51 protein-coding genes (1 of these 51 running past the window's edge) are annotated in these 57,134 nt (G+C 66.9%); 24 read left to right on the top strand and 27 right to left on the bottom strand.

What is annotated here, in order from left to right; genetic code table 11:
* The 3 genes in view from AB4850_RS00255 to AB4850_RS00245 are tightly spaced (at most 58 nt apart) and all read right to left on the bottom strand, a layout consistent with a single transcriptional unit that may run on beyond the window.
* Positions 1-552, bottom strand: partial view of an efflux transporter outer membrane subunit gene (locus AB4850_RS00255; protein WP_414440625.1) — the 5' end (the start) only. Its footprint begins 1,167 nt before the window's first position; only the first 552 of its 1,719 coding nucleotides appear in the window; its start codon is at positions 550-552; its stop codon lies off the left edge, out of view.
* Positions 553-554: 2 nt separating this feature from the next.
* On the bottom strand, positions 555-2,141 hold the full coding sequence (locus AB4850_RS00250) for a DHA2 family efflux MFS transporter permease subunit (RefSeq protein ID WP_414440624.1): 1,587 nt from the start codon (positions 2,139-2,141) through the stop codon (positions 555-557).
* Positions 2,142-2,199: 58 nt separating this feature from the next.
* Positions 2,200-3,630: an HlyD family secretion protein gene (locus tag AB4850_RS00245; RefSeq protein WP_414440623.1), complete on the bottom strand. Its 1,431-nt coding sequence runs from the start codon at positions 3,628-3,630 to the stop codon at positions 2,200-2,202.
* Here AB4850_RS00245 and AB4850_RS00240 point away from each other — a divergent pair.
* The 5 genes from AB4850_RS00240 (at position 3,617) to AB4850_RS00220 (ending at position 9,421) form a co-directional block, all read left to right on the top strand.
* The gene (locus tag AB4850_RS00240) at positions 3,617-3,922 is read left to right on the top strand and encodes a hypothetical protein (protein WP_414440622.1); all 306 of its coding nucleotides are present in this window, start codon (positions 3,617-3,619) and stop codon (positions 3,920-3,922) included. The genes AB4850_RS00245 and AB4850_RS00240 overlap by 14 nt on opposite strands.
* 72 nt (positions 3,923-3,994) lie before the next feature.
* Entirely contained in the window at positions 3,995-5,203 is a 1,209-nt protein-coding gene (locus AB4850_RS00235; RefSeq protein WP_414440621.1) for a cytochrome P450, read from the top strand.
* A 240-nt stretch (positions 5,204-5,443) separates the two neighbouring features.
* Positions 5,444-7,213, top strand: a complete 1,770-nt coding sequence (locus AB4850_RS00230; protein WP_414440620.1) for a hypothetical protein — start codon at positions 5,444-5,446, stop codon at positions 7,211-7,213.
* A gap of 104 nt (positions 7,214-7,317) precedes the next feature.
* On the top strand, positions 7,318-8,706 hold the full coding sequence (locus AB4850_RS00225) for a uracil-xanthine permease family protein (RefSeq protein WP_414440619.1): 1,389 nt from the start codon (positions 7,318-7,320) through the stop codon (positions 8,704-8,706).
* A gap of 70 nt (positions 8,707-8,776) precedes the next feature.
* Positions 8,777-9,421 carry a DNA-3-methyladenine glycosylase I gene (locus tag AB4850_RS00220; RefSeq protein WP_414440618.1) on the top strand — a complete coding sequence of 215 codons (645 nt, stop codon included), beginning with the start codon at positions 8,777-8,779 and terminating at the stop codon, positions 9,419-9,421.
* 4 nt (positions 9,422-9,425) lie between these two features.
* Here the strand turns inward: AB4850_RS00220 and AB4850_RS00215 are convergent, their stop codons facing one another.
* Positions 9,426-10,325: a transcriptional regulator GcvA gene (locus AB4850_RS00215; protein WP_414440617.1), complete on the bottom strand. Its 900-nt coding sequence runs from the start codon at positions 10,323-10,325 to the stop codon at positions 9,426-9,428.
* Positions 10,326-10,488: 163 nt separating this feature from the next.
* On the opposite strand from AB4850_RS00215, the gene gstA reads away from it, so the two are divergent.
* Entirely contained in the window at positions 10,489-11,100 is a 612-nt protein-coding gene (gene gstA / locus AB4850_RS00210; protein WP_414440616.1) for a glutathione transferase GstA, read from the top strand.
* Between the two features lie 58 nt (positions 11,101-11,158).
* On the opposite strand, the gene AB4850_RS00205 is transcribed toward gstA, so the two are convergent.
* The 9 genes from AB4850_RS00205 to AB4850_RS00165 form a co-directional block, all read right to left on the bottom strand.
* Complete coding sequence (locus AB4850_RS00205) at positions 11,159-12,049, bottom strand: peptidylprolyl isomerase (RefSeq protein WP_414440615.1); 891 nt, start codon at positions 12,047-12,049, stop codon at positions 11,159-11,161.
* Positions 12,050-12,471: 422 nt separating this feature from the next.
* On the bottom strand, positions 12,472-13,977 hold the full coding sequence (locus AB4850_RS00200; protein WP_414440614.1) for a sensor histidine kinase: 1,506 nt from the start codon (positions 13,975-13,977) through the stop codon (positions 12,472-12,474).
* A complete protein-coding gene (locus AB4850_RS00195; RefSeq protein ID WP_414440613.1) occupies positions 13,974-14,705 on the bottom strand; it encodes a response regulator transcription factor in 732 nt (243 codons plus the stop codon). Before AB4850_RS00195 ends, AB4850_RS00200 begins: the two co-directional genes overlap by 4 nt.
* A 12-nt stretch (positions 14,706-14,717) precedes the next feature.
* Positions 14,718-15,542 (bottom strand): MipA/OmpV family protein, encoded by an 825-nt coding sequence (locus tag AB4850_RS00190; RefSeq protein WP_414440612.1) that lies wholly within the window; start codon positions 15,540-15,542, stop codon positions 14,718-14,720.
* Between the two features lie 140 nt (positions 15,543-15,682).
* Positions 15,683-16,534 (bottom strand): carbohydrate ABC transporter permease, encoded by an 852-nt coding sequence (locus AB4850_RS00185; protein WP_414440611.1) that lies wholly within the window; start codon positions 16,532-16,534, stop codon positions 15,683-15,685.
* 19 nt (positions 16,535-16,553) lie between these two features.
* Entirely contained in the window at positions 16,554-17,525 is a 972-nt protein-coding gene (locus tag AB4850_RS00180) for a carbohydrate ABC transporter permease (protein WP_414442040.1), read from the bottom strand.
* A 56-nt stretch (positions 17,526-17,581) separates the two neighbouring features.
* Positions 17,582-18,835, bottom strand: coding sequence for an ABC transporter substrate-binding protein (locus AB4850_RS00175; RefSeq protein WP_414440610.1), 1,254 nt, complete (start codon positions 18,833-18,835; stop codon positions 17,582-17,584).
* A 41-nt stretch (positions 18,836-18,876) separates the two neighbouring features.
* Positions 18,877-20,886, bottom strand: coding sequence for a beta-galactosidase (locus tag AB4850_RS00170; RefSeq protein WP_414440609.1), 2,010 nt, complete (start codon positions 20,884-20,886; stop codon positions 18,877-18,879).
* Between the two features lie 23 nt (positions 20,887-20,909).
* The gene (locus tag AB4850_RS00165; RefSeq protein WP_414440608.1) at positions 20,910-22,082 is read right to left on the bottom strand and encodes an ABC transporter ATP-binding protein; all 1,173 of its coding nucleotides are present in this window, start codon (positions 22,080-22,082) and stop codon (positions 20,910-20,912) included.
* A 198-nt stretch (positions 22,083-22,280) separates the two neighbouring features.
* Between AB4850_RS00165 and AB4850_RS00160 the strand changes: the two genes are divergently transcribed.
* Entirely contained in the window at positions 22,281-23,315 is a 1,035-nt protein-coding gene (locus AB4850_RS00160) for a LacI family DNA-binding transcriptional regulator (protein WP_414442039.1), read from the top strand.
* A 7-nt stretch (positions 23,316-23,322) separates the two neighbouring features.
* On the opposite strand, the gene AB4850_RS00155 is transcribed toward AB4850_RS00160, so the two are convergent.
* Positions 23,323-24,597, bottom strand: a complete 1,275-nt coding sequence (locus tag AB4850_RS00155; protein WP_414440607.1) for an aminotransferase class V-fold PLP-dependent enzyme — start codon at positions 24,595-24,597, stop codon at positions 23,323-23,325.
* A gap of 64 nt (positions 24,598-24,661) precedes the next feature.
* Positions 24,662-25,987, bottom strand: a complete 1,326-nt coding sequence (gltP, locus tag AB4850_RS00150; protein ID WP_414440606.1) for a glutamate/aspartate:proton symporter GltP — start codon at positions 25,985-25,987, stop codon at positions 24,662-24,664.
* Between the two features lie 130 nt (positions 25,988-26,117).
* Here gltP and AB4850_RS00145 point away from each other — a divergent pair, with 130 nt between their 5' ends.
* Positions 26,118-27,026, top strand: a complete 909-nt coding sequence (locus tag AB4850_RS00145) for a LysR family transcriptional regulator (RefSeq protein WP_414440605.1) — start codon at positions 26,118-26,120, stop codon at positions 27,024-27,026.
* 12 nt (positions 27,027-27,038) lie between these two features.
* On the opposite strand, the gene AB4850_RS00140 is transcribed toward AB4850_RS00145, so the two are convergent.
* Positions 27,039-27,896, bottom strand: coding sequence for an SDR family NAD(P)-dependent oxidoreductase (locus AB4850_RS00140; RefSeq protein ID WP_414440604.1), 858 nt, complete (start codon positions 27,894-27,896; stop codon positions 27,039-27,041).
* Between the two features lie 38 nt (positions 27,897-27,934).
* Positions 27,935-28,261 carry a helicase gene (locus AB4850_RS00135; protein ID WP_414440603.1) on the bottom strand — a complete coding sequence of 109 codons (327 nt, stop codon included), beginning with the start codon at positions 28,259-28,261 and terminating at the stop codon, positions 27,935-27,937.
* A 96-nt stretch (positions 28,262-28,357) separates the two neighbouring features.
* Here AB4850_RS00135 and AB4850_RS00130 point away from each other — a divergent pair, with 96 nt between their 5' ends.
* The 8 genes from AB4850_RS00130 to AB4850_RS00095 all read left to right on the top strand — a co-directional run bounded on the left by AB4850_RS00130 (position 28,358) and on the right by AB4850_RS00095 (position 35,238).
* Positions 28,358-29,113 (top strand): alpha/beta fold hydrolase, encoded by a 756-nt coding sequence (locus tag AB4850_RS00130; RefSeq protein ID WP_414440602.1) that lies wholly within the window; start codon positions 28,358-28,360, stop codon positions 29,111-29,113.
* A 343-nt stretch (positions 29,114-29,456) separates the two neighbouring features.
* Positions 29,457-30,068: a PadR family transcriptional regulator gene (locus AB4850_RS00125; RefSeq protein WP_414442038.1), complete on the top strand. Its 612-nt coding sequence runs from the start codon at positions 29,457-29,459 to the stop codon at positions 30,066-30,068.
* A 32-nt stretch (positions 30,069-30,100) separates the two neighbouring features.
* A complete protein-coding gene (locus tag AB4850_RS00120; RefSeq protein ID WP_414440601.1) occupies positions 30,101-30,928 on the top strand; it encodes a siderophore-interacting protein in 828 nt (275 codons plus the stop codon).
* A gap of 287 nt (positions 30,929-31,215) precedes the next feature.
* Positions 31,216-31,455 carry a hypothetical protein gene (locus AB4850_RS00115; protein WP_414440600.1) on the top strand — a complete coding sequence of 80 codons (240 nt, stop codon included), beginning with the start codon at positions 31,216-31,218 and terminating at the stop codon, positions 31,453-31,455.
* Between the two features lie 414 nt (positions 31,456-31,869).
* Positions 31,870-32,610, top strand: a complete 741-nt coding sequence (locus tag AB4850_RS00110; RefSeq protein ID WP_414440599.1) for an acetoacetate decarboxylase — start codon at positions 31,870-31,872, stop codon at positions 32,608-32,610.
* Between the two features lie 48 nt (positions 32,611-32,658).
* Complete coding sequence (locus tag AB4850_RS00105; RefSeq protein WP_414440598.1) at positions 32,659-33,444, top strand: 3-hydroxybutyrate dehydrogenase; 786 nt, start codon at positions 32,659-32,661, stop codon at positions 33,442-33,444.
* Complete coding sequence (locus tag AB4850_RS00100) at positions 33,441-34,655, top strand: DUF3734 domain-containing protein (RefSeq protein ID WP_414440597.1); 1,215 nt, start codon at positions 33,441-33,443, stop codon at positions 34,653-34,655. The genes AB4850_RS00105 and AB4850_RS00100 overlap by 4 nt, the downstream gene beginning before the upstream one ends.
* A 118-nt stretch (positions 34,656-34,773) precedes the next feature.
* On the top strand, positions 34,774-35,238 hold the full coding sequence (locus AB4850_RS00095) for a signal peptide protein (protein ID WP_414440596.1): 465 nt from the start codon (positions 34,774-34,776) through the stop codon (positions 35,236-35,238).
* Between the two features lie 117 nt (positions 35,239-35,355).
* Here AB4850_RS00095 and kdgD read toward each other — a convergent pair whose 3' ends face one another.
* The 3 genes from kdgD to AB4850_RS00080 all read right to left on the bottom strand — a co-directional run bounded on the left by kdgD (position 35,356) and on the right by AB4850_RS00080 (position 39,120).
* Positions 35,356-36,273, bottom strand: coding sequence for a 5-dehydro-4-deoxyglucarate dehydratase (gene kdgD / locus AB4850_RS00090; protein ID WP_414440595.1), 918 nt, complete (start codon positions 36,271-36,273; stop codon positions 35,356-35,358).
* A 58-nt stretch (positions 36,274-36,331) separates the two neighbouring features.
* The gene (gudD, locus tag AB4850_RS00085; RefSeq protein ID WP_414440594.1) at positions 36,332-37,681 is read right to left on the bottom strand and encodes a glucarate dehydratase; all 1,350 of its coding nucleotides are present in this window, start codon (positions 37,679-37,681) and stop codon (positions 36,332-36,334) included.
* A gap of 107 nt (positions 37,682-37,788) precedes the next feature.
* Positions 37,789-39,120 carry an MFS transporter gene (locus tag AB4850_RS00080; protein WP_414440593.1) on the bottom strand — a complete coding sequence of 444 codons (1,332 nt, stop codon included), beginning with the start codon at positions 39,118-39,120 and terminating at the stop codon, positions 37,789-37,791.
* Between the two features lie 489 nt (positions 39,121-39,609).
* On the opposite strand from AB4850_RS00080, the gene AB4850_RS00075 reads away from it, so the two are divergent.
* Positions 39,610-40,320 carry a FadR/GntR family transcriptional regulator gene (locus AB4850_RS00075; protein WP_414440592.1) on the top strand — a complete coding sequence of 237 codons (711 nt, stop codon included), beginning with the start codon at positions 39,610-39,612 and terminating at the stop codon, positions 40,318-40,320.
* Positions 40,321-40,799: 479 nt separating this feature from the next.
* Here AB4850_RS00075 and AB4850_RS00070 read toward each other — a convergent pair whose 3' ends face one another.
* A complete protein-coding gene (locus tag AB4850_RS00070; protein ID WP_414440591.1) occupies positions 40,800-41,708 on the bottom strand; it encodes a LysR substrate-binding domain-containing protein in 909 nt (302 codons plus the stop codon).
* A gap of 163 nt (positions 41,709-41,871) precedes the next feature.
* On the opposite strand from AB4850_RS00070, the gene AB4850_RS00065 reads away from it, so the two are divergent.
* The gene (locus AB4850_RS00065) at positions 41,872-42,957 is read left to right on the top strand and encodes a tartrate dehydrogenase (protein WP_414440590.1); all 1,086 of its coding nucleotides are present in this window, start codon (positions 41,872-41,874) and stop codon (positions 42,955-42,957) included.
* Between the two features lie 432 nt (positions 42,958-43,389).
* Here the strand turns inward: AB4850_RS00065 and AB4850_RS00060 are convergent, their stop codons facing one another.
* Positions 43,390-43,869 (bottom strand): DUF1348 family protein, encoded by a 480-nt coding sequence (locus AB4850_RS00060; protein ID WP_414440589.1) that lies wholly within the window; start codon positions 43,867-43,869, stop codon positions 43,390-43,392.
* A gap of 128 nt (positions 43,870-43,997) precedes the next feature.
* Positions 43,998-44,648, bottom strand: coding sequence for a TetR/AcrR family transcriptional regulator (locus AB4850_RS00055; RefSeq protein ID WP_414440588.1), 651 nt, complete (start codon positions 44,646-44,648; stop codon positions 43,998-44,000).
* A 139-nt stretch (positions 44,649-44,787) separates the two neighbouring features.
* Between AB4850_RS00055 and AB4850_RS00050 the strand changes: the two genes are divergently transcribed.
* Positions 44,788-45,414: a YceI family protein gene (locus AB4850_RS00050; RefSeq protein ID WP_414442037.1), complete on the top strand. Its 627-nt coding sequence runs from the start codon at positions 44,788-44,790 to the stop codon at positions 45,412-45,414.
* Between the two features lie 117 nt (positions 45,415-45,531).
* Complete coding sequence (locus AB4850_RS00045; protein ID WP_414440587.1) at positions 45,532-46,170, top strand: GNAT family N-acetyltransferase; 639 nt, start codon at positions 45,532-45,534, stop codon at positions 46,168-46,170.
* 86 nt (positions 46,171-46,256) lie between these two features.
* Here AB4850_RS00045 and tdh read toward each other — a convergent pair whose 3' ends face one another.
* Both tdh and AB4850_RS00035 read right to left on the bottom strand, forming a co-directional pair.
* A complete protein-coding gene (gene tdh / locus AB4850_RS00040; RefSeq protein WP_414440586.1) occupies positions 46,257-47,285 on the bottom strand; it encodes an L-threonine 3-dehydrogenase in 1,029 nt (342 codons plus the stop codon).
* Positions 47,286-47,297: 12 nt separating this feature from the next.
* The gene (locus tag AB4850_RS00035; protein ID WP_414440585.1) at positions 47,298-48,497 is read right to left on the bottom strand and encodes a glycine C-acetyltransferase; all 1,200 of its coding nucleotides are present in this window, start codon (positions 48,495-48,497) and stop codon (positions 47,298-47,300) included.
* Positions 48,498-48,658: 161 nt separating this feature from the next.
* Between AB4850_RS00035 and AB4850_RS00030 the strand changes: the two genes are divergently transcribed.
* From AB4850_RS00030 to AB4850_RS00020, 3 genes are all read left to right on the top strand, one after another.
* Positions 48,659-49,264: a helix-turn-helix domain-containing protein gene (locus AB4850_RS00030; RefSeq protein WP_414440584.1), complete on the top strand. Its 606-nt coding sequence runs from the start codon at positions 48,659-48,661 to the stop codon at positions 49,262-49,264.
* 82 nt (positions 49,265-49,346) lie between these two features.
* Entirely contained in the window at positions 49,347-49,733 is a 387-nt protein-coding gene (locus tag AB4850_RS00025; RefSeq protein WP_414440583.1) for a DUF2471 family protein, read from the top strand.
* 82 nt (positions 49,734-49,815) lie between these two features.
* Complete coding sequence (locus AB4850_RS00020; RefSeq protein WP_414442036.1) at positions 49,816-50,859, top strand: tyrosine-type recombinase/integrase; 1,044 nt, start codon at positions 49,816-49,818, stop codon at positions 50,857-50,859.
* A 77-nt stretch (positions 50,860-50,936) separates the two neighbouring features.
* Here AB4850_RS00020 and AB4850_RS00015 read toward each other — a convergent pair whose 3' ends face one another.
* Complete coding sequence (locus tag AB4850_RS00015; protein ID WP_414440582.1) at positions 50,937-52,127, bottom strand: DNA-binding protein; 1,191 nt, start codon at positions 52,125-52,127, stop codon at positions 50,937-50,939.
* 2,346 nt (positions 52,128-54,473) lie between these two features.
* On the opposite strand from AB4850_RS00015, the gene AB4850_RS00010 reads away from it, so the two are divergent.
* Positions 54,474-55,856 carry a replication initiation protein gene (locus AB4850_RS00010; RefSeq protein WP_414440581.1) on the top strand — a complete coding sequence of 461 codons (1,383 nt, stop codon included), beginning with the start codon at positions 54,474-54,476 and terminating at the stop codon, positions 55,854-55,856.
* 225 nt (positions 55,857-56,081) lie between these two features.
* Here AB4850_RS00010 and AB4850_RS00005 read toward each other — a convergent pair whose 3' ends face one another.
* Entirely contained in the window at positions 56,082-57,134 is a 1,053-nt protein-coding gene (locus AB4850_RS00005; RefSeq protein WP_414440580.1) for a ParB/RepB/Spo0J family partition protein, read from the bottom strand.

The following is a 57,134-nucleotide window of genomic DNA, read 5'->3' as shown; positions in this document are numbered from 1 at the left end:
CCGCACCGCCGCGCCGCCGCCCGGCACCGCGCCGGCCAGCGCCGAGCCGGGCGCGCTGAGGCTGTCGATCCGGTCGTTGATGCCCTCGTCCTCCAGAATCCCCTTCACGCCGAGTTGCTCGCGCTGGTAGCTGGCCGTCGCACGCACGTTCGGCAGGCCCTGCGCCGCCGCCTGATGCAGTTGCTCGCGGGCCTCGGCGATGCGCGTCACGGCCGTGCGCACGTCGAGGTTGTCGTGCGCGGCGCGCTCGATCAACTGGTCGAGCAGCGGATCGTGGAACGCGCGCCACCAGCGCGGGTCCGGATCGGCGTCGACCACGGGGGTGGAGGCGACGTTGGTGGTCGAGGTTGGCGCCGAAGCGGAAGCCGAAGCCGATGCCCCCGCGTTCGGTTCCACACCACTCGCCACCCCCAGGTCGTGCCACTGCGCCGGCGCGTCCGCGTGCGGCGGTTTGAAATCCGGCCCCACCGTACAGGCCCCCAGCAGGGCGCATCCGGCCATGGCCGCGGTCGCGGCGGCGGCGATCGTGCGCAGGTTCATGCGGTGCCTCATCGTCAATGTCCTCCCGGTCCGCCCGCCGCCTTCGCCGGCGTGAACAGGAATGTCAGTGGAATGCAGGCCGCGCAGAAGATCGCGAGAATCGCGAACACGTCGATATACGCGAGGATCGTGGCCTGCGAGACAAAGGTTTCGTAGAGCCGCCCGTTCGCCGTCTGCAACGCCGCCGAAGGCGGCGCGCCGGTCAGCGCGGTGATTTGCTGCGCGTTGCGCTGCAAGGCGTCCTGGAAGTTCTGCGAGAACGGCGACATGTGCTCGGACAGATGCGCCATGCGCGCCTGCGCACGCTCGCGAATCATCGCCGTGGACACCGAAATGCCGATCGAGCCGGCCACGTTGCGGAACATCGTGAACAGCGCCGAGGCGTCGTCGTTCAGGCGCGGCGGGATCGTCAGGTAGGCGAGCGTGGTGATCGGCACGAACAGGAAGCCGATCGCCATCGATTGCGCGCAGCGGATCAACATCAGGTGCCGGTAGTCGATGTCGGGCACCAGGATGCGCGAATAGGCGAGCGACGCGGCCAGCAGCACGAAGCCGGTGGCCACCAGGTAGCGCGTCTGCACGTGCGGCATCAGCTTGCTGACGATCGGGATCTCCATCGTGATCAGGATCGCGCCCGGCGACAGCACCAGCCCGGCCAGCGTGGCCGTATAGCCGAGCTGCTGCTGCGCGAGCTGCGGCACGATCACGGCGCTGCCGTACAGCACGGCCGCGAACATCGCGATGGTGACGCAGCCGAGCGTGAAATTGCGGTCGCGCAGGCAGGCGAGATCGACCACCGGTTTTTTCGCGTAGCGCAGCCAGAGGATCGCGCCGGTGATCCCCGCCGCCGCCAGCACCGCGAAGATCCGGATGAAGTTCGAGCCGAACCAGTCCTCGTCCTCGCCGCGGTCGAGCATCACCTGCAGGCAGCCCAGCCCGATCGCGATCAGGCCGATGCCGATGTAGTCGATGCGGATGCCGCGCTCGCCGTCGCGCCGCCACGGCGGATCCTCCACCAGTTGCATCACGGCCAGCACCGTCAGGATTCCCACCGGCACGTTGAGCAGGAACACCCAGCGCCACGAGAACGTATCGGTGATCCAGCCGCCGAGCGTCGGCCCGAGCACCGGCGCGACCACGATCGCGATGGCCGAGATCGAGAACGCGCGGTTGCGCTGCTCGGGCGGGAACGTGTCGAGGATGATCGATTGCTGGTTCGGCTGCAGGCCGCCGCCGAACAGGCCCTGCAGGATGCGGAACACGATCAGCTGGCCGAGGTTGGTGGCGATCCCGCACAGGAAAGAGCACACCGTGAACGCGGCGATGCAGATCACGAAGTAGCGCTTGCGCCCGAGCAGCCGGCCCAGGAAGCCGGAAATCGGCAGCACGATGCCGTTCGCGACGAGATAGGACGTCAGCGTCCAGGTGGCCTCGTCGTAGCTGGCCGACATGGTGCCCGCGATGTGCGGCAGCGCGACGTTGACGATGGTGGTGTCGAGCACCTCCATGAACGCCGCCAGCGTGACGGCGATCGCGATCAGCCAGGGGTTCGCGGCGGGCCGCCAGGCGCGCTCGCTGGCGGCGGGGTGGGCGGTGCTCATCGGCAATCCTCGCGACGCAATGGCAGAAACGGCAGGGAAGACAGCGGCATGGCGGCGCTCACGGCAGATGCACGGTCGGCGTCACCGACAGGCCGAGGCCGAGCGGCGGATTGTTCGGCGGCGTGCCGTCGAGCACGATCTTCACCGGCACGCGCTGCACGATCTTCACGAAGTTGCCGGTGGCGTTCTCGGCCGGGAACGCCGAGAAGCGCGAGCCGCTGCCGAGCTGGATGCTGTCCACGTGGCCGTGCAGGTCGAGGCTCGGATAGGCATCGATCGACACGTCCACCTTGTCGCCGATGCGCATCCGTTCGAGCTGCGATTCCTTGAAGTTCGCCGTGATCCACACGCGCGGCGTGACCAGCGAGAACAGCGACGCCCCCGTTTGCAGGAACGCGCCGAGCTGCACGTTGCGGCGCGTGACCCAGCCGTCGGACGGCGCACGGATCTCGCAATAGGACAGGTTCAGCTCGGCCTGATCGCGCTGCGCCTGTGCTTGCAGCACTTGCTGGCGGCGCTCCTCGATGGTGCTCTCCACCTGGCGCAACTGCTGCGGCACCAGCGCGGCGGTGCGGGCCTGCGCGCGGGCCATCGCCACGTTCGCATCGGCGCTGGCGCGTTGCGCGTCGGCCGCGTCCACCTGCTGCTTCGAGGTGGCGCGGGCGTCCACCGCGTGCTGGCGCTGCTGCGCGGCCTGCGCCTGCTTGTAGGCCGCATCGGCCGATTCGATCTGCGCGCGCGCCTGGGCGTACTGCGCCGGGTACTGCACGCGCGCGATGTCGAGCTGCACGCGCGCCGAATCGAGTTGCGCCTTCGCCAGCCCCAGTTGCGCGTCGGCCGATTCGAGCTGGGCGCGGTAATCGCGCGGATCGATCTGCACCAGCACGTCGCCGCGGTGCACGAAGCGGTTGTCGTCGACGTTCAGACGCGTCACGTAGCCGGACACATGCGGCGCGATCGTGATCGCGTTGCCGTCGGTGTAGGCGTCGTCGGTGCTGACCTCGTTGCGCGTCAGGAACCACCAGATCAGCGCGCCGATCGCGAGCAGCACCACCACGATCGCGAGAATGATCAGCGGCTTCTTGCCGGGGCGTTTGCGTTTGGGGGCGTCGTCGTTTTCGTCGCCGTCGCCGTTGCCGTCGTTGCCTTTTCCGTCGCCGTCGCGTGCTTTGCCGCCGTTGCGGTCGCGGCCGCCGTCGCCATTTCCGCCGCCATTTCCATCGCCATCGCCGCCGGTGTGGCGGCGGTCGTCGCCGTCGCGCGGCCCGTCGCGGCGGCCGCCTCCGTCCCCGTCGGGCGCCTCGGCGTCGCGCCCGGGGCCGTCGTTCGCATCGTGAGCGCGCGCGCCGCCGGGCGGGGCCGGGCGGCCGTCGGCCTCGTCGTCGCGGTTCGTGGTGCGCGGCACGACGAGGGCGGCCAGCCGCGCCAGCAGGCGGCGCGCGGCAGCGGCCGGATCGGGCGGCAACGGAAACAGGATGACTTCGGACATCGCACGGCACTCCAGGGCAGGATCGCCCCGCACGGTCGTGCGCGAGGCGGCATGGGGGCTGCGCAGCAAATCGCAGGCCCGCCCGGGCGACAGCCCGCGAGCCTTGTCCGGCAAGGGTTTGCGCCGCATGCTGCGCCGCTCCGGATTCGCGGCGGAATCCGTGCGGGCGGTTTTTACAAGCCGGGATGTCGCCGGGCACGGCGGAAATGGCGGGGTGCGTGGCGCGGTTCCGCGATGCGGGATGCGGGATGCGCACGTCATGCGAAGCGCCGGCCTGCCAAACGAAAATTGAAGCGACGATGGAATAAATCGGCCCGGCTTGGTGTTATAGAAGTCACCGTCCCCCTCCGCGCCTGGCCATTCCATGAATTTCTCGATGTTTTCGTCGCCGGCGTTCTTCGCCGATCCGTATCCGCTCTACGCACAGTTGCGCGCCAAGGGCCCCCTGATCGAAATCGCGCCGAACGCGCGCGTGACCGGCGACTACGCCGTGATCGACACGCTGCTGCGCGAGCGCCGCGCCGGGCGCACCTATCTGGAGAGCGTGCGCGTGCGCTACGGCGACGACAAGGTCGACATGCCGGTGTTCCAGATGTTGAGCCGGATGTTCCTGATGATGAATCCGCCGACCCACACGCGCCTGCGCACGCTGCTGATGAAGGCGTTCAACGCGCGGCAGGTCGAAAGCCTGCGCGAGATCGTCGAGGTCTCGACGCACGAGCTGCTCGACGCGATCGCCGCCAAGCCCGCGTTCGACTTCGTGGCCGAATACGCGCAGCCGCTGCCGCTGAACATCATCTGCCGCCTGCTCGACATCCCGTTCGACGACGGCACGCGGCTCGGCCACGCGGCCAGTTGCATGGCCGCCGCGTTCGAGCTGGCGCCGCTCGATGCGGTCATGCTGAACGAGGCCAACGAAGGCGCGCTCGCGCTCGAACGCTATTTCGAGGGCGTGATCGCGGCGCGGCGCGGCCAGCCCGGCGACGATCTGATCTCGGCGCTGTTGAGCGTGGAGGACGAAGGCGAGACCTTCGTCGAAAAGGAAGTGATCGCCAACGTCATGCTGCTGTTCATCGCCGGCCACGAAACCACCTCGAACGCGCTCGGCAACGCGATGATCGCGCTGTTCCGCCACCCCGACAGCCTGGCCGAGCTGCGCGGCGACCCGGCGCTGCTGCCGTCGACGATCGCCGAATGCCTGCGCTACGACAGCTCGGTGCAACTGACGGTGCGCGCCAGTTTCGACGATATCGAGGTGGCCGGCCAGATCCTGCCGCGCGGCACGATGGTGTTCATGCTGATCGGTTCGGCCAACCGCGATCCGGCCGTGTTCCCCGAGCCGGACCGTTTCGATATCCGGCGCGCGAATGCGAAGGCCGCGCCGGTGTTCGCGGGCGGCATCCATTACTGCCTCGGTGCGCGGCTCGCGCAGATGGAAATGGAGATCGCGATCGGCGCGCTGCTCGCGCGCTTCCCGAACTTGCAGCCGGTGAACCTCGACGCGCTCGAATGGCGTCATCGCAACACGCTGCGTGGGGTGAAGGCGCTGCCGATGACGACCGGGGTGGCCTGAGGGGTTTCGGGGGCGCGATCTGGCGGGTTGGCGGGTCGAGCCTGGCTGCCGGGAAACTTCGGGTTTCGCGATCGGGGTTCGGCTTTCGCCCGGCGCGAGGCGCGCGGCCGGGTTAAACGTGTTAAGTCACCGAACCTGTCTCGCCGCAAGACGCCGGACTGCCGCGCCCCGCCTCGATTGCATCGAACGCATCGGCCGGGCGAGACCGCGCCACCCGGCTCTTTACCGGAATCACGCCCGATGCCCCTCAACTCGCTGAACAATTCGTCCAGAATCGACCGGACGTCCACGCCGACGACCAGCCCGGGCAACGGGCATGCCGGCGCGCCGACGCCAGCGCCCACCGGCGCGGCAAGCCAGCAGGCATCCGGTTCGGTCACGCTGCAACGGCTCGGCGCGGTGCGGCGGCCCCAGCGTGCCAAGACGTCCGGCGCGGGGCAGGCGAAGGCGGGCAGCGAGGGGCGTGAGGAAGCGTCGTCATCGGGCGACCACGCGCAACTGTCGATGCCAGCGAACATGGCCGCGCTGCTGGCGGGTTCGGAAGGCAAGGCGGGCGCGGAAGACAAAACGACCGCCACGCCGACGCCGCCCAGGCAGGAGGCCGAATCCAAGCCGGATTCGCAGGATTCGGCACCCGCCATGCAGCAGCGCCCGGAATCGGCCGCCGCCACCGCGTCGGCGAGCCCCACGGCATCGCAATCGGCCGCACCGGCCGTGCCGCCGCGCCCGCCATCGGCCTCATCGCGTCCGCCCGGCACACCGCCCCCTCTTCCCGCACGTCCGCGTCCGTCGGGCACGCCGCCGCCCATTCCCAACGCCACGCGTCCGCAAGGCGCACCGCCGCCGATTCCTAACGCCACGCGCCCGCAAGGCGCACCGCCGCCCATCCCGCACGCCACGCGTCCGCAAGGCGCACCGCCGCCGATTCCTAACGCCACGCGCCCGCAAGGCGCACCGCCGCCCATCCCGCACGCCACGCGCCCGCAAAGCGCGCCGCCGCCGATTCCGCACGCCACGCGTCCGCAAGGCACACCGCCACCGATTCCCCACGCCACGCGTCCGCAAGGCGCGCCACCCGCGGCCGCTCAACCGCGCCCCGACAACGATCTCGCCGCGCTGCTCCAGGAGGATCTGGCAACCGCCGACGCCGCGCCGCCGGCCTACACGGCGCTGCCGCAAGACCCGGTGCAGAACGCCCACCTGTGGGCGGGCCAGCTCAACGTGATGAGCAATTACGCGCCGGACCCGGCCGCCCACATCGACGACCTGCTGCAACTGATGGGCAGCCGCCCGATCAGCGAGGCCAACGCGGGCCACGTGAGCCTGCCCGACCTGCCCCCGGCGCAACGGGCCGCCGTGGCCGAGCAAGCCGTGCAGACGCTCTGCAAGACGATCGCATCGATGCCCCCCAACACGCTCAAGGCGCGCGACGTGCACGGCGCGATCGCGGCCGCGCAGCACGTCACGCCGCTGGCCCAGCGCGCGGTGCTGCTCGGCGATCTGGCCAAGATGCTGAACAAGGTCGATTCGCGCGGCGCGCACCAGTCGGCGTTCCGCGCGATCAGCGATCAGGTCCACCTGCTGCCGCCGCAAGACCGCATGCAGGTGCTGAACGGCCTGGCCCTGAACGCGTTCCACCCGGAATTCGCCGACTCGCCCGGCGCCGGCCAGGATGCCGCCGCCAACATGCGCGCCGTGATGAACCATCTCGCGCACGTGCCGCCCGACATGCGCACGCCGCACGAAACGGCCATCGTGCTCGACACGATGGCCGGCTGGATGCCCGACATGATGGCGAACACCCCGCCGAGCCACTGGCAGCCGCTGGTGCACGAGCTGATGCAGGAAGCCGGCAAGCTGCCGCCGGAGGAAGGCGCGTTCATCACCGACACGGTCGGCAAGGCGTTGGACATGATGAAGCCGGGCGGCCCGCTGCAAGGCGTCGACATGCAGGCGCTGCTGCTGGTGGTGCCCGACCACCTGAAGCCGGGCCACCGCGACGAGGATTGACGCCCTATCGGGGAAGACACGGCGCGGCGGCGCGGGTGATCGATCGCCCGCGCCGGAACCGTTAAAATCGCGCACCTTCCTTCTTTCGAGCGGCCTTCCGAGCGATGCAACCCGCACATTCCGGCGCAAACGCCCCCGCCCCTGCCCCTGCCCACGATCTCGTCTACGGCCCGAACGATCGCCCCTCGCCGGCCGTCGCGTTCGTCGCCGCGCTTCAGCATCTGCTCGCGATCCTGGTGCCGATCGTCACGCCGGGCCTGCTGATCTGCCAGGCGCTGAACGTGCCGAGCCGCGACACCACGCTGATCGTATCGATGTCGCTGGTGATCTCGGGCATCGCGACGTTCCTGCAATGCCGCCGCCTCGGCCCGCTCGGCGCGGGGCTGCTGATCGTGCAGGGCACCAGCTTCAACTTCGTCGGGCCGCTGATCGCGGGCGGCAGCCTGATGGTCAAGCAGGGCACGCCGGTCGAAACGGTGATGGCGGCGATCTTCGGCGTGGTGATCGCCGGCTCGTTCGTCGAGATGGCGGTGTCGCGCATCCTGCCGTTCATCAAGCGGCTGATCACGCCGCTCGTGACCGGCATCGTGGTGCTGCTGATCGGCCTGACGCTGATCAAGGTCGGCCTGATCAGCATGGGCGGCGGCTACGGCGCGATGGCCAAGGGCACGTTCGCGAGCGTGCAGAACCTGACGCTGTCGTGCCTCGTGCTCGGCACCATCGTCGTGCTGAACCGCGTGCCGGTGGCGTGGGTGCGCAGCACGGCGCTGGTGATCGCGCTGGCGATCGGCTATCTGGCCGCCGCCGCGATGGGCCGCCTCGATTTCACCGGCGCGCGCGAGGCCGCGCTGTTCCAGATCCCAACGCCGCTGCATTTCGGGCTCGGCTTCTCGTGGTCGCTGTTCGTGCCGATGCTGATCATCTACGTGGTCACCTCGCTCGAAGCCATCGGCGACGTGACGGCCACCAGCAAGGTGTCGCGCGAGCCGGTGGAAGGGCCGCTGTGGATGCAGCGGATCAAGGGCGGCGTGCTCGTGAACGGCGTCAATTCGCTGATCGCGGGCGTGTTCAACACGTTCCCCAGCTCGGTGTTCGCGCAGAACAACGGCGTGATCCAGTTGACCGGCATCGCGAGCCGCCACGTGGGCATCTGGATCGCGGCGATGCTGGTGGTGCTCGGGCTGTTCCCGTCCGTGGCCGGCGTGCTGCAGGCCGTGCCGGAGCCGGTGCTCGGCGGCGCGGCGATGGTCATGTTCGGCGCGGTGGCCGCCTCGGGCATCAACATCCTGGCCGGCGTCGCGCTCGATCGCCGCGCGCTGCTGATCATCGCGGTGTCGCTCGCGCTCGGGCTCGGCGTCGCACAGGTGCCGGAGATCCTGACCAGCCTGCCGCAAGCACTGCGCAACGTGCTGGCCTCGGGCGTCGCCACCGGCGGCCTGTGCGCGCTGCTGATGAACTGGTTCCTGCCCGAGCGTCAATCCATCCACCCATAAGTCCGCAATCCGGAGCGGCGAAGGCCATGCTAGGCTTGGCCGCTTCGATCAATGCCCGCCCCTCCCCGCCATGGATGCGAAACGCGCCACCGCCCCCGCCGGCCGCCCCGGCAAGGACAAACCCACCGATGCCGTGCGCTGCGAAGATGGCCTGATGCGCCCGCCCTGGGCCGTCGGCGACCCGATGCTGCGCGCCTACTACGACACCGAATGGGGCATGCCCGTGCGCGACGAACAGGGGTTGTTCGAGCGGATCAGCCTGGAAGGGTTTCAGTCGGGCCTGTCGTGGGCGATCATCCTGCGCAAGCGCGAGGCGTTCCGCGCGGCGTTCGCGCGGTTCGATCCCGAGCGCGTCGCGCGCTTCACCGATGCCGACGTCGAACGCCTGATGGCCGACGCCGGCATCATCCGCAATCGCGCCAAGATCCTCGCCACCATCGGCAACGCCGCCGCCACGCTCGCGCTGCGCGACCAGGGCGGCCTCGCGAAGCTGGTCTGGTCGTTCAAGCCGGAGCTCACGCCCACGCCGCGCACCATGGCCGAGGTGCCGACCGTCTCCGAGCAATCCACCGCGTTGAGCAAGCAGTTGCGCAAGCTCGGCTTCCGCTTCGTCGGCCCAACCACGATGTTCGCGTTGATGGAGGCGATCGGCATCGTCGATACGCATCTGGTCGAGAGCCACCGGCGCGGCAGTTCGGGGGTGTGGCCGGTTTAGCGGGTCACGCCGCCGCCACGTCGATCAGCCATTCACGCAACGCCGCCACCGCGCGGCTGTCGGCCCGCTCGGGCGGCGACACGAGATAAAAACCGCGCCCGGTCGCCACGCGCGTCTCGAACGGCGCGACCAGGCGCCCCGCCCTCAGATCGTCTTCCACATAAGCACGCCGCCCGATGCAGACGCCGAGGCCATCCACGGCCGCCTGCACGGCCAGCAGCGCGAGATCGAAATCGAGCCGCTCGCACGAGCGCCCCGCGAGATCGGTCGGCAAGCCCGCCGCCGCGAGCCAGACGGGCCAATCGTCGTGCGTCATGCCGCCCACCTGCAACAGCGTGTGCCGCGCAAGCCGGCCCGGCTCGGTGAGCGGATCGCGACCGGCCAGCAACGCCGGGCTGCACACCGGGAAAATCTCGTCGTCCATCAGGCGGTCGCAGCGCAGGCCCGGCCAGTCACCGCTGCCGTAGCGAATCGCCGCGTCCGCACCGCCCGCCGCGAAATCGACGAGATCGGTCGACGCGCCGACGCGAAGATCGATTCCCGGATGCGCCGCGCGAAACGCACCGAGGCGCGGCAGCAGCCACTTCGAGGCGAAGCTCGCGAGCGTGGACAGCGTCAGCGTGGGTGCATCGGTGCCGGCGCGCAGTTGATCGGTCGAGAAGCGCAGTTGCGCGAACGCGAGGCTCACGCCTTGCAGGTAGGCCTGCCCCGGCACGGTCAGTTCGAGCCGCTCCTTGAGGCGCAGAAACAGCCGCACGCCGAGTTCATCTTCGAGACGTCTGATCTGGTGGCTGACGGCCGTTTGCGTGACGTTCAGTTCGGCGGCGGCCCGCGTGAAACTCATATGGCGCGCCGCGCATTCGAAGGCCTTCAGGCCGTTCAGCGAAGGAAGCTTGCCTGCCATGACGTGCGTGCGGAGGGAGAGGGAAGAAAGCGGCACCGGGCGGGCCGGCATGAGAATTTTTCATATCCTAGCACGCGAGATGTCGTTTGCCGGGCCGTCGAATCGTTGCGATCCTGCGCACCGGATGCACGCCGATTACTCGTCAAATCAAGGATGCCGCGCCATGAAACTCTACTTCGCTCCGCACGCCTGCTCGCTGTCGCCGCACATCGTGTTGCGGGAACTGGGCTTGCCGTTCGAACTCGTCCGCGTCGACAACCGCAGCAAGCGTACCGCCGAAGGCGGCAGCTTTCTCGACGTGAATCCGAAGGGCTATGTGGCCGCGCTGACGCTCGACAACGGCGAGGTGCTGACCGAAGGCCCGGCGATCGTCCAGTATCTGGCCGACCTGAAGCCCGAGGCCGGACTCGCACCGCCGAACGGCAGTTGGGCGCGCGTGCGGCTCCAGGAAACGCTGAACTTCATCAGCACCGAAATCCACGCCGGTTGCAGCCCGCTGTTCGACCGCGAACTGCCCGAGCGCATGACAACGCAGATCGAGGCGCGCTTGTTCAAGCGCCTCGATCTGCTGGCCGCCACGCTGGCGGAACGGGATTACCTGATGGAAACCTTCGGCGTCGCCGACGCCTACCTGTACACGGTGCTGACGTGGCTGCCGGCGTTCTCGATCGACATCGCACGATGGCCGGCGCTTGCGCGCTTCATGGCGCGCGTCGGCGAGCGCGACGCGGTGCGGGCCGCACTGGCCGCCGAAGCGGCGGTATTGCCAGTTTGACGCGTGCCGACAGGAACGATTCGAATGGCGCGGCGCAGAACGCGCCGCGCGCGGGGGCTTACTGCTCGATCGTGGCCTGCCCGGTCAGCCGCTCGATCAACGCGCTCGAAGCGTGCGTCTGCGCGGCCACTTCGAGGTTGCGGCGCAGCACCGGGGCGGCCTGCTCGAAGGTCGGCACCACGGTCGGCTGCTTGTCGTCGAGGCGGACGATCACATAGGCGCCACCGAGCGAGATCGGCGCACTGACGGCACCGCTGTCCATCGAGACGATCTGCTGCGCCAGCGCGAGCGGCAAGCCGCCGGTGTGGCCGTCGACGAGCGGCGTCTTCAGCCACAGCGGCGTGGTCACGCCGCCGTTCGCGGCGGTGTTGTACTTCTGCGCCACCGCCATGAAATCGGCGCCGCCGCGCAGTTCCGCTTGCGCGGCCTGCACCGTGGCGGCGTCGCCCACGGCGATCACGAGCGGGTGATATTCGAACTGCCCGGCGCTGGCCACCAGTTGTTGGTAGCTGGCCATCACCTGCTCGGCCGTGACCTGCTCGGGCCGCGCATGCTCCCTCAAATAGAGATCGACGGCGGCCTGCGAACGCGCGCGGGCCGCCACGGCCAGCACTTCCGGCCGCGTGTCGTAGCCGTCGTGCTCGGCGGCCTGCTCGACGAGCTGGCCGACCACCATCTGGCGCTTGAGACGCTCGCGCAGCACCGGCGTATCGGCCTGGCCGCTGGCTTTGACGGCCTCGTCGAGGCGGTGCTGCGGAATCGGCACATGGTTGACGATCGCGGCGACATTCGACGGCAGCCGCGCGGGCGCGGAACGGGTGGTCGGCGTGTGGTTGACGGTAGGTGACAGGGGCATGGGAGCGGGCGCCGTGGTAGCGAAAGCGGTGGACGGGATAGAAACGGCGGCCGCGCAGGCGAGCGCCGCCGAAGCGAGGGTGCGGGTGTTCATGAGCGTGTCCTTGATGGGGGATCGGACGGCGGGCGGACAGCGATGAGTGCCCTGCGTTCGCATATGGCAGCGTGATTCCGACAATCAACTTCACGGGGAACAGCCGTGCGACCGCGCCCACCGGCCGCCGCAAGACACTCATCGCTGTCGACCCGCTCGTACCGCTTCATCCCGCGGCATGCGTGACCACGGAGCCCCGAGCGGGGCGTGCATACGCGGTGTGGATCCCGGGTGAGAGAAATCGAAGCGCCCTGCAGGCAGGGCATCTCGATGAACGCCATTGTCTGCGTGCGGCCCGAGCGCACACAATCAGCCGCATCTGAAATTCGGCGCTGGCCGATTCCGAAGCGGCTCGGAAATATGTCTGAAAGTGCCGTGGGCGCGGCGGCCGTCAAGGGGTGCGGCGTTTTGTCGGAACCCAATCAGGATAGGATCGCGCCCGGCGTGGCACCGTGTGTCGCGTCGGCGCGGGCGGCATCGAACGCGTCGCGGCCCGAATCGAAGCCCGATTCGCGACTGGCATCCCGCCCCACCACCGGCCGCCCCGGCTGAAGCGCCACCGAGAACCGCGTGCCCACCGGCGAGCTGCGCACCCCGACCGTCCAGCCGTGGGCGAGCGCGATCTCCTGGCAGATCGCCAGGCCCAGCCCCGCGCCCTCGTAACCAGCGCCGGGCGCGCGCCAGTAGCGCTCGAACAGCTTCGGCAGATGCGCGTCGTCGATGCCCGGCCCTTCGTCGATCACATGCAGGCCGTCGTCGGCGCAGCGGATCAGCACGATCGCGCCGTCGGGCGAGACGTTGATCGCGTTCTCGACCAGGTTCTTGAGCAGGATGAACAGCGCGCTGCGGTCGGCGCGGATCGACACGCCCGCGCCATGCTCGTCGATGCGGAGCGTAACCCGCTTCGCGTCGGCCTTGCGCGTCAGATAGGCCTGCACGTCATGGAACACGTCGCCGATATTCACCGGCTCGAAGCTGAAGTTTTGCGACTCGCGCACTTCCGCGAGATGCAGCAGTTGTCGCACCTGGCGCGCCATCAGGTCGATCTCGCGAAACAGCAGCGCCTTGTCGGCGATCTCGGGCTGCAACTCGATCTGGCCGCGCAGCAGCGTGAGCGGCGTCTGCAACTCGTGCGCGGCCGACGCGAGGAAGTGCTGCTGCGCCGTGAAGCCCGCTTCGAGGCGGGCCAACGCGTCGTTGAAGCCGTCGATCAGCGGGCGGATCTCGCCGGGCACGTCGGCCACCGGCAGCCGCGCGCGCAGGTTCTGCGGGGTGATGGCGGCGGCCGCCGCCGAGACGTCGCGCAACGGCCGCAACACGCGGCGGATCGTCAACGGCAGCGTCAGGCCGAACACGATCGTCGCGATCACGACGATCACCGCCACCACGCGCGGAATCGGCTTGATCTTGAGGCTCGCGAGCGCGTCGAGGAACTGCACGCTGGTGGCCGCCTGCACGAAGCAGGTGGCCGCGCCGCACCGCACGCGCCGCATCGCGACGATGAACGGCCGGCCGTCGATCAGCATGCGCCGGCAGCCGTCGGGCACCGTGCCGACCGGCCCCGGCAGCCATGCCGGATCGGCCGCGCCCGTGCCGGTGCCCGACGCGGTCACGACCGCGCCATGCACGTCGAGCACGCGGTAGCGCAGCTCGGTCGGCGCGATGCGAAACAGCCAGGCCTGCCGTTCGGGCAGTTGCACGCCGACCGGCGCGCCGGTCGCGTCGAAGCGCAGCCCGGCCACGACGTCGTTGACGGTACCCATCTGCTCGGCGCGGCCGAGCACGTGCTGGGGATTGCGGTCGTAGGCCCACAGCACCAGGCTCGCCAGCACGCCCAGGCTCAACGCCAGCGCCATCACGTTGGTCAGCCAGAGCCGCGCCGACAGCGTGCGCAGCCGGCGGCCGGCGGGCGGATTCGAGGCGTTCATGCGCGATCCTCCGCAGCGTCGTCGTCCGGCGCGGCGGAACCGGGTGCGTCCGGGTCGTCGGCGCGCAGCACGAAGCCCGCGCCGCGCACGTTTTCCAGCCGCGTGCGCGACGCCATCGCCTGCAGCTTCCGGCGCAGCCGGTGCAGCGTGACCTCCAGCGCATTCGGCGTGACGCTCTCGCCCAGCCCCCACGCCGCATGTTCGAGCGTGGCGTGCCGCACCGTGCGACCGCCCGCGCGCATCAGGCACAGCATCACCTGCAACTCGGCCGGCCCGAGCTGCACGGCGCGCTCGCCGCAGCGCATCGTCTGCTGCTGCGGATCGACGCCCAGGTCGCCGAACCCGGCGGTCAGGTCGGCCAGCACCGCCGGGCGACGCATCAGCGAGCGCACCCGCGCCACCAGTTCGCTCATCGCGAACGGCTTGGTCAGATAATCGTCGGCGCCGCTTTCCAGGCCTTCCACGCGGTCGTGCAGCGCGTCGCGCGCGGTCAGCATCAGGCACGGCGTCATGGTGCCGGCCCGGCGCAGGTCGCGCACCAGGCTCAGGCCGTCGCCGTCGGGCAGCCCGCGATCGACGATCACGACCGTGTAATCGGCGCGATTCACGCCGTAGCGCGCCTCCGACACGCTGCCGAACAGGTCGGCCTCGATCCCGGCGGCGGCCAGCGCCTGGCGCACCATCCCGGCCAGCCGTTCATGATCCTCGACGATCGCGACTCTCGACATATTTCGGACGACTCACTTGAACTGATACAGGTAACCGATGCGCGCCTCGGGCACGTAGCGCCGCCCGACCAGCGGGCTGTCGGCCACGCTGCCGCCCAGCCGCGTCACGCCCACGTCGAGCAGCACGCGCTGATGCGCATCGAGCGCGTAGGTGAACTGCGACCCGAGCGAATATTGCCAGGTCGAGCCGGCCGTGTAGGCGGGCCGCCACGCACGGGCCTCGGACGGCATCACGCCGTAGTAGTAATCGGTATAGCTATGGTCGAGCCATTGCGCGCCCACGTGCGGCTCGATCGAGAAGCGCCCCGCGTGGAACGTGCGCGAGAACTCGAGCTTGGCCTGCTCGCCCTTGTTGCCGCCCAGCAGGAAATCGCCCGACAGCGTGCCGAACGCGTTGCGCCACGCCAGCGCAGGACCATACCAGAGCGCGCCCTTGCGGTCCTGCATGCCGTTCAGGATCGGCGCGTCGGAGCCGCTGTAGCCGTCGAACAGGCCGAAGCGCGCGCGCAGCGCGACGCTCAGGCCGCTCCACTGGCCCACCTTCAGGTCGAGCGTGGTGCCGAGCACGTGCACCCATTTGTCGTCGAAATAGAGCAGCGGGATCGGCGAAACCTTCGCGCCGTCGCCGCGATACGGCGATGCCTCGACGCCCACGCCCGCGCCCAGCCCCCAATGCGTGACGTTGGTGGCGCTGCCGAGGATCGTGAAGCCGTCGGCGTCGCTGTCCTGCGGCGGAGCCGACAGCGATTGCGCCGAAGCGAGGGAAACGGTGGCGGACCAGGTCAGGCAGATCGCGCCGGCACGCAGGCAAGCAGTACGAAGGAAAGGAAATGTCACGGTATCGCGCCCAAGGGTGGAAGAAACACCGTGACTGTAGAAACGGACGACTTACCGCGGACTTACCGGCATCGGCTTTTTGCGGCAGTGCAGCGGCGGGTGCCGCAGCCGCTGCGTATCGCACCGCCGTCGCCACCCCGTCAGCCCTTGGTCGCCCCGAACGTCAGCCCCGCCACGAAATGCTTCTGCATCGCGAAGAACATCGCCACCGAGGGCAGCGCCGCCAGCACCGAGCCCGCCGACACCAGGTTCCACGAGGTGGTCCATTGACCGCGCAGCGCGGCCACGCCCACCGTGATCGGCGCGGCGTCGTCGCCTTGCGTCAGGCACAGCGCCCAGAAGTAATCGTTCCAGACGAACGTGAACACCAGGATCGCCAGCGCCGCGAGCGCCGGGCGGATCAGCGGCAGGATGATGCGGAAGAACACCGTCCACTCGCTCGCGCCCTCGATTCTCGCCGCCTCGACCAGCTCGAACGGCAGTTGCTTGATGAAGTTGCGCAGGAACAGCGCGCAGAAGCCGGTCTGGAACGACAGATGGAACAGGATCAGCCCGCCCACCGAGTTGTAGAGGCCGAGCTTCAGCGTCAGGTCGCGCACCGGGATCATCAGCACCTGGATCGGCACGAAATTGCCCGCCACGAACGTGCCGAACAGCGCCGCGTTGCCGGGAAAGCGGTAGATCGCCAGCGCGAAGCCGGCCATCGCCGCCAGCACGATCGCGCCGGCCACCGAGGGCAGCGTGATCAGGATGCTGTTCCAGAAGTAATGGAGCATCGGCGAGGCGGTCAGCGCCTCGCGGTAGTTCTCGACCAGCGCGAAGCGGTGCGGCCAATCCCAGTAATGGCCGGCGGCCAGTTCCTCGGACGAGCGCACCGAGGTCACCAGCACCGCGATCAGCGGCAGCAGCCACAGCAGCAGCGCGAGCGGCAGCGACAGGCGGTAGAGGCGGCGCGTGGCCGGTTTCCAGCGGTCGATCGGCAACGGATACATGGGCGTCTCCCGGAAACGGTCAGTGTTCGCTGCGCAGCAGATGGCGCAGGTGATAGACGATGTAGAGCAGCATGATCGCGAACAGCACCACGGCGATGGCGGAGGCATAGCCGAAACGGAAATACTTGATCGCCTGGTCGTACATGTAATAGGCCAGCACGGTGGAGCTGTCGAACGGGCCGCCCGAGGTCATCACCGAGATCAGGTCGAAGCTGCGCAGCGCGCCGATCACGGTCACCACGATCGCCATGAAGGTGGTGGGCCGCAGTTGCGGCAGGATCACGTGCCACAGCAGCGTCCAGCCCTTCGCGCCTTCCATGCGCGCCGCCTCGATCTGCTCGCTGCTCAGGGTGGTCAGCCCGGTCAGGTAAAGGATCATGCAGTAGGCCGATTGCGGCCACAGCGCCGCGAAGATCACGCCCAAGGTGGCGTAGCGCGGGTCGCCGAGCACCGGGATGCCGTGCCCGAAAATCAGCCGCAGCAGGCCGAAGGTCGGATCGTAGAACCACGAATAGATCAGCCCGACCACCACGCCCGACAGCACGAACGGCGCGAAGAACAGCGATTTGACGAGCCGCATGCCGCGCACGGCCTGGTTCAGATATAGCGCGGCGGCCAGCCCGAACGGCGGCGCGAGCAGGAACAGCACGAGCCAGATCAGGTTGTTTTTGAGCGCCGTGTAGAACGTGTCGGCGTGCAGCAGCTCGACGTAGTTCGCCAGGCCCACGAACGCCGGATCGCTCATGCCGTCCCACTGGAAGAACGACAGCCGAAGGGTCGACAGCACGGGCCACACCACGTAGCACGCGAACATCACGCAGGCGGGCGCGAGGAACAGCGCGGCGGTCAGGCGCTGGCGGCGCTCGGTGGGCGACGCACGGCGGCGACGAGGCCGCGCCGCGTGGGACGCGGCCGGACGCTCGGGCCGGGCGCCGTCGCTGCGCGGCCCGGCCTGCACCGGGGCGCGGGTGTCGGCGTGGGTATGAAGCACGGAACGGGTCACGAATCACCTCCTGGGCGGCCGGGCGCGCGCCCGGCCGGTGCGGCTTACTTTTTGTAGATGCGCTGGCGCGTGGCTTCGAGCTGGGCCAGGATCGCGTCGATCTTCGACGGATCGGCGAGGAACTGCTGCATGCCCTTCATGCCCTCGTCGGCCATCTCCTTGGTCATGTCGCGATCGTAGAACTGCGCGATGCCGCCCGTCGTGCTCGACAGGATATGGAAGCCGATCTTCGAGATCGGATCGTCCGGCTCCGGCGACTGGCTGTTGGCCGGCAGCGAGCCGAGCCCCTTGGCCAGTTGCGCGCTGATCGCGGGTGTTTGCGTGAACGCGAGGAACGCGTGCGCATCGGCCTTGTTCTTCGCCTTCGACGGAATGTGCAGCGATTCGACCGGGCCATCCTCGGCGGTCGGCACCTTCGGGTCGATCACCGGGAAGCGGAAGAAGCCCATGTCCTGGCGCACCGCCGGCGTGAAGCCGCCGGTGATGAAGGTGCCCATCAGCATCATCGCGGCCTTGTCCTGGAACAGGAACGGCTGCGCGGCGTCGAGATCGTAGGACAGCGCGTTGTCGATGAAGTAGCCCGCGTCGATCAGTTGCCGCCACGCCGTGTAAACCTTCTTCACGCGCGCGTCGGTGTAGGGGATGGTGCCCGCCATCAGTTGCTGGTGGAACGCGTTGCCGTTCAGGCGCAGGTCGAGATAGTCGAACCAGCCGGCCAGCGTCCACGCGTCGCGCCCGGCCACGGCGATCGGCGTGATGCCGGCCGCCTTGAGCTTCTTGCAATCGTCGAGGAATTCCGCCCAGGTGGCCGGTTCGTTCGCAATCCCGACCTTCTTGAACAGGTTCTTGCGATAGAACATGCCCCACGCGTAATACACGGTGGGCGCCGCGTACGGCTTGCCGTTGTACGACGAGGCCTCCTTGGTGGACGCATACATGCCGTCCCAATGATTGGCCTGCCAGTCGGCCGACAGATCCTCGAACAGGCCGCGCTTGGCGTAATAGGCCATGCGCTCGCCGTCGTGCCAGGTGACGATGTCGGGCGGCGCGGTCATCAGCCAGTTCGGCAACTGCGCCTTGTAGGCTTCCTCGTCGACGAACGCGGTCTTCACCTCGGTGCCGGGATGCGTCTTGCGGAACTGCTCGATCACCTGCGTCCACACGGTGCGCTGGCTCGCGCCCTTGAACGCGATGTTGATCGTCAGCGTGCCGGCTGCGGCGCTCGCCGTCCAGGCGCCGGCCAGGGCCGCCACGGCGAGCGCCGCGACGGTAGTACGCAAGCGAAGCTGGGTTTTCATCGGTTGTCTCCTGTTTCGGTTGTTGTTGGCGCTGCGAAAGATCATCGGGCCGGGGCGGCGTCGAGCGAACGGTAGACGGCCACGCCGGCCGCCTCGATGCGCCGCGTGCCGATCAGAATCGCCGCGTCGGGCACTGCGGCGTCGAGTTCGTGCACGGCCGGGCCGTAGTTGAAGACCCAGGTCAGCGCGCCGCGCCGGCTCACGCGCACCGCGTCGCCGAGCGCCACCGGCGCGAGGCCCGCTTCGCGTGCGATGCGCGCGAACAGCCGCGCGGTGGTGGCGTCGTCGAACAGGCTCGCCAGGTAATGGAACGCGCCGTGCCGCACGTAGGCCGGATGGCCGTCGCCGAACTGCGCGCGGGTTTCGGTGGCAGCGTCGCCTGCTTCAAGCAGGTCGCGCCAGTGACGCGCGCGGCCGTCGAACGCCGCGTCGCCATCGGCCGCTGCGATCCGCACCGGCTCTTCGACGTTCGGCCGCAGCGATTCGACGCGCCACACGCGGATCGGCAGCGGGCCGGCGGCAAGCGCGCCGGGCGGCAGGTTGGCGGGGATCTGCAGGCTCGGCGTCTTGGAGCCGGTGCGCGGCCCGAGCACCACCTGCGCGCCACTGGCCGCGAGCCGCTGCGCCAGCGCGTCGGGCAAGATCGGCAGCGGCGGCACGACGATCATCGAATAGCCGTCGAGCGGCGCGTCGACCGGCACCACGTCCACATCGAAGCCGAGCGAGCGCAGCGCCGAGTAATACTCCACGGCGAAACGCGGATAGTGGAAATCGGCGCCCTGCGGGTGGATCTCGAACAGCCATTTGGCCGGGTAGTCGAACAGCAGCGCGACGCGCGCCGGCACCGCCGCCGTGGCGTCGCCGCCGTGTTCGGCCAGCAGCGCGCGCAACTCGTCGGCCACCTGCGCGGCCTCGCCGCCGCCCACGTCGAGCCGGTTGTCGGGCGTGTTCAGCCCCGCGTGCATCTGCTCCTGCGCGAACGGCGCCTGCCGCCAGCGGAAATAGGACACGCAGCCCGCGCCGTGCGCGAACGCCTCCCAGCTCCAGAGCCGCACCATGCCGGGCAGCGGCGCGGGGTTCCATTGCGCCCAGTTGACCGGCCCCGGCTGCTGCTCCATCACCCAGAACGGCAGCTTCGACATGCCGCGATACAAGTCGTGATTGAACGACGCGAAATCGGGATGCCCGGTGCGCAGGTAGCGCGCCTTGACCTCGGGCGCGTACCACTGCTCCTCCAGCGCGCCGAGCGGGTAACTGTCCCAGCTCGCCACGTCGAGATCGGCGGCCACCGGATAGTGGTCGAACTCCGTGAACAACTGCATGAAGTTGTGCGCCACCGGCCGCTGCGGCGAGTGCGCGCGAATGATGTCCACCTGCATGCGGTTGTAGCGGCGCACTTCGTCGGAAGCGAAGCGGCGGTAGTCGAGCCGGTGCGACGGCTGCGCCTCGGTCACCGTGCCGACGGGCGCGTCGATCTCGTCGAAGCTGCGATATTCCATGCTCCAGAACACCGTGCCCCAGGCCTGGTTCAGCGCATCGACGCTGCCGTAACGCTCGCGCAGCCAGAGCCGGAAGCGCGCCACCGCGGCCGGCGAATAACTGAGCACGGTGTTGTGGCAGCCGTATTCGTTGTCGGTCTGCCAGTAGGCGACGGCCGGATGCTGCCCGTAGCGCTGCGCCACCGCCTCGCAAATCCGCCGCGACGCCTCGAAGTAATCGGGCGACGAGAAATCGTAATGACGCCGCGAGCCAAACGCGCGCCGCCGGCCGTCCGCGCCCACCGGCAGGATCTCGGGATGGCGGTCGATCAGCCATTTCGGCGGCGTCGCGGTGGGCGTGCACATCACCACCTGCAGGCCCGCCGCGCCGAGCGTGTCGATCGCGCGGTCGAGCCAGCCCCAGTCGAATTCGCCGGGCGACGGCTCGATCCGGCTCCACGCGAATTCCGCGATTCGTACCTGCTCGATGCCGAGCGCCTTCATGCGCGCGGCATCGTCTTTCCACATGGCTTCGGGCCAGTGCTCCGGGTAATAGCAAACGCCAAGGCGCATCGGTGGATCCTCGTTGGTGAGCGTCAGATGATGGGAAGCGGTTCGAGCGCGCGCGCCGCCAGCGGCGCGACGACGAAACCGTCGGCGGCAAACAGGTGGCATGAGGCGGCGGGCGCGCGCACCGTGACGGTGTCGCCCGGCGCGACGCGCCATTCGCCCGGAGCCTTGGCGATCAGCGTGCCGCCGTCGTGCTGCTCCAGGTGCACGTAGCTGTGCTCGCCGAGCGCTTCGACGAGCGCCACGCGGCGCGTCAGCGCGAGGCCCGGCGCGGCGTGCGGGCGCGCCGCCGCGCCGTCGAATTCGAGATGTTCCGGGCGCACGCCGAACGTCACCGCATCGCCGGGCGCGACGCGCGCCGCATCCACCGGCAACGCCACCGTCTCGCCGCTCGCGTCGAGCCGCACGGTCACCGCGCCGTGCGCCGACGCTTCCACCGTCGCGCGCAGGAAGTTCATGCGCGGCGAGCCGATGAAGCCCGCCACGAACAGGCTCGCCGGCCGGTGATACAAGGCCAGCGGCGCGCCCACCTGCGCGATGCTGCCGTGGCGCTCGGCGTCCGCGCCGGCCTGCAGCAGCACGATCTTGTCGGCCAGCGTCATCGCCTCGATCTGGTCGTGCGTCACGTAGACCACGCTCGCGCCCTTGAACTGCCGGTGCAGGCGGCCGATTTCGATGCGGGTCTGGCCGCGCAGCGTCGCGTCGAGATTCGACAGCGGTTCGTCGAACAGGAACACGCCCGGCTCGCGCACGATCGCGCGGCCGATCGCGACGCGCTGGCGCTGGCCGCCCGACAGCGCCTTCGGATAGCGCTCGAGCAGTGCGTCGAGTTGCAGGATGCGGGCCGCGTCGCGCACCCGCGTGTCGATCTCGGCCTTCGGCGTCTTCGCCAGGCGCAGGCCGAACGCGATGTTCTCGTAGACGGTCATGTGCGGAAACAGCGCGTAGCTCTGGAACACCATCGCCACGCCGCGTTGCGCGGCCGGCACGTCGTTCACGCGCCGCCCGTCGATATGCACGTCGCCCTCGGTCACGTCCTCCAGCCCCGCGATCATCCGCAGCAAGGTGGATTTGCCGCAGCCCGACGGGCCGAGAAACACGCAGAACTCGTGCACGCCGATCTCCAGGTCGATCCCGTGGATGACGGGCGCGCCGTGCCCGTAGGCTTTTTGCACGCCGGCCAACGAAATGCTCGCCATTGCTGCGTCTCCATGATGTAATCGCGCTCATCTTGGTTAAGCGCTTAATCATTTGCAATCGAAAAAACCGACCTGTGGCCGATCGGTTGTTTCGTCTCCGTATTGCTTGTCATGCGTTCTGATTGCCGGGCCATGATGCAACGGCGCCGCGTTGCCATGCAAATACTGAACACGCCGTCCCAGATACTAAACACCTCGATGACCACGCTGAACGAAGTCGCCCAGGCGGCGGGCGTCACGCCCGCGACCGTCTCCAACGTATTGCGCAACCGCGGCCGGGTGGGCGCGAAGACGCGCGAGCGCGTGCTGGCCGCCGTCGAGGCGCTCGGCTACCGCCCGCACCTGGCCGCGCGTGCGCTGGCCGAGGGGCGCGCGCCCACGCTCGCGCTGATGGTGTCGAGCATCGCGAACCCGTTCTACCCCGAGTTCGCGCTCGCGGTGGAGCATGCGCTGCGCCGCAGCGGGCGGTTCCTGATCATCTGCAACACCGAGAACGATCCCGACATCGGGCGCGCGTATCTGCAGCAGATCGCCGGCACGCTGTCCGAGGGCGTGCTGGTGATGAACGCCAACCTCGATCTCGACGACCTGCACCGCACCATGGAGCGCGGCACGCCGGTGGTGTTGTGCATGTGGGAGCGCCCCGAGGCCGCGCCGGCGCTGCCGAGCGTGGCGGTGGATTTCCGGCGCGCGGGCGAGCTGGCCGCGCGGCATTTGCTCGAACTCGGGCATCGCCGGATCGGCGCGATCGTCGGCAGCAAGGTGACGGGCATCCACGCGGCGCGCTACGAGGGCTTTCTCGACGCGCTGGCGGCGGCCGGCCTCGACGGCGCGGCCGCGCCGCTGCGCTACGGGCCGGACACGATCCAGGGCGGCTACGAGGCCGCGCGCGCGCTGCTCGACGCGCACCCGGAGCTGACCGCGCTGTTCGCCACCAACGACCTGCCCGCGCTCGGCGCGATGCACGCCGCCGCCGATGCGGGGCTGGCTGTGCCGGCGCAGTTGTCGGTGGTCGGCATCACCGATATCCAGCTCGCGCGCGAATCGCGGCCCGCGCTGACCACGGTGGCCGTGCCCACGGCCGAGGCGGCCGCGCTGGCGGTGGAACTGCTCGGCGAACTGATCGAGGCCGAAGCCAACGGCGCCGATCCGCAAGCCGGGCCGGCGCGCACACGTGTGACGTCGGCCCCGTGGTTGGTGGTGCGGGGGTCCACGGCGGGGCCGCGGGGGTGAGGCAGGTTCAGATCGCGGCGGCGATCTCGGCCGTCACGGCCAGGAAGCGTTCGATGTCGCGCGGCGCGTGGCAGTGCAGCGGCGAGATACGCACCGCCCCTTCGAGGCCGAACGACCGCAGCATGCGGCCCGAGTAAAGGCTCGTGCCGATCCGCTCGTAGACGATCACGCCACGCTTCGCGTATTCACGCACGGCGGCCGTCGGGTCCAGCCCCTTGAAGCCGATGCCGGCGATCAGGTCGCGGCGCGTCAGGTCGTCGTGATCCCAGAACACCGACACGCCGTCGATCGAGCGCAGCCCGCGCTGCACCGGCGTGCCGTCGAGCAGCAGCACCAGCAACGCGCGCTCGTGCGCCTCGATGCGCTGCATGCCCTGCACGAATTGCTCGCGGCGCTCGTGCGCATCGCTGAACTGCGCGCCGATCCACGCCACGTAATCGACGATCGCACTGACCACCTCGAAATGCGCCGGCGTCGGGCTGCCGAGTTCCCACACGTCGGGCGCCTTCGCGTCGAGCCGGTGATGCGGCAGCGTCGCGAGCCGCTCCGACAGCCAGGTCACGCCCGCGCCCCGGCAGCCGAAGAACTTGTACGGCGCGAAGTTGATGCCGTCCACCGGCATCTTCTGCAGGTCGATCGCGGCGTGCGGCGCGTGCTGCACGGCGTCCACGATGATGAACAAGTCCGGCTTGCGCGCGCGGGCGCGCTCGACGATTGCCGCGATGTCGAGCTTCGCGCCCGAGATGTTCGACGCATACATCACGCTCAACAGCGTGGTGTCGTCGTCGATCAGCGAGACGATGGCGTCCACGTCCACGCCGCCTGTTTCGGGGTTGCTCGGCGCGACGCGCAGCGCCTTGCCGGTGCGTTCGCAGTAGCGCTGCATCGCGTCGAACGACGACGGATGCTCCAGGATCGTGGTCACGGCGTTGTTGCCGGGCACGTTCTCCATGACCGCGCGCACCATCTCGAACATCGCGGCCGACGCCGTCAGCGACAGGTACACGCTGCCGCCGCGCGCGTTGAAGATATGGCGCACGTCGGCCTCGCCCTTCGCCTGCACGTCCTGCAGGAACCGCGCACGCGCGTGGATGCGTTCGGGGCAATCCGGCAGCGCGTCGATGCGCGCGAACGCCTCGGAGGCCGCCTTCAGGCGGAACGAGCCGCCGGCGTTGTCGAAAAACAGCCGCTCGCTGCCGTCGATATCGCGATCGACGTAATGAAAGCGCTGCTTGATCTGCTCCATGAGCGAGTCGGAAAACAGGTGTCCCTGGCTGGTCATCTGAGTGGTTCCTGAAAGTGAATCCGGTAAAAACGAAGTCGGTACGAAGCGCGGGCGGCGCGCCTTAGGCGTCCAGCGACGCGAGGTAGGCCCGACCCTTTTCGGCGTCGTACTGGCGCTCCCATTTCGCGATCACGAGCGGCGCCAGCGCGTTGCCGACCACGTTCAGCGCGGTGCGGCCCATGTCCATGATGCGATCGACGCCGGCGATGAACGCCAGCCCTTCGAGCGGCAGGCCGGCGCTGGCGAGCGTGGTCAGCAGGATCACGAACATGAAGCCCGGCACGCCGGCCGCGCCCTTCGACGTCACGACCATCGTGAGCACCAGCACGAGCTGCTCCTGCAGGCCCAAGTGCACGCCGTAGAGCTGCGCGACGAACAGTGTGCCGATGCCGAGATAGATCGATGCGCCGTCGAGGTTGAACGTGTAGCCGGTGGGCACCACGAACGTGGTGATGCTCTTGGGCACGCCGTAGTCCTCCATCTTCTTCATCAGTTGCGGCAGCACCGAGGCCGAACTGCAGGTAGAGAACGCGATGATCAGTTCGTCCTTGATCACGCGCAGCAGCGTGAAGATACGGAATCCGAACAAACGGGCCGTCACGCCGAGCACGCAGACGGCAAACAGCACGATTGCCAGATAGGTCACGGCCACCAGCTTGATCAGCGGCAGCAGCGAGCCGAAACCGAAGTTCGCCACCGTGATCGCGATCAGCGCGCACACGCCGATCGGCGCATAGCGCATCACCATGCCGGTCACCTTGAACATGGTGTCGCCGATGCCCTTGAAGGTGGCCAGCACCGGCGCGCGATATTCGGCCGGCACCGTCTGCAGGCCGAGCCCGAACAGCACCGAAAAGAAGATCACCGGCAGCAGGTCGCCGCGCCCCATCGACATCACGATGTTGTCGGGAATGATGCCGAGCAACAGCGCCATGAAGCCGTGATGGCCCTGCGTTTGTTGCGAGGTCTGCTGGAAGCGCGCGATATCGGTGTGCGAGAGTTGCGACAGGTCGGTGCCCACGCCCGGATGCAGCAGGTTGCCGAGCACCAGGCCGATCACGATCGCGAGCGTCGTGACGATCTCGAAATAGATCAGCGTCTTCAGGCCGATGCGGCCGAGCGAGCGCCCGTCGCCCACGCCCGCGATGCCCACCACCATGCTGGTGAACACGATCGGCACCACCACCATCTTGATCAGGCGGATGAAGATGTCGCCGGCCGGTTGCAGCAGGCCGTCGATCGCCTGGGCGCGCAGTTGCGGCGCGTGGTTCAGCACCACCCCCACCGCGATGCCGGCTACCAGGCCGATCAGGATTTGCCAGGCGAGGCTGATGCGCGGCTTGCGCTCGGCCCGGGCGGGGTGAGGGGTGTCGATGACGGAGTCCATGGTGTCTCCAGAGGCTGGCGGTTGGCATGCATGCGGCATGCGATGGGCCAAACATAAGCAGCCAAAAGAAACGAAAAAAGCGATATTTAGTTATGAGAAACTATCGCTTTAATTCATCCATTCGTTCGCCGTGCTGACTTTCAAGCAAATGGAAGCGCTGTACTGGATCGTCAAGCTCGGTTCGTTCGAGGCCGCCGCCGCGCGGCTGAACACCACCCAATCGGCGATCTCGAAGCGCGTGCAGGAGCTGGAGCGCGCGTTCGACATCGCCGTGTTCGACCGGGCGAACCGCAGCGCGCGGCTGACCGAAAAGGGCAGCGAATTCTTCGATTACGCGCAGGCGTTGCTCGAACAGCGCGACCGGGTGGTCGAGCGCATCAGCTCGAAAACCTCGCTGGTGCGCCAGATCCGCATCGGCGTGACGGAGCTGACCGCGTTGACCTGGCTGCCACGCCTGATCGCGGCGATCCAGGCCGAATATCCGAAGGTCACGGTGGAGGCAGAGGTCGATCTGAACGCCACGCTGCGCGAGCGGCTCGCGGCGGGCACGGTGGACGTGATCATCGTGCCGCAGACGCACGAGGTCGAGGCGTTCTCGGCCGCGCTCGTCGGCCATGTCGAGAACGCGTGGATGTGCGCGGCCCATCTGGCGCCGCGCAAGCGGCGCATCGCGCTGGCCGACATCGCGCAGTTCCAGTTGATCCTGCAAGGCAGCCTGTCCGGCACCGGCCATGTCTACAGCCGTTTCCTCGAAACGCAGGGCGTGGCCTTGCAGAAGACGCTGGCCAGCAGCAGCCTGATCGCGCAGATCGGGCTGGCGCTGTCGGGGCTCGGCATCACCTACCTGCCGCGCGCCTGCCTCTCGCGCATGCTCGAACAGGGCGCGCTGGTCGAGGTGGTCACCACGCCGGCCTTGCCGCCGATCCGCTATCTCGCCATGCATCGCGGCGACGAGCCGCATACGCTGAGCGCCGCCGTGGCGAAGCTCGCGGCGCAATCGTGCGATTTCACATCGAATCTGCTCGATCCCGGGAAGTGAGGCCGCGCCGCATCAGGCGTCGCGCCCCCCGGCCATCGAACCGCGCCGGTACGCCTTCACGAAGATCCGCTGATACGCCGCCCCGAGGCACGCGCTGAGCCAGTAGACGAGGCGCGCATCGCGCCCGATCACCACGCGCCGCGCGTTGCGGCGCACGCCGCGCAGGATGCGCTCGGCCACCGCGTCGGGCGACGTGACGTTGATGGTCTGGTTGCCGCTGTGGCGATGCATCGCCACGTCGCGGCCGGTCAGCTCGGCCACGCGCGGATCGATGCGCGACGCGTTGACGATGTTGGTCGCCACGCCGCCCGGATGCACGCAGGTCGCGCTGACCGGCACGCGCATCAGCTCCAGCTCCATTCGTAAGGATTCCGTATAGCCGCGCACCGCGAACTTGCTCGCGTTGTAGGCGCTTTGCGTCGGTGCGGCCACCAGGCCGAAGATGCTGGAGAGGTTGACGATGTGGCCGTCGCCCGATTCGATCAGGTACGGCAGGAAAGCCTGGGTGCCGTTCACCACGCCCCAGAAATTCACGCGCATCAGCCATTCGAAATCGTCGATCGACATCGTGGCCGCCAGCGCCGTGAGCGACACGCCGGCATTGTTGAAGACCAGATGGATCGCGCCGTGGCGCGCCTTGATGTCGCGCGCCCAGGCCATCATGGCGTCGCGGTCGCCCACGTCCACGCAGTGCTGCGAGACGGCGACGCCGGCCTTGGCGCACAGCGCGGCCGTGTCGGCCAGGCTGGCCGGATCGAGATCCGACAGCGCCAGATGGCAGCCGGCGTTCGCCAGCGCGCGGGCCAGGCTGCGGCCGATGCCCGAGCCCGCGCCGGTGATGACGGCGAGCTTGCCGTCGAACGATTTCATGCGGAGGGTTTCGTTCGCGACATCGCTGACGTCATCGCTTATGCGTCGGTGTCGGCGTCGTCGAGCCAGGGCATCTCCACCGGCGACACCACCAGTTGCTGCCCTTCGCGCTTCGTCTCGAAGATGAAGCCGACCAGGATCATCGAATCGGCATAGGGGATCGGGAACACGTGCGGGTTGTCCGCGTTGCGCAGCGGATGCTCGGGCGTGTTCGCCGTGGCCGCCGCGTTCTCGCGCACGCTTTCCAGCTCGTCGGCCATGCCTTGGCCGCTGACTTTCAGAACACGGTTGCGCAGATCGGTGAAGGGCTCGATCCGCGCCCCGTCTTCGTGATACTCGGGCACTTCGTAGATGAACCAGGACATGGTTTTCTCCCAGGAAAAGGTCGCCATTCTAACAAGCGGGGCGCGCCGGGCGCCGGTGTGCAGTAAGCTCGGGCGTCGCCGTCTTCCACCGCTCCCATGCGCATCGTTCCGCTCGCCCAGTCCCCCGCCGCCCTGCCCACCCTGATCTGCCTGCCCGGCGCGATGTGCAGCCCGCTCGTCTACGCGGATGCCGCGCGGCTGTCGGGCCTGAATGCCGTCGCTTTCGCATGGATGGAGGACGACGGCGCGTTCGATCTCGATTCGATCGCGCGGCGCATCGTCGATGCCGTTCCGGCCGGGCGGGATCTGGTGCTGGTCGGACATTCGCTCGGCACGCCGCTGGCCGTCCTGAGCGCGCTCGCCGCGCACCGGCGCGCGGACGTGCGCATTCGTGGCCTCGTGCTCGCCAACAGCGGCGCGAACACCAGGGGGCACGGCGACGCGTCGGGCATCGTGCGGCGCATCGAGGCCGAATGGGGCGAGCCGATGTGGCAGGCGTTCGCCGCGCGTTGTTTCCAAACGCTGCCCGCGCCGCCGCTGCTCGACGAGATCGTCGGTTATCCCGAGCAATTGCGCAGCGAGGCGGTGGCGCAGGCGATCCGCAGCCAGATCGAGACGGACCTGCTGCCGCTGCTGCCGAGCCTGCCGCCGGTTCCGGTGGCGGTGGTGCACGGGCAGTTCGACGTCGCGCGCACGCTCGCCCATGCCGAGGAGCTGGCCGGGGCGATTCCTGGTGCGACGCTGCATGTGTTGCAGACGGGGCATACGAGCTGTGCGGAAGCGCCGGAGGAATTCGCGGCGATTCTGCGGGGGGTGGCGGAGCAGGCCGCGGGGTCGGCGGCTTCTCGCTGACGGATGTGTCGCCCGCGCGCCGGCCCTCGGCGCGCGATTTCCCGCTGGCCGACCTCCCGGCCGACGCTCTCTCCAAGCGGCAATCACCGCCGCCTCATTTCCCTCCCCCGCTCGCTCCCTCATTTTTTCTCTTGACCATATATCTTTCGATATATATCTTTCGATACATCTTTAGACATGTACGAAGGAGAACACCATGCGTCGTTCCCACCACCACCCGAGCCACGAGGCCTTCGACGGCGACACCCGCCATGCCCACGGCCACGAGCACCACCATCACGGCCACGGCCATCACCACGCACATCACCATGGCCCCCGCCACGCCCTGCACAAGCTCTGGGCGATGGCCGGCGGCCGGCGCGGCGGCGGCCGTCACGGCTTCGGCGGCGGCTTTCCCGAAGGCTTCGGCGGCCCCGGCGGCTTCGACGATCCGCGCATGCCGCGCGGCCGTCAGTTCAATTCCGACGATCTGCAACTGATGCTGCTGTCGCTGCTCGCCGCGCAGCCGAGCCACGGCTACGAGCTGATCAAGGCGCTCGACACGCGCTCGCAAGGCTTCTACGTGCCGAGCCCCGGCATGGTCTATCCGGCGCTGACCTATCTCGAGGAAGTCGGCTACGTCACCGTGGAAGTGGACGGCAACCGCAAGCGTTACGCGCTCGCCGAAGCCGGCCGCGCGCAACTCGATACGGAACGCGAGCGCGTGAACCTGCTGTTCGCGAAGCTCGAACATCTCGGCCGCAAGATGGAATTCATGCGCCGCGCGATGGCCGGCCAGGCGGACGCGGCGGACGGCACGCCCGACGGCGGCTGGCTGCCCGAATTCGTCGAGGCACGCATGGCGCTGAAGGCGGCGCTGTTCCGCAAGAGCGCCGCGGCCGCCGACGAACAGCAACGTATCGCCGCGATCCTGCGCCGCGCGGCAGCGGACATCGACGGCACGCCCGAAGCCTGAGCGCGGCCCGACCCAACCCGGAGAATCGAACCATGCAGAACCCGACTGAACGCGCCGTGACGCGCGTACGCCATACCCTCAAACGCCGCGCACTGACCGTCAAGCAGGTCACGCACGTGACCCCGCACCTGCTGCGCGTGACGCTGACCGGCGACGATCTCGACGACTTCGTCAGCGCGTCGTTCGACGATCACGTCAAGGTGTTCTTCCCCGCGCCGGGCGACGCCGGCGCGCCGCTGCCCGAACTCGGCCCGAACGGCCTGGTGCTGCCCGAAGGCGCGCCGAAGCCGATCATGCGCGACTTCACACCCCGCCGTTACGATCGCGCGGCGCGCGAGCTCGACCTCGAATTCGTGCTGCATCACCCGGGCCCGGCCTCGCAATGGGCCGCGCAGGCCGCCGTCGGCCAGCCGCTCGCGATCGCCGGACCGCGCGGGTCGTTCGTTGTCCCGACGGATTTCGACTGGCATCTGCTGATCGGCGACGACACCGCGCTGCCGGCCATCGCGCGCCGCCTCGAAGAGTTGCCGGCCGGCACGCGCGCCGCCGTGGTGGTGGAAGTGGCCGATGCCTCGGCGCAGCTCGAATTCGCGACGCAGGCGGAGGTCTACACGATCTGGCGCCATCGCGACAACCCGGCGGCCGGCAACGGCGCGGCCGGCGCGCAACTGGTCGAGGCCCTGCGCGAGCTGCCGCTGCCGCAAGGCGACGGCTACGTGTGGGCGGCCGGCGAAGCCGCCGCGATGCGCGCGGTGCGCCAGCACCTGTGCGACGACCGCGGCGTGCACAAGTCGCGCATCCGTGCCTCGGCGTACTGGAAGCGCGGCGCCGAAGGCGTCCACGAATCGCTCGACGACTGACGCCACGGCGAGCGTGATCGAGCCGGCCGCTCGGGCCGGCTTTCGCATGGAAAGCTTGTGGAGATCTGAAACGGCGTGTGACAAATCGGCATCGCAGCCGGCTTGCCGCCATCTGCCGGCCCCGCCGCCGTGGTATATATCGTCGGATTGCTCGCCGCTCGGGCCGATGTGGGCCACGGCGCAGCCGGTACGCAGGGCGCGACGGCACGTGGGCCGGCCGCGATCGCTGCGAACGACAACCGGTGTTCGCCTTCGCGAACACGCGTTCATCGCTTCGGCGCACGACCATGAACACGGATCACACCATGCACGCTACGCTCGCCCGGTCGCTTCGAATCCTCGGCTACGGCGTGCTCGCCGCCATCGTGCTCGCGCTGTTCGTGGCGATGTGCGCGATCCTGCACGATGGCGAACTCAATCGCGAAATCGCCCGCGGCTCGGCCACCGACACGCCCGAATTGCACAGCGGCACCGGCAGCTCGCCGGACGTGGCGCCCGAATCCGCCGCCGCGAAATCGCCGGGCTGATTGCTGCCGCCTCGCACGCGCATTGCACCGCCGCATTGCGTCGCATTTGAAAGCCGAAACGAAAGCATTTCGAAATGCCATGCCGAGGCATGGCGCTTCGCCGATTGCGCACTGCAAAAAGTTCATCAAACATTCGATGCACGCGTCGATGCAGATTGCCTCGCGATCCCGTATCCTCTCACCTCATATCCCGCAAAGGCTCACCGTCGGCGCTCACAAGAACGTCATCGGCACACCGGAAGATGCGAGTTAAGCCGTTTGATTCCATCGAATTTTTAAATCGATTTTGCGTTTTCCTGCCGAAACGCTACGAATTAAGCAATAATCTTTTCCGCTTGCGGCGGCGCACAATCGATCTGCAACGGCATAGGATAGCGACACTCATCCATCAGCAGCGATCCACAAGGAGCCCGCATGAATCCGAGTCAAGTCCTGTCCAATGCGTTCGCGATGCCACTCACGAGTCCGGCTTTTCCGATGGGGCCGTACCGCTTCATCAATCGTGAGTTTCTGATCATCACGTACCGCACCGATCTGGACCGGCTGCGCGAAATCGTCCCCGAACCGCTCAAGGTCACGCAGCCGTTCGTGCATTACGAATTCATTCGCATGCCTGACTCGACGGGTTTCGGCGATTACACCGAAAGCGGCCAGGTGATCCCGGTCGAGTTCGACGGCAAGCCGGGCAGCTACACGCTCGCGATGTACCTCAACGATCACCCGCCGATCGCCGGCGGCCGCGAATTGTGGGGATTCCCGAAGAAACTCGCGCAGCCCACGCTGGAAACCCACATCGACACGCTGCTCGGCACGCTCGACTACGGCCCGGTGCGCGTGGCCACCGGCACGATGGGCTACAAGCACAAGGAACTCGATCTCGTCGAACAGCAGCAGCGCCTGGCCGGCGCGAACTATCTGCTGAAGATCATTCCGCACGTTGACGGCAGCCCGCGCATCTGCGAACTGGTTCGCTATTACCTGCAGGACATCAAGATGAAGGGCGCGTGGACCGGCCCGGCCTCGCTGCATCTCGCACCGCACGCGCTCGCGCCGGTGGCCGACCTGCCGGTGCTCGAAATCGTCGAGGCCCGCCACATCATGGCGGACCTGACGCTGGGCCTCGGCGAAGTCGTCCACGATTACCTCGCGAAGTAACGCATCGCCTCACCTGAACTCCTCCAACCACTCATCAGGAAAACGATCATGAGCAATCTGAAAGGCAAGACCGCTGTCGTGACGGGCGCCGCAAGCGGCATCGGCAAGGAAATCGCACTGGAGCTGGCCAAGGCCGGCGCGGCGGTGGCGATCGCCGACCTGAACCAGGACGGCGCGAACGCCGTCGCCGAACAGATCAAGGCAGCGGGCGGCAAGGCGATCGGCGTGGCGATGGACGTCACCAACGAAGACGCCGTGAACGCCGGCATCGACAAGGTGGCCGCCGAATTCGGCTCGGTCGACATCCTGGTGTCGAACGCCGGCATCCAGATCGTCAACCCGATCGAGAACTATTCGTTCTCCGACTGGAAGAAGATGCAGGCGATTCACGTCGACGGCGCGTTCCTGACGACGAAGGCCGCGCTCAAGCACATGTACAAGGACGATCGCGGCGGCGTGGTGATCTACATGGGCTCGGTGCACTCGCACGAAGCGTCGCCGCTGAAGTCGGCCTATGTCACGGCCAAGCACGGCCTGCTCGGCCTGGCCCGCGTGCTCGCCAAGGAAGGCGCGAAGCACAACGTGCGCTCGCATGTGGTCTGCCCGGGCTTCGTGCGCACGCCGCTGGTCGACAAGCAGATCCCGGAGCAAGCGAAGGAACTGGGCATCACCGAGGAAGAAGTCGTCAAGAACGTGATGCTCGGCGATACGGTGGACGGCGTGTTCACCACGGTGCAGGACGTCGCGCAAACGGTGCTGTTCCTGTCGGCGTTCCCGAGCGCCGCGCTCACCGGCCAGTCGTTCGTCGTCAGCCACGGCTGGTTCATGCAATGAAGCCCCACGCCCGTACCGAGAAACAAGCGAGCGACCCCGACCTCCGTCACGAAGCCGGCAAGCCGGTCGCGCGCACGCTGCCGTACGAAACCGTCGCGCTCGTGCTGCAAGGCGGCGGTGCTCTCGGCTCGTATCAGGCGGGCGTGTTCGAAGGCTTGCACGAAGCGGGCATTCCGCTCAACTGGATCGCCGGCATTTCGATCGGCGCGCTGAACACCGCGCTGATCGCCGGCAATCCGCCCGAGCGGCAGGTCGAGCGGCTGCGCGAGTTCTGGAACACGATCTGCCAGCCGGCGTTCTTCCCGGCGCTGCCGCCTGCGATCGAATTCGCGCTGTTCAACAGCATCGAGTCGATCCGGCAGGCGTTCACCGCCTCGCAGGCGGCCAGCGCGATGCTGCAGGGGCAGCGCGGCTTCTTCGTGCCGCGCTTCCCGCCGCCGCTGCCCGGCGTGCGCGACGACGATCCGACCCGCGTCAGCTATTACGACACGTCGGCGCTGCGCGAAACGCTGCTCGAGTTCTGCGATTTCGATCTGATCAACTCGGGCAAGATTCGCGTGTCGGTCGGCGCGGTGAACGTGGCCACCGGCAACTTCACCTACTTCGACAACACGAAGATCACGCTGCGCCCCGAGCATTTCATGGCCTCGGGCGCGTTGCCGCCGGCCTTCCCGCCCGTCGAGATCGATGGTCAGTACTACTGGGATGGCGGCATCGTGTCGAACACGCCGCTGATGGAAGTGCTGCGCGCCTCGCCGCGCCGCGACACGCTCGCGTTCCAGGTCGACCTGTGGAATGCGCGCGGGCCGCTGCCGGGCACGCTCGCCGATGTCGCCGAGCGAACCAAGGACGTGCAGTATTCGAGCCGCACGCGTTTGGTGACCGACACGCTGCAACGCGAACAGCGCTTCCGCAACGTGCTGCGCCGCGTGCTCGATCTGGTGCCGGACGACGTGCGCAACAGCGATCCGTGGTGCCAGCAGGCCGACGTGCTGTCCACCGGCAAGCGCTACAACGTCCAGCATCTGATCTACCAGCAGAAGTCCTACGAGCACGATTACAAGGACTATCAGTTCGGCACCTCGACGATGCGCGACCACTGGTCGGCGGGCCTCGTCGATATCCGCAACACGCTCGGCGTGCCCGATGCGCTCGAACTGCCGACCAACGACGCCGGGTTCGTCACGCACGACATCCACCGTCCGCGCTGAAGCCGTTCAGGCAAGCCGCGCTCCGCGCGCGGTCTGCCCTCACATCGCATGGCCGGCGGCTTCGTCGGCCATGCGATGTCTCTCCTTCCCCCTGCTTTCGTTTGCGCCGCCTCTCGCCATGCCGATCCTGATCGTTCTCCTCGTATTCGCCGCGCTCGTCTGGGGCGCGATTGCCGCGTTTCATGCCCTGGCCGCGCAGTTCGGCGCGGGCGTGGCGATCGGCGTGTCGTGCGTGGCGGCGGTGCTGCTCGCACTGGCCGTCGCGGCCTGGCTGCGCAGCCGGCGCGAGATCGCGTCGAACACCAAGGAAGGCGGCTGGACGCATGCGGTGCGTCACGGTGCGGTGGAACTGAAGCTGTCGTCGACGCAGGGGCTGCTGGCGCTGTCGCAGGATGGCGCCACCGGTACCTACACGCTGACCGACGTGGCCGGCTGCCGCGCGCAGCCGGACGGCGAGCGCTGGCAGCTCGCGATCGACCTGCGCGATACACAACATCCGGCGTGGGCGCTGCCGATGCCGAGCGAGCGCGAGGCGAAGCGCTGGGCGCGCGTGATCACGCTGGCGAAGGCCGGCAAGCTGTAGCCCCTGCCGCTCTGCCAGCCAGCGCGCCGCCAATGAAAAACGGGACGCCCGGCCCGCACGCTGCATGATGCGCAGCGGCGGCCGGGCGTCCCGTGACGTCGGCGTTGAATACCCGGCTTACTGCGCGCCGAGCTTCTTGATCAGCACGTCGAGTTCGGCCACTTCTTCTTCGGTCAGGTCCGTCAGCGGTGCGCGCACCGGGCCGGCGTCGTGGCCGACCAGCTTCGCGCCGGCCTTGACGATGCTGACCGCGTAGCCTGCACGGCGGTTGCGGATCTTCAGGTACGGCAGGAAGAAATCGTCGATCAGCTTGCCGACCGTTTCATGATCGTCTGCCGCGATCGCGCGGTAGAAATCCATCGCCGTCTTCGGGATGAAGTTGAACACGGCCGACGAGTACACCGGCACGCCCAGCGCCTTGTAGGCCGCTGCGTACACTTCCGCGGTCGGCAGGCCGCCGAGGTAGGCGAAGCGCTCGCCGAGGCGGCGGCGGATCGTGACCATCGGTTCGATCTCGCCCACGCCGTCCTTGAAGCCGATCAGGTTCGGGCAACGCTCGGCCAGGCGTTCGAGCATGTCGGCGTTGAGCTTCGAATTGGCGCGGTTGTAGATGATCACGCCGATGTCCGGCACGGCCTTGCACACTTCTTCCGCATGCAGCGCGATGCCTTCCTGCGACGCTTCGGTCAGGTAATGCGGCATCAGCAGGATGCCGTTCGCGCCGAGGCGCTGCGCTTCCTTCGCGTACTCGATCGCCACGCGCGTCGGGCCGCCGGCGCCGGCCAGGATCGGCACCTTGCCCTTGCAGGTTTCCGTGGCAGTGCGGACCACATTCGAATAGTCGGCTTGCGTCAGCGAGAAGAATTCACCCGTGCCGCCGGCCACGAACAGTGCCGAGGCGCCGTACGGGGCGAGCCATTCGAGGCGTTCGATGAACGTATCGGCGCGGAAATTGCCTTGCGCGTCGAAATCGGTGACGGGGAAGGACAGCAGCCCTTCGGAGATGATCTGCTTCAGTTCTTGCGGCGTGGTCATGGCGTTGCCTGCTTCAAAGTCGAGAGTGATGGGCAATTCGAACGGTCGTGGGCGGCGCTCAGCGCACCAGGCACGGGCGCTTGTTGTCGAACTTCCAGTTGGGGATCAGGTACTGCATGGCGATGCCGTCGTCGCGCGCGCCGAGGCCGTGCTGTTCGTACAGCGCGTTGGCGCGTTCGAGCGCATCCATGTCCAGCTCGATGCCGAGGCCCGGCTTGGCCGGCACCTTGACCTTGCCGCCGACGATCTGCAGCGGGTCCTGCGTCAGGAACTGGCCGTCCTGCCAGATCCAGTGCGTGTCGATCGCCGTGATCTTGCCCGGCGCCGCGGCGGCCACGTGCGTGAACATCGCCAGCGACACGTCGAAGTGGTTGTTCGAATGCGACCCCCAGGTCAGGCCCCAGTCGTTGCACATCTGCGCGACGCGCACCGAGCCCTGCATGGTCCAGAAGTGCGGATCGGCCAGCGGAATGTCGACCGATTGCAACTGGATCGCATGGCCCATCTGGCGCCAGTCGGTGGCGATCATGTTGGTGGCCGTCGGCAGGCCGGTGGCGCGGCGGAATTCGGCCATCACCTCGCGGCCCGAGTAGCCGTTTTCCGCGCCGCACGGATCTTCCGCGTAGGCCAGCACGCCGTGCATGTCGCGGCACAGGCGCACGGCTTCGGCCAGCGACCACGCGCCGTTCGGGTCGAGCGTCACGCGCGCGTTCGGGAAGCGTTCGGCCAGCGCCGTCACCGCCTCGATTTCCTCGTCGCCGGACAGCACGCCGCCCTTGAGCTTGAAATCGTTGAAGCCGTAGCGAGCCTGCGCGGCTTCGGCCAGGCGCACCACGGCGTCCGGCGTCAGCGCGACTTCGGTGCGCAGGCGTTCCCAATCGTCGCGGCCGGCGGCGCCGTTCTCGTAGGGCAGGTCGGTCTTGTTGCGATCGCCGATGTAGAACAGGTAGCCGAGCATTTCCACTTCGTCGCGCTGCTGGCCTTCGCCGAGCAGGGCCGCCACCGGCACGTTCAGGTGCTGGCCGAGCAGGTCGAGCAGCGCGGCTTCGAGCGCGGTGACGGCGTGGATCGTGGTGCGCAGGTCGAACGTCTGGAGGCCGCGGCCGCCGGCGTCGCGGTCGGCAAACGTCGAGCGCACGCGGTTCAGCACGGCCTGCAGGTTGCCGATCGACTGGCCGACCACGATCTCGCGGGCATCGTCGATGGTCTTGCGGATCGCCTCGCCGCCCGGCACTTCGCCGATGCCGGTGTGGCCGCTGCTGTCGCGCAGGATCACGATGTTGCGCGTGAAGAACGGGCCGTGCGCGCCGCTCAGGTTCATCAGCATGCTGTCGCGGCCGGCTACCGGCACGACGCGCAGCTCGGTCACGACAGGGGTGGCGTTCGCTTGGACGGAATTCGATGACATGGTGCGTTACCTGAAAAAGGCGCCGGCATCGGCGCTGGAAAAACGGTTTGAAAATCGGCGGCGCGGCTCGCGCGCCGCCACTCGTTCATGAATGCATGAGCCGGGCGTTACTGCGAGCGGCTTTGCAGCGTGCCGCCGCCCTGCGTCGAATCGGCCGGCCGGCTGCGGGCAAAGAAGCCCGCCACCGCCGCGATCAGCGAGGCGACCGCCAGCCCGTACAGGCCGCCCTTGATCGAGCCGGTGTGCTGCTGCAGATACCCGAACGCGGCCGGCGCGAAGAAGCCGCCGAGGTTGCCGAGCGAGTTGATCAGCGCGATCACGCCGGCCGCCACGCGGGCATCGAGATAACCCTGCGGGATCGGCCAGAACAGCGACGAGGCCGCCTTGAAGCCGATCGCCGCAAAGCAGATCGCCACGAACGACAGCGTCGGATCGCTGGTGGTCGACGCGAACAGCCCGCACGCGGCAATCACGAGCGCGGTGGCCATCCACGCGCGCTGGTGGCGCCAGCGTGCCGACGCCATCGCGAAACCGTACATCGCCACCATCGCGATCAGCCACGGAATCGCATTGAGCAGCCCGACCTGGAAATCGGACAGCCCGCCGATCTTGCGAATGATGGTCGGCAGCCAGAACGTGGCCGCGTAGATCGTCAACTGGATCGCGAAATACAGGAAGCAGAACAGGAGGATCTGCGGATCGCGCAGCAGCTTCAGGGTGGGCACGTGCGCGTTGCCGCGTGCGTCGCGCGCCGTCTGCTCGGCCGCGATGGTGGTGCGCAGCACCTGCTTTTCCTCGCCCGTCAGCCAGGGCGCGTCGTCGATGCGCGACTTCAGCATCATCCAGCTCACGCCGCACAGCAGGATCGAGAAGCCGCCTTCGATCAGGAACATCCACTGCCAGCCCTTCAGCCCGAAGCCGCTGATCGACAGCAGGCTGCCCGTGATCGGGCCGGACAGCACCGACGCGAACGCCGAGCCGCCGAGGAAGATCGCCACGGCCTTGCCGCGCGACGATTGCGGCAGCCACTGCGTGAAGTAGTACACCACGCCGGGGAAGAAGCCGGCCTCGGCCACGCCGAGCAGGAAGCGCAGCACGTAGAACGATTGTTCGTTCTGCACGAACGCCATCGCCGCCGCGACGACGCCCCAGGTGCCCATGATCCGCGTGAGCCACGCCCGCGCGCCGAACTTCTGCATCAGCAGGTTCGACGGCACCTCGAACAGCGCATAGCCGACGAAGAACAAGCCGCTGCCGAACCCGTAGGCCGCCGCGCCGATGCCGAGATCGGCATGCATGTGCGAATTGACGAAGCCGATGTTCACGCGATCGATGTAGTTCGCGATGAACATGATCAGAAACAGCGGCATGACATGCCGCATTACCTTCGCGACCGCCGAATCGAGCGGGGCCGCTGCCGTACCGAGAGCTGCTGTCAACGATGTCTCCTGAATCGGCCGTGACCGGCCTGAACGACAGGACGCAACACCGTGAGTCGCACGCTGGCGATTTTCTGTGATACGTCGTCTGACAACATTGTAGTCGGACAACCGTCGTGCTCGTTAGCCGCGTTAACCCTGAAATCGCTCGACTCAACACCGAAGCGTATGACAGGACGCTTTCACAGCGTTGACGGATGTTCATCCATTGCCATGCTAGGACATCAGACAACGTCGAATTGCCGATCGATTGTGTGATCTCGTCTGACAACGGAGCCGCGATGTTGTCCGATGACCGCATGGCATGGCCGGCGCCTCAACGGCATCGATCTGTCCGTGATTTCCCCATATCTGCCGTCGAATCGGCCTGCAACGGCCTCATTGCCGGGGTTTGCGGCTATGATGCCGGGATTCGGGACATCCGATGACATTGCGGTCCGTCCCGTTTTCCTCAACCCGTTTCAACACCGCTTCCGCCCACACCCGCCCATGAGCAGCCTGTCCGAGAAGGTCGTCACCTCCCTGTCCGAAGAAATCCGCCGCGGCGCGTTGCGGCCGGGCGACCGGCTGCCGACCGAAGTCGCGATGATGAAACAGCTGTCGGTGAGCCGCTCGGTAATCCGCGAGGCGATCTCGCGCCTGCAGGCCGCGCGCGTGGTCGAGACGCGGCACGGCGTGGGCACCTTCGTGCTCGCGCCGCAAAACGACGCGCCCATGCGGCTGCCCGTGGCCGACCTGTCGAACATGCTCGACGCGATGGCCGTGATCGAATTCCGGATGGACGTGGAAGCGGCGTCGGCGGCGCACGCAGCGAAGCGGCGCACCGATCAGAACCTGCGGCAGATGCAGCTCGCGCTCGAACGCTTCGCGGCCGAACTCGAACGCGGCAGCACCGACACGCTCGCGCACGACATCGAATTCCATCTGCATATCGCGCAGGCAAGCGGCAATCGCTATTTCGTCGACGTGTTGAGCCAGCTCGGCCGTTCGGTCAGCCCGCGCACGCGGCTCGGCAGCGCGGAAATCGCCGAACTCGATCAGATCGACCGGCTGCGCAGCGTGCTCGACGAGCACCGCTGGATCTATCACGCGATCGAGCGGCAGGACCCGGACGATGCGCGCGCGGCCATGCGCGTGCACCTGAGCAAGAGCCGCGAACGCCTGCAACAGGCGCACGACACGAGCCATCCGGACGCCTGAAAGCACGGCGCTTCAAGCTCCCGAAAAACCTCACCTTTCGCGCCCGCACGGCGATTTGCGTGCGCGCGCAACGGTGAGTGCGCTCACCCTGTTCCCGGCACGCATCGCACGGCCTGCTGTGCAGCAGTTGGCGCTAACGCCCGCCAGACGGCCTTTGCAGGCAGATTGCCTCGTCGTGCGGGCGCATCCCGAAACGTTGCGGTGAGCCGGCGTGCGCACCCTGGCGCACTCCACGACGGCAATGCCGATGGGGTCCCGAAAAGTATCACCTTTGCGCCTGTGGACAGCGGATGACGCATGCGCACGCTGGGGCCGGTGGCCATCATGGCCTGTGGGTCGGCAAGCGAATTCGCGCGTGGCACGGCGCGAAACCCGCTCGCATCACACTGTGGTGAAGCGCGATGGTGACCTGTTTGCCAGGGGTTTCTTCACCGCGCGCCTCGCCAGCGAACCGCGTTCGTCGCGCCCCACGCGTGGCCTCAGGCCTGCGCGCTCCAGCGCGCGAACGCTTCCGTCAGGAAATCGACGCACACGCGCACCTTCGCCGACGTCGCCAGCCGCGCCGGATACACCGCCCACACATTGGCGGGCTGCGTGACGTCGGGCAGCACGCGCTTCAGCGCGCCGCTATCGAGCAGCGGCCCCGCCTCCCAGATCGAGCGCAGCACGATGCCGCGCCCGGCCACCGCCCACTGCACGGCCACCTCGCCGTGATTGGTCGACAGCGCGCCGCCCACCTTCACGGAACTCGTCTCGCCGCGCTGCGTGAGCCGCCATACGCCGAACGGGTGATCGCGCTCCTTGATCGCGAGGCACTGATGCGCGCCGAGATCGGCGATCTGGCGCGGCGCGCCATGCCGCGCGAGATAAGCGGGCGACGCGCACAGCACGCGGTAGTTCGACGCGAGCCGCTTGGCGATCAGGTGCTCGGCGATCTCGTCGCCGATCCGCACGTCGAGATCGAAACGCTCGGCGGCCACATCGACGAGCCGGTCGAACAGATCGAGCCGCACATTGATCTGCGGATAGCGTTCGCTGAAATCGAGCAGTGCCGGCGCGAGCACGTGCCGCCCGAAACCGAAGCTGCTCGACATGCGCAGCGTGCCGCGCGGCACCGTGCGCGTGATCGAGACGTCCTCGACCAGATGATCGACATCGTCGAGAATCTTCTCGGCCCAGGCCACCACGCGCTCGCCCGAATCGGTCACGGCCACGCGCCGCGTGGAGCGGTGCAGCAGCCGCGTGCCGAGCTGGGTTTCGAGCAGCGCGATGCGCTTGCTGACATAGGCGGGCGACACGCCCAGTTGCTCGGCCGCCGCGCTGAAGCTGGCGAAGCGCACGACCACGCTGAACACGCGCAGGTCGTCGAGATTGGGCGCCTTGGTCACGGGATTATTCACGAAGTGTGTAAGGTCGTTTAACCGGAACTCGATTCTAATCCGTAACGGAATCAATAGAATGCAGTCATGCGGTGCGCGACACGGCCAGTTGCCGCGCACTTTTCGCCCGATGGCATCGGGCTGCGAACCATCAGGACGAGGAGCGCTGGCGATGAGCGAGAAGGTCTACAAGATTGCGGTGATTCCAGGCGACGGCATCGGCCGCGAAGTCATGCCGGAAGGCATCCGCGCGCTGGATGCGGTCACCAAACGGTTCGGGATTCGTTTCGAGGCCACCCACATCGATTGGGCCAGCTGCGATTACTACGCGCAGCACGGCCAGATGATGCCGGACGACTGGAAGGCCCAGTTGTCGGGCATGGATGCGCTGCTGTTCGGCGCGGTGGGCTGGCCCGACACGGTGCCCGACCACATCTCGCTGTGGGGCTCGCTGCTGAAGTTCCGCCGCGAATTCGACCAATACGTGAACCTGCGCCCGGCGCGCCTGTTCGAGGGCGTGCCCAGCCCGCTCGCGAACCGCAAACCCGGCGACATCGATTTCATGATCGTGCGCGAGAACACCGAGGGCGAATATTCGGCGGTGGGCGGCACCATGTTCGAAGGCACCGAGCGCGAATTCGTCGTGCAGCAGGCGGTGTTTACGCGCATCGGCACCGAACGCGTCATGAAGTTCGCCTTCGACCTGGCGCAAACGCGCGCCAAGCAGCTCACGGTCGCGACCAAGAGCAACGGCATCGCGATCAGCATGCCGTGGTGGGACGCGCGCGCGGCCGAAATGGCGCAGCACTATCCCGAGATCAAGGTCGACAAGCAGCACATCGACATCCTCTGCGCGCGCTTCGTGCTGAACCCGGACCGTTTCGACGTGGTGGTGGCGTCGAACCTGTTCGGCGACATCCTGTCCGACCTGGGCCCGGCCTGCACGGGCACGATCGGCATCGCACCGTCGGCGAACCTGAACCCGGACCGCGACTTCCCGTCGCTGTTCGAGCCGGTGCACGGCTCGGCGCCCGACATCGCGGGCCGCTATATCGCCAACCCGATCGCGATGATCTGGTCGGCGGCGATGATGATCGACTTCCTTGGCCACGGCGCCGGCGTCGAACGCGAGGCGCACGACGCGATCCTCGCGGCGATCGAGCACGTGCTCAAGCACGGCCCGCGCACGGGCGACCTGGGCGGCAAGGCCAGCACGCAGGAAGTGGGCGAGGCGGTGGTCGCGCAGCTGCTGGCTTGATCGCATGAAGCAATGAGAGCCTGACGCGTTTCACGTTTCATGTTTCACGCGTAGCAAAAAGGGCGAATCGTTCTGCAACGATTCGCCCTTTTTTCCGTGCCGCGCGGTGTGCCGATGCGAGCGGTGACGTGCAGCGCTGTTTATCACGCACCGCTCATCAGATCCCGAAAAACCTCACCTCAACCGAGGTTGGCTCCCGAATTCCCTCACCTTTAAACAATGCGACGCGGTGTTCGCGCGATTCAAGGTGAGGCGCTTCACAACGAATCGCTAACTGATGACGATGCGCTCAATGCGAAAGGTGAAGTGGCATCGTCATGCAACGCGCACCGACAATGCTTGCGCGCGCATCGATAGGCAAGTCGTTAGTTGCGCTGAACGTGTCGCCGTGAAACGCGCTCCGGTGAGCGGCCGGCAACACGCCCGCGCACCTTACAAACCGAGATCGGACAGGCTTGCGTGATCGTCGGGGCGACGGCCGAGCGGCCAGTGGAACAGCCGGTCCTGCGCGCGGATCGGCAGATCGTTGATGCTGGCATGGCGACGCGCCATCAGGCCGTTCTCGTCGAACTCCCAATTTTCGTTGCCATACGAGCGGAACCAGTTGCCCGCATCGTCGTGCCATTCGTAGGCGAAACGCACCGCGATGCGGTTGCCTTCGAACGCCCACAGCTCCTTGATCAGGCGATAGTCGATCTCGCGCGCCCACTTGCGCGTGAGCAGGCCGACGATCTCTTCGCGGCCCGTCACGAATTCGGCGCGGTTGCGCCACTTGCTGTCGCGCGTGTAGGCGAGCGATACGCGCTGCGGATCGCGCGAGTTCCAGCCGTCTTCGGCGGCGCGGACTTTCTGGATGGCGGTTTCGCGCGTGAACGGCGGCACCGGCGGACGGACTTCGCTGACTTCGGACATCGCTTGCTCCTGGTTTCGTGGGACTGCATTTTTAGTAAGGATTACCAAATAAACTGCCGCTCAACCGCCGGCAGATATTCCTGCCTTGCCACCCGTATCCGGCGCGGCAAGGCTTGTGCATCAAACCGTCAGGCGGCCCGTGCCGCGCGCGCCTCGAACGCGTCGAGCAGCACCTCGCCGGCCGCGAGCGCGTCGCGTGACGCCGCGGCCTCGCCGCTGACCAGCGCCACGCCGATCGCGCCGTCGATCAGCACGAGCCACTGACGCGCCAACGGTGCCGCTTCGCTTGCCGCCACGCCGTGCGCGTCGGCATAGGCCTCGCACGTTTCCAGCACGAACGCCAGCAGGCGCTCCTTGTGATAACGCGCCACGCCGCGAATCGGGTCCTCGACGTCGCCGATCTCGCCGGCCGCGTTGAGAAACGCGCAGCCGTGAAAATTCGGCTGCTCGAACCATTCGTGCAGCACGTCGAACATCGCCAGCAACTGCGCGCGCGGCGTCGCGCCGCGCTGCTGCGTGCCGCCGATGAACCAGGCCATCCAGCGATCGTCGCGTCGCAACAGCGCCGCTTCCACCAGCGCTTCCTTCGATTCGAAATGCGCGTAGAAGCTCTTGCGCGCCGCGCCCGAGCGCTTGACGATCGCATCGACGCCAGTGGCATGAATGCCGCCCGCATACACCAGTTGCTCGGCCGCCTCCAGCAGCCGCTCGCGCGCGCCGCCCGATGGCGCGTCGGCGTCTTGAGGAAGCGCTGAGGATCGTCGTGTCGTATCGTTCATGCCGCACAAGGTAGAACGATCATTCTCCTTTGTCAAGCCGTGCCGCTCGCGCTATGGTGCGCAGACACTTCAAGGAGATGGCATGGCTTGGCAACACGACACGCGCAGGCGTGCGCTGAAAGGCTTTTTGGCCGGCGCGATGGCGCTGGCGGCGGCGGCTTGCACGCCGGTGGCGGTGCTCACGCATCATGTGTCGACCGACGTCGCGAACGTGCCGGCCGGCCGCTACACGCTCGATCCGCATCACTGGAGCGTCAGCTTCGACGTCTCGCACTTCGGCTATTCGCGCTTCATGATGCGCTTCGACAAGGCCAGCGCCGTGCTCGACTGGCGCGCCGGCGGCCTGGCCGCGAGCCAGGTGTCGGCCACCATCGACGCCGCCAGCCTCGACACCAACGTGCCGGCGCTCGACACCATCGTGAAGGGCGGCGATGCGCTCGACGTCGCGCGCTATCCGGCGATCCGCTTCGAGAGCACCGGCTGGACACCGACCGGCGACCACACCGGCAAACTGAGCGGCAACCTGACGATCCGCGGCACGACGCAACCCGTCACGCTCGACGCCACCTTCAACGGCTACGGCCGCAATCCGCTGACCAAGGCGCCCACGCTCGGCTTCTCGGCGAGCGGCAGCTTCAGCCGCTCGGCGTTCGGCATCCCGACCTGGTATCCGGCCGTCGGCGACGACGTGCGCGTGCGAATCGAGGGCGAATTCGAAAGCCTGCCGCCGGAAGCCGAAAGCAGCGCGACAAGCCCCGCCCAGTAAGGCTTGCGGGCGCGGCGGCGGGGCTTGTCACGCCGCCGCGTTTACGACATTTTTTCTTGATCGCCGCGGCCGCGCGTTCCTACACTGCGAACCATCGATCCCGGTTCAGGAAACGCCATGTCGACGCCCCGCCTCGCCCCCGTTCCGTCCACCGCCCGGCCCGCCGGCTACGTGCCCACCCCGCACGATCGCATCGTGCTGCGGCGCTTCGATCCCGCGCTCGACGGTTACGACACGCTGACCGACCTGCTGCATCGCGCGTTCGCGCGGCTCGGCGCGATGGGGCTGAACTGCCCGTGCGTCGACCAGCCCGCCTCGGCCACGCGCCAGCGCGCGCTGGCGGGCACCTGCTTCGTCGCGATCTGCCGCGGCCATATCGTCGCGACGATGACGCTGCACGATCACGACACCGCCGCCACCAACGATGTCTACCGATGCCGCGACGTGGCGAGCCTGCGCCAGTTCGGCGTCGATCCGGTGTGGCAGGGGCGCGGCGTGGGCCGTGCGCTGGTGGCGTTCGCGCTGCGCTGGGCCGCCTCGCGCGGCCATGCGCGGCTCGCGCTCGACACGCCGCATCCGGCCTCGCACCTGATCGCGTTCTACCGCAGCCTTGGTTTCGAGATCGCCGACATCGTCCGCTTCTCCGGGCGCGGCTACGACAGCGCACTGCTGTGCCGGCCCACGGCGCTGCCGATCGCGCTGCAGGACACGGGGCCGCGCGTCGTGACCGTATCGTCGTGCAAGCGGCGCGGCTGAACGCATCGCAAAACGCCGCGCTTCAATGAAAAATGCCGGTGCATCGCTGCACCGGCATTTTTCGTCAACGGCAAGCCACGCGCCGATCAAACCGTCCAGTCGAGAATCACCTTGCCGCTCTCGCCCGACAGCATTGCCGCGAAGGCGGCTTCGTAATCGTCCACGGCGTAGCGGTGGGTGAGGATCGGCGACAGATCCAGCCCGCTTTGCAGCATCGCGACCATCTTGTACCAGGTCTCGAACATCTCGCGCCCGTAGATGCCCTTGATTTCCAGGCCCTTGAAGATCACCTGGTTCCAGTCGATCGCCGTCTGCGCGGGCGGAATGCCGAGCAACGCCACCTTGCCGCCGTGGTTCATCGCATCGAGCAGGCTCGTGAACGCGCTCGGCACGCCCGACATTTCCAGGCCGACATCGAAGCCTTCCGTCATGTGCAGTTCGTGCATCACGTCGCGCAGCGATTCGCGCGACACGTTCACGGCACGCGTCGCGCCCATCTTGCGCGCGAGGCCGAGCCGGTAATCGTTGACGTCGGTGATCACCACGTTGCGCGCGCCCACATGCCTGGCGATCGCCACGGCCATGATGCCGATCGGCCCCGCGCCCGTGATCAGCACGTCCTCGCCCACCAGGTTGAACGACAGCGCGGTGTGCGTGGCGTTGCCGAACGGGTCGAAGATCGCGGCCAGATCGTCGGAAATCTCGGGCGGAATCTTGAACGCATTGAACGCCGGGATCGCCAGGTATTCGGCGAACGCGCCTTCGCGGTTCACGCCCACGCCCACCGTGTTGCGGCACAGGTGCCGCCGCCCCGCGCGGCAATTGCGGCAGAAGCCGCAGGTGATGTGCCCTTCGCCCGACACGCGATCGCCGATCTCGAAGCCGCGCACCTCCTGCCCCATCTCGACGATCTCGCCCACGTATTCATGACCGACGTGCATCGGCACGGGGATCGTCTTCTGCGCCCAGTCGTCCCACTTCCAGATATGGATGTCGGTGCCGCAGATCGCCGTGCGACGGATCTTGATCAGCACGTCGTTGTGGCCCACCTCGGGCTTCTTCACGTCGGTCATCCGCAGGCCCGGCCCGCGTTCGAGTTTCGCCAGCGCTTTCATGCTTCGTTCTCCTCAGATCACGCCGAGCGTCTTGCCGACGCGCACGAACGCATCGACGGCGCGGTCGATTTGCTCCAGCGAATGCGCCGCGCTCATCTGCGTGCGAATTCGGGCGCGGCCGCGCGGCACCACCGGGAACGAGAACCCGACCACGTAGATGCCTTCGGCCAGCAGCGCATCGGCCATGCGCGTGGCCACCTGCGCGTCGCCGAGCATCACGGGGATGATCGGGTGTTCGCCCGGCACCAGCGTGAAGCCCGCCTCGCTCATGCGCTGACGGAAATGCGCGCCGTTTTCGCGCACGCGCGTGCGCAGCCGCGCACCTTCGCCGCTGGCGAGCAGTTCGAGCACGGCCAGCGACGCCTCGGCGATGCTCGGTGCGAGCGAGTTCGAGAACAGATACGGGCGCGAGCGTTGACGCAGCAATTCGACGATTTCCCTGCGTGCCGCCACGTAGCCGCCCGATGCGCCGCCCAGCGCCTTGCCGAGCGTGCCGGTGATGATGTCGACGCGATCGGCCACGCCGCAATGCTCGGGCGTGCCGCGCCCCTGTGCGCCGATGAAGCCCACCGCATGCGAATCGTCGACCATCACCAGCGCGCCGTAGCGGTCGGCCAGGTCGCACACGCCCTTCAGGTCGGCGATGATGCCGTCCATCGAGAACACGCCGTCGGTCGCGATCAGCTTGAAGCGCGCGCCGGCCGCATCGGCCTCCATCAGCTTTGCTTCGAGATCCTGAAGATCGTTGTTCTTGTAGCGGAAGCGCTTGGCTTTCGACAGGCGCACGCCGTCGATGATGCTGGCGTGATTCAGCTCGTCGCTGATGATCGCGTCTTCCTCGCCGAGCAGCGTCTCGAACAGGCCGCCGTTCGCATCGAAGCAGCTCGAATAGAGGATCGTGTCGTCGGTGCCGAGGAACGCGGACAGCGCGGCTTCCAGTTGCTTGTGCACCGTCTGCGTGCCGCAGATGAAGCGCACCGAGGCCATTCCGAAGCCGTCGCGCTCGAGGCCGGTGCGTGCGGCCGCAACCAGGCGCGGGTCGTTGGCGAGGCCGAGATAGTTGTTCGCGCAGAAATTCAGCACGCCAGCGCCGCCGGCCAGCGTCACGTCGGCGGCCTGCGGGCTGGCGATCTCGCGCTCGGTCTTGTAGAAACCGTCCGCGCGGATCTGGTCGATTGTCCCGCGCACGTGGGCGAGGAAGGCATCACGCATCTGTTCGCTCCTGAATGGGTCGTGGCGCGCGGCGCTTGCGCTCGTGGCGGCGGCCGCGCGGCCTGCTACTGTTATAGTCGCCCGTTGGGTTTATCGTATTTTTCCTGTATTTCGAACACGAGTTCGAGATATCGAACGGACTCTAAGCGAACGGAATCTAAATGGCAAGTTCTTCCGGCACGCGCCGCGCGTCGCTGCCCCCGGCCGACGCCGCCACCACGCCGCCGCGCGTGGGCGAGACGATCCAGCGGCTGCGCAACGAACGCAAGCTCACGCTCGACGACCTGTCGCGCGCGGCCGGCGTGTCGAAATCGATGCTCTCGGAGATCGAGCGCGACAAGGCCAATCCGACCATTGCCGTGGCCTGGCGCCTGACCAATGCGCTCGGCATCAGCCTCGACGAGCTGTTCGCACCGCCGAAATCGCCGGAGACGATCCGCGTGGATGGGCAGCACGACATTCCGACGCTGGCCGGCCACGACAGCCAATATCAGTTGCGCGTGTGGGGGCCGATCGAGCTGGCCGGCCGCTTCGAGTGGTACGAATTGACGCTGCCGGCCGGCGGTGCGCTGGTGTCCAACGCGCACGAGCCGGGCACGCGCGAGCACTTGACGGTCCTGGCCGGCTCGGTCGAAATCGAAGCCGGCAGCCATGCGCGCCGGCTCAAGACGGGCGAAACCGCGCGCTACGCGGCCGACGCGCCGCACGCCATCCGCAACGCCGGGCGCGGCGAGGCCAAGGCCCTGCTGATCGTGATCCATCGCTGAGATCCCGCGCCCATCCTGTCGTATCCGGCAGTTGCGCAATATACTGTATGTTTGTACAGTACATGCTCACGAGGGAGCCGCTATGACCGAACAGGACCTGGCCGCGCTCAGCTTCAAGGCTGCGGCGCAAGATATGGAGACGATCGTCCGCGCAATCGCCACGCGCTACATCCGGCTGGAAGTGCCGCTGACCTGGCGGCTGCTGCACGCCATCGAGGCCGAAGCGCTGGCCGATCTCGGTTTTGCCGCGCGGCACGACCCATTCATCCGCTGCCTGTTCGAACGGCCGGTGGATTTCGAATTTCCCGAAACCGACGATCCCATCGACGTCGCGCAATCGAATGCCTTGCCGGCGGTGTTGTCGTACGCCGTGGCGGCGTTCGAGGCCTCGCTGCGGCAACCGCTGCTTGGCCCGGCCGATCCGGTGCCGACCTCGCGGCCGCGGCGCGTGCGGATCTGGGGCGGCTGAAGCCGCGCGGTCGGAGCGAGTGCCCCTGGATATTCACGGCGCGATGCACTACGCTCATTTAGCAACTAACGGATTAACACTCATGTCTCACCCAACACCTTCCCCTGCCGGAACGCACGCGAGCGCCGAACGCGATCTGTTCGACGGCAGCGAAGCGGACTGGGTCGCCCAACCGGATGCGTCGTTCGACGCCTGGCTCGCCACGCAGGATTTCCGCCGTTCGTCGGCCGACGTCTATCGTGCGCAGTGGGGTGCGTTTCTGACCTGGCTCGGCGAACGGCAGCAAACGCTGGCCACTGTCGACACGCAGGCGATCGCCCGTTTCGTCGGCGAGCTGCCGATCAAGAAAACGCAACGGGTCCGTTATTTACGGTTGATCGAGCGCGTGCTCGATCACGTGCGGCGCAATGAATTCGGCTCGACCAACCCGGCGCGCTTCATCGCTCAGGATGGCGAAGCAACGTGGCGCCGCGCACGCGATAACGAGCCCACCAGTTTCCTGTTGCCGTCCGAACGCGCGGCCTTGCTCGCCTATCTGTTTTCGCCGTTGCCGGCGGCCGGCATGTCGCAATGGAAAGAGCGCCGCGACCGGGCGCTGATTGCCGCATTCCTGGGCGGCGGATTGAAAACCGGCGAAGCCCGCGTCATTACCATTAGTTGCATTCAAACCGGCGAGCCGACTGTGCGGATTCCGTCCGCCCATCCGGATTTCGAGCGCGAAACGCATCTGTCCTCGTTCGCGATCGCGCTGTTCGATGCCTGGCTGGCCGAACGCCGCCGCTGCAATATTCCCGGCGAACTGGTGTTTCCGTCCTCGCTCGCCGGCGGGCCGATGCACAAGGCCACGATGCTGCGCGCCGTCGACGCCATCATCGAGGCAGCGGACATCGCCGCGTCACGCGTCGAGCGCGCCAGCCCGCAAACCCTGCGCAACACGTTCGCGGCCGAATTGTTCGAAAACGGCGTGGAGCCGGAGCGCGTCGGCCATTGGCTCGGCTTCATGCAGCCGGTGTCGGCCAATCGCCTGCATCGCGCCTGGCGAACCTGGCGGGAAAATCTCGAAAAAGCGCCGAACCGCACGGACGAATCGGTAACGTTGCCGGCCGAAAGCCTGCGTCTGGCCTGAATCCGTGATCGATCAGGTCCTGCAAGACCTCACCTTTGGCCTCCCGTTTTTCCTCACCTTTCGCGCCACAGCGCATATCAACCGGCCCGCCTATTGAACTGTGCGACGGCTTCGAAGCGCGAAGCACAGTCGCCCGACGTGTGGTCGCACTCGGGGCACAGTAATTCGAAGCCGTCGGACGTGCTCGAGAGTTCCGGTTCGCCTTCTTCGCACTTCGGGCAATGCGCCGGCACGCCGATATGGGCGTCCACCGACACGCCGATTGCGGCAAATGCCGCTGTGTCGAGCTGACCGGCGGCGGCCAGGCGCTGCAAGAGCGCCGCGATTTCGGGCGGTACGCCCTGTGCCGCGCGCAGGGTTTCGATTTCTCGCGTGGCGGCGCTCAGTTCGTCACCTTGGCTGCGCAGTTGTTCGTCAAGCCGATCTGCCCGCGATTTTGTCGCGCTCAACTGCTGCAGGAATTCGAATTCCTTGCGGTTCACGTCACGCAACCCCGCCTGATACGTGCCAGCCATGCTGCGCAGCGAATCGAGCTCGACGAGCATCGGTTTGACGCGGCGTTCGGCCTCGGCCACCGCATCCTTGATTTGCTGCGCGTAATGTTCAGTGTTTTGGCGAGATTCGACGTGCAAAGCGTCAATTCTTTCCCTTAAAGACGCATTTTGTTGCTGTTCGGCTTCGAAACGCTTGTTCAGCAATTCGTTTTCGTTCTCGAGCCGTTGGGTCAGCGCTTGCAGCGAATCCTGATGCGCGGCGCCGTGGGTCGAGGCCGTGGCGCGCTCGATTTCGACTTCGGTGAGTTTCGCCTGCAATTGTTCCGCACGGTTCTCGCTTCGCGCCAGTGCGGCTTCGAGCGTTTCGTGGCGAATATGTGCGTCGCGAACCTGCTGCGCAGCGGTCGCGATTTCGTCGTTTGCGGCTTGTCGTTCGCCTTCAAGTGCCATCCGCGCTTCGCTCAACGCGGCTTCATAGAGCGCACCGAGCAATTCTCCGGCTTTTCCTTCGAGCGATTTCGGCAAGGCGCTGCCGTCGAGGCGCACCTTCGATGCCGAACGGATTCGCTCCCAGAAAAAATCGATGTCTTTCGGGATGTCGCTGGCGCTGCCCGTCTGGGTCAGATCACGCACATTGGCGGCTGACGGGCGGATGCCGAGATCGAAAAAGAGGCGTTTGCAGGCGTGCAGCGAGAGATCTTGCCGGCGCGCACCGCTGTTGCGCAGGGCATCGAGCTCGTCGCGTATCGATTGGCGAATGTCGTCGAGGGTCATGGGGGAAGCCATAGGGAAACACGAATGTGTCAATCATAACGAAACACGTATCAATTGATACTGATTCGCTCGAAATACCACAGTGGTGCTGTACAGCCTGGCTTCTTGCGTTCCACAGTCGCTGTGGATCTATCTACCTCATGAAAATCCGTGAAACAAAACGAAGAATCGAGGCTAAGCCGTTGTTTCTATAGACCTAAGCTGTGCTTTCCAAATATTTGGGGATGTTTCACACAGCGGAGGTGGAAGAAGGAAGATGTTTCAGACGACTCGCGGGGCGCCTAGTAGAGAGTAATAGAAGTAAACACCCTTGAAACCCTTGTTAAAAACGTTAACGCCACCGCACAGCCTTACTGGACAAGGGATTCCCGCCGATCAGGTGAAGCTTTACGGGATGCATGGTGATCTTTTCCGGGACGCGAAGTGATGGAGTTCGGGGGCGAGCGTGAGGGCTTGCGGGAAAGATCGTGAGCGGATTCAGGAGCACAGCATTTTTGGCCTGGTACGAAAGGTGAAGCTTTTCGGGAGGCCTTGCCGCGGCGATCCCGCATGGTGCCTGAATCGAACGGCTCTGTGACGTAAACCCATAGGTGAGGCTTTGCGGGGGGCGGGTCGAGGCCGAATTCCGGCGCCGATTTGCCCATTTATTGGGCATAGGTGAGGTTTCTCGGGACCCGGCGCCCAGGTGACGTGAGCTTTTACGGGAAAAAGTACCGTATTTGGGCGTCTTGAAGCCCGGCACAGGCTTGAGGTGAGGTTTTTCAGGAGCCGATGCCTGCAATTTCAGCGCCAGCTCGGCCAGAGGTGAGGGATTTCGGGAGTCGTGCGGAAGTCGCCAAAAATAGGCTGAGGTGAGACTTTTCGGGACCGTTTCACAGGCCAAAAAATGCATAAGGTGAGGTTTTTCGGGAGCAGTGGGCGTCCACTTAGCCGTAAACCCGCGCCGATACAGGGATTTACGCTGTGCTTTTCGCGGCAAATTTCGTGACAGGTGAGATTTTTCGGGGGCATCAGGTGGTGGTCAGGATCTCGAGGCTTGGCGTTGAGGTGAGCATTTCCGGGATCTTCGAGAAATGGCTGCTGTATTGCCTGAAGCAGGTTAAGTGTATGAAATTATTGATGATTTTGTCGGCTCTCCTTGCTGAGGTGAGATTTTTCGGGACGTTCGGAAAGCGCTTTGGTGATCGGCTGTTTGTGGCAAAGGTGAGGCTTTTCGGGATCGATGGTGCTGTGAGGCCCCGTATGTCGGTGCTTTCGCTGGAATGCCCCGGGTCACCGGTGATTCGCGAAAGGTGAGATTTTTCGGGAGCTATTGGGCGGATGTGGTGGCGATGGGGTGTTTCGAGAAGCCGTGAGGCTGTGGACAACCCTTGCTGGCAGGGCGTTTGGCGCGTTTGGGAGGTGGGACGGGGCTGTCGCGCGGGCTGTGCAAGAAGAGCGAATCGCGGCCGAACGAGAGGCGGCGGAGCAGATCGGTGTCGAGAGTGGGGCGCGTGCCCACTCCAGGGCTGAGGGGCTGCCCAACGGTGAGGCCGACGGGGCACTGTGAACTCCCCGGGGAGAACCCTGTGAGGGCGTGCCTGGCTCCGTGACGTTCGAGGAGCGCTATGGGGCCGTATGACGGGCTGGTGAGAGAGGGCGAAGGCCTGGCATTGGCGCAGGCTTGCGGAGGCCGACCGAGGGTGCCGTGCGAGAGCGAAGACACACTCGTGATCGCTCACAGGAACGGTGAGCGGGACAAGCCTCGGTCGGGAACCGGTTCGCTTGCATCGGTGCGACTTGCGCCTTGTGGAGCGTCAGCGGCGTGCAACGGCTTGAGGGTGAGCTTGCCGTGACGCCGCCAGGGCACTGTCACCTGTGTCGGGCCACGGCGCGAGTGGCGATCTGGCGGTTCGAGCGTTCACGATTGCGTCGGTGATGCTTGCATCACCTCGGTAGCCCGCCGCGCGCACGGCCGGCGCCGCGATCCTGTGCCCACAGCACAGCGCGCTTCCTCGGATAGCGGACACAGCCCTCCGATTGCGCTCATTTATCCCGCCACTGCCGTGATTTCCTGTGCAGAATTTTCCCCGGATGTCCACGAGAAAATTTTTAAGGTGAGGAAATTCGGGAGAGGTCTCGACGGCTTCGGATCGGTGCGGCTATCATGCGCGTCCGCGTCACCCGCGACAGCAAAGGTGAGGCGCGCACGGTCGGCTTTTCCACCGGTGAGCTTTTGCAGGAATTCGCTTGGGGTGAGGCGATGCGAATCGCCCGACTTCACCCCCCAAGGTGAGTTTGCGTGTATAGACGCGTATCACCACAGTCGCTATCCTTGCGGGAAACTTACCCTGTCCGATCCGAAGCATGGCCACGACCACCAAGCGCGCGAAGAAAACCGATGTCGATGTGGTGAACGCCAGCTCCGCCGAGTTGCGAAAGGCGGTCGAGGCGATCGCCATCCAGCCCAAGAGCGGCAAGATCACCCTGCTGACGCGCAAGCTGTTCAACGTGCTGCTCGCCGTTGCCCAGCAAGCCGACGATTCCGGCGACACTTATCGGGCCTTGCTGTCCGATATCGTCGCGAACTCCGCCTTCGATTCCAACGACACCGCGCTCGTCAAGGAGCACCTGCGTCGCATGGTATCGGTCCAGGTTGAGTGGAGCACCGGCACGTCGAGCCAGAAGCCCGGTCGCAAGTGGGGCATTTCCACGTTGATCGCCGATGCCGAAATTCTCGAAGATCCGGCTACGCGCCGGGTCTGGGTGGAATTCTCGTTCGCGCCGAAGATCAAGAAGAAGTTGCTCGACCCGGTGCAGTACGCTCGCCTGAGCCTTCAGTTCCAGAGCCAGTTGCGCAGCAGCGCCGGCCTGGCGCTCTATGAAATCTGCGTGCGCTATCTGACGAACCCGAGCCATCTGACGATGCGCGAGCCGTGGGAATGGTGGCGCCCGATCTTGTCGGGCACGCCCGATACGGAAGCCGGCGACGAGGCAAAGCGCGAGTACAAGTATTTCAAGCGTGATTACTTGCGCCCGGCGATCGCCGAAGTCAACGCGGTCACGAACATCTTCGTCGAGTTGATCGAACATCGCGAAGGCCGGCGCGTGGCTGAAATCCAGTTTCGCGTGTCCGAGCGCAAGCAGCCGATGCTGGCGCTCGACGAGCATCCGAACGTGTTCGACAGCACGCTCGTCGACCGCATGGTCAAGCTCGGTATCCCGTTGAAGGAAGCGCAAACGCTCTACGCCGACAGCGAGGAAAACCGGATTCGCGCGGCCTTGCAGATGACCGAGCAACGCATGCGCAGCACGACGTTGCCGCCGGTGCGCAGCGCCGGTGCCCTGTTCAAGGATGCGCTGAAGAAAGGCTATGCCCCGCCGGTGGCCGATCCCGATGCGCTGCCGGGCACGGCCGCGGGCAAGCTCACGTCGATGGCGTCGGGCGCGGGTGCGGCCGACGATCCGAAGGCGCGCCTGCGCGGTGAATACGATGCGTACCGCCGCAAGGAAGCCAAGGCGTTGTACGAGGAACAAGGCGACGATGCACGCGATCTCGCGCGCAACTCGTTCGAGACCGATGTGCTGCCGGCGCTCGGCTCCCATCTGCGCGACGACTGGCGCCGGCGTGGTCTCGAATCGAAGCTCGTCGAAACGTCATTCTTCGATTGGCTTGCGCTCAAGACCTGGGGCGAACCGACCGACGGCGATCTGCTGGCATTCACGCTGACCCACTCGCGCGCGGCCTGATTTCACAAGTAGCTGGATCGGCACCTTGCCGATCGATGACGCCGAAACGCGTAGCGACATACCCGGAGGCCGAACCCTGCGAATAGCGGGTTCGGCCTTTGTGCTTTTTGCGGTGCGGTGCTGTCAACGCCGCGCGGCGGATCCGCTTCCCTTCTCTACCCCACAAAGAAAAACACCCCGAGGTCCGATTGGACTTCGGGGCGTGGATGCGGGTGGCCGGCTGACTCAGTTGAGCAGCATCTTTTCGAGTTGCTGCAAGATTTCGTCGCGCTTTTCCCGCGACAGCCCACGCAGGCGCAGCTCGAGCCGGTCGTCGCCGTAGGACTTCAGATCCCCGACCGTCGAGCCGTTCATCTTGATCTCGTGGCGTTGCGCGTAACGTTGCCGGCCGGCCGGTTTCGTATTCTCCTGCGCGTTCGCCCTGCCCTTCACGATATCGGCCACCTGGCGTGTGCTCAGATCGTCGGCCAGGATTTTGCTGATCAACCGCAGCGTTGCATCGGTGCCGCGTGCGGTGTGATACCGGCCGACTTGATACGCCATATTCGAACCGAAACGGTCGGTGCGCGCGACCATCTCCTGCATCACGGCTTCCGGCAATTTGCCGATCGAGAGCGCGACGGCAATGGTCGATTCGTCGATGCCGAGGTGCTCGGCCAGTTCCTTCTGGCTTTGGAAATGGCTTTCTTCGATGAAGCGTCGCCAGACGACTGCGTTATCGAACACCGTTTGCGAATCGCGTTGGACGTTCAGGTCGTAGCCGAGCTTGTAACTTTCGATGCCGATCGGGATGTCGATCACGATCGCCTTCACCGAATCCTTGTTCGCTTCCTTCAATGCGCGAACGCGGCGGCCGCCGTCGCTGACGAAGAACGTGCCGGGGTTTTCGTAGTCGGGGATCACGTGGATCGCCTGCTGCTGCCCCTGCTTCGCCAAATTGACGGCCAGTTCGGCGATCGACGACTTCAGATAGAAGTGGCGCGGATTGAACGGGCTGGCCTTGATCGCCTTCAGCGGCAGCTCGATGATCTGGCCTGCCTGATAGCGGTTCTCGCTGCGCCACGCGCGATACTGCGAGGATTCGTCGGCCGACTCTTCGGTGGCGGGGGTTGCGACGATCGTGACGGGGATGTCTTTCTTCGGTGCTTTTACCGGCGTGGACGTGTCCGATTTCACCAATCCGTCGATCGCATTGAGCCGATCGAGCGCCGTGCGCTTCTCGCTGGTGGTGGTATCGGGGCGCGCCTGGAAGCCTTTGGCAAATTGGGAGGGTTTCAT

This window comes from Burkholderia sp. 22PA0106 (genome assembly GCF_047497155.1).
Lineage (GTDB): Bacteria > Pseudomonadota > Gammaproteobacteria > Burkholderiales > Burkholderiaceae > Burkholderia.
Note: the sequence above shows the minus strand (reverse complement) of the source record. Positions and strands in the feature narration are given on the sequence as shown.

Coding starts and splice junctions, on each gene's coding strand:
- AB4850_RS00250 (WP_414440624.1), bottom strand. CDS start 2,141: ATGAGCACCGCCCACCCCGCCGCCAGCGAGCGCGCCTGGCGGCCCGCC.
- AB4850_RS00240 (WP_414440622.1), top strand. CDS start 3,617: ATGACTTCGGACATCGCACGGCACTCCAGGGCAGGATCGCCCCGCACG.
- AB4850_RS00245 (WP_414440623.1), bottom strand. CDS start 3,630: ATGTCCGAAGTCATCCTGTTTCCGTTGCCGCCCGATCCGGCCGCTGCC.
- AB4850_RS00235 (WP_414440621.1), top strand. CDS start 3,995: ATGAATTTCTCGATGTTTTCGTCGCCGGCGTTCTTCGCCGATCCGTAT.
- AB4850_RS00230 (WP_414440620.1), top strand. CDS start 5,444: ATGCCCCTCAACTCGCTGAACAATTCGTCCAGAATCGACCGGACGTCC.
- AB4850_RS00225 (WP_414440619.1), top strand. CDS start 7,318: ATGCAACCCGCACATTCCGGCGCAAACGCCCCCGCCCCTGCCCCTGCC.
- AB4850_RS00220 (WP_414440618.1), top strand. CDS start 8,777: ATGGATGCGAAACGCGCCACCGCCCCCGCCGGCCGCCCCGGCAAGGAC.
- AB4850_RS00215 (WP_414440617.1), bottom strand. CDS start 10,325: ATGGCAGGCAAGCTTCCTTCGCTGAACGGCCTGAAGGCCTTCGAATGC.
- gstA (WP_414440616.1), top strand. CDS start 10,489: ATGAAACTCTACTTCGCTCCGCACGCCTGCTCGCTGTCGCCGCACATC.
- AB4850_RS00205 (WP_414440615.1), bottom strand. CDS start 12,049: ATGAACACCCGCACCCTCGCTTCGGCGGCGCTCGCCTGCGCGGCCGCC.
- AB4850_RS00200 (WP_414440614.1), bottom strand. CDS start 13,977: ATGAACGCCTCGAATCCGCCCGCCGGCCGCCGGCTGCGCACGCTGTCG.
- AB4850_RS00195 (WP_414440613.1), bottom strand. CDS start 14,705: ATGTCGAGAGTCGCGATCGTCGAGGATCATGAACGGCTGGCCGGGATG.
- AB4850_RS00185 (WP_414440611.1), bottom strand. CDS start 16,534: ATGTATCCGTTGCCGATCGACCGCTGGAAACCGGCCACGCGCCGCCTC.
- AB4850_RS00175 (WP_414440610.1), bottom strand. CDS start 18,835: ATGAAAACCCAGCTTCGCTTGCGTACTACCGTCGCGGCGCTCGCCGTG.
- AB4850_RS00170 (WP_414440609.1), bottom strand. CDS start 20,886: ATGCGCCTTGGCGTTTGCTATTACCCGGAGCACTGGCCCGAAGCCATG.
- AB4850_RS00165 (WP_414440608.1), bottom strand. CDS start 22,082: ATGGCGAGCATTTCGTTGGCCGGCGTGCAAAAAGCCTACGGGCACGGC.
- AB4850_RS00160 (WP_414442039.1), top strand. CDS start 22,281: ATGACCACGCTGAACGAAGTCGCCCAGGCGGCGGGCGTCACGCCCGCG.
- AB4850_RS00155 (WP_414440607.1), bottom strand. CDS start 24,597: ATGACCAGCCAGGGACACCTGTTTTCCGACTCGCTCATGGAGCAGATC.
- gltP (WP_414440606.1), bottom strand. CDS start 25,987: ATGGACTCCGTCATCGACACCCCTCACCCCGCCCGGGCCGAGCGCAAG.
- AB4850_RS00140 (WP_414440604.1), bottom strand. CDS start 27,896: ATGAAATCGTTCGACGGCAAGCTCGCCGTCATCACCGGCGCGGGCTCG.
- AB4850_RS00135 (WP_414440603.1), bottom strand. CDS start 28,261: ATGTCCTGGTTCATCTACGAAGTGCCCGAGTATCACGAAGACGGGGCG.
- AB4850_RS00130 (WP_414440602.1), top strand. CDS start 28,358: ATGCGCATCGTTCCGCTCGCCCAGTCCCCCGCCGCCCTGCCCACCCTG.
- AB4850_RS00125 (WP_414442038.1), top strand. CDS start 29,457: ATGGCCGGCGGCCGGCGCGGCGGCGGCCGTCACGGCTTCGGCGGCGGC.
- AB4850_RS00120 (WP_414440601.1), top strand. CDS start 30,101: ATGCAGAACCCGACTGAACGCGCCGTGACGCGCGTACGCCATACCCTC.
- AB4850_RS00115 (WP_414440600.1), top strand. CDS start 31,216: ATGAACACGGATCACACCATGCACGCTACGCTCGCCCGGTCGCTTCGA.
- AB4850_RS00110 (WP_414440599.1), top strand. CDS start 31,870: ATGAATCCGAGTCAAGTCCTGTCCAATGCGTTCGCGATGCCACTCACG.
- AB4850_RS00105 (WP_414440598.1), top strand. CDS start 32,659: ATGAGCAATCTGAAAGGCAAGACCGCTGTCGTGACGGGCGCCGCAAGC.
- AB4850_RS00100 (WP_414440597.1), top strand. CDS start 33,441: ATGAAGCCCCACGCCCGTACCGAGAAACAAGCGAGCGACCCCGACCTC.
- AB4850_RS00095 (WP_414440596.1), top strand. CDS start 34,774: ATGCCGATCCTGATCGTTCTCCTCGTATTCGCCGCGCTCGTCTGGGGC.
- kdgD (WP_414440595.1), bottom strand. CDS start 36,273: ATGACCACGCCGCAAGAACTGAAGCAGATCATCTCCGAAGGGCTGCTG.
- gudD (WP_414440594.1), bottom strand. CDS start 37,681: ATGTCATCGAATTCCGTCCAAGCGAACGCCACCCCTGTCGTGACCGAG.
- AB4850_RS00075 (WP_414440592.1), top strand. CDS start 39,610: ATGAGCAGCCTGTCCGAGAAGGTCGTCACCTCCCTGTCCGAAGAAATC.
- AB4850_RS00065 (WP_414440590.1), top strand. CDS start 41,872: ATGAGCGAGAAGGTCTACAAGATTGCGGTGATTCCAGGCGACGGCATC.
- AB4850_RS00060 (WP_414440589.1), bottom strand. CDS start 43,869: ATGTCCGAAGTCAGCGAAGTCCGTCCGCCGGTGCCGCCGTTCACGCGC.
- AB4850_RS00055 (WP_414440588.1), bottom strand. CDS start 44,648: ATGAACGATACGACACGACGATCCTCAGCGCTTCCTCAAGACGCCGAC.
- AB4850_RS00050 (WP_414442037.1), top strand. CDS start 44,788: ATGGCGCTGGCGGCGGCGGCTTGCACGCCGGTGGCGGTGCTCACGCAT.
- AB4850_RS00045 (WP_414440587.1), top strand. CDS start 45,532: ATGTCGACGCCCCGCCTCGCCCCCGTTCCGTCCACCGCCCGGCCCGCC.
- tdh (WP_414440586.1), bottom strand. CDS start 47,285: ATGAAAGCGCTGGCGAAACTCGAACGCGGGCCGGGCCTGCGGATGACC.
- AB4850_RS00035 (WP_414440585.1), bottom strand. CDS start 48,497: ATGCGTGATGCCTTCCTCGCCCACGTGCGCGGGACAATCGACCAGATC.
- AB4850_RS00030 (WP_414440584.1), top strand. CDS start 48,659: ATGGCAAGTTCTTCCGGCACGCGCCGCGCGTCGCTGCCCCCGGCCGAC.
- AB4850_RS00025 (WP_414440583.1), top strand. CDS start 49,347: ATGACCGAACAGGACCTGGCCGCGCTCAGCTTCAAGGCTGCGGCGCAA.
- AB4850_RS00020 (WP_414442036.1), top strand. CDS start 49,816: ATGTCTCACCCAACACCTTCCCCTGCCGGAACGCACGCGAGCGCCGAA.
- AB4850_RS00015 (WP_414440582.1), bottom strand. CDS start 52,127: ATGACCCTCGACGACATTCGCCAATCGATACGCGACGAGCTCGATGCC.
- AB4850_RS00010 (WP_414440581.1), top strand. CDS start 54,474: ATGGCCACGACCACCAAGCGCGCGAAGAAAACCGATGTCGATGTGGTG.
- AB4850_RS00005 (WP_414440580.1), bottom strand. CDS start 57,134: ATGAAACCCTCCCAATTTGCCAAAGGCTTCCAGGCGCGCCCCGATACC.